The sequence below is a fragment of the Hyphomicrobium nitrativorans NL23 genome, from assembly GCF_000503895.1.
GTDB classification, from domain to species: Bacteria; Pseudomonadota; Alphaproteobacteria; order Rhizobiales; family Hyphomicrobiaceae; genus Hyphomicrobium_C; species Hyphomicrobium_C nitrativorans.
Genome location: NC_022997.1, coordinates 1,844,225 through 1,900,139, shown reverse-complemented (window position 1 = coordinate 1,900,139; position 55,915 = coordinate 1,844,225). Strand labels below are relative to the sequence as shown.

The 55,915-nt window shown below is 64.5% G+C and carries 56 protein-coding genes, 2 tRNA genes and 1 pseudogene (2 of these 59 cut by a window edge); 29 read left to right on the top strand and 30 right to left on the bottom strand.

The window, feature by feature from the left end:
- A protein-coding gene (locus W911_RS08835; RefSeq protein ID WP_244438479.1) for a VOC family protein crosses the window boundary here: on the bottom strand, positions 1–457 show its 5' portion. Its footprint begins 149 nt before the window's first position; the window shows 457 of its 606 coding nt (coding positions 1–457); it begins with the start codon at positions 455–457; the stop codon falls past the left edge of the window.
- 143 nt (positions 458–600) lie between these two features.
- Here W911_RS08835 and W911_RS08830 point away from each other — a divergent pair, with 143 nt between their 5' ends.
- Positions 601–909, top strand: a complete 309-nt coding sequence (locus W911_RS08830; RefSeq protein WP_023787199.1) for a hypothetical protein — start codon at positions 601–603, stop codon at positions 907–909.
- 127 nt (positions 910–1,036) lie between these two features.
- Here W911_RS08830 and W911_RS17350 read toward each other — a convergent pair whose 3' ends face one another.
- Positions 1,037–1,552, bottom strand: coding sequence for a DUF3617 domain-containing protein (locus W911_RS17350; RefSeq protein WP_023787198.1), 516 nt, complete (start codon positions 1,550–1,552; stop codon positions 1,037–1,039).
- A gap of 536 nt (positions 1,553–2,088) precedes the next feature.
- Between W911_RS17350 and W911_RS08820 the strand changes: the two genes are divergently transcribed.
- Positions 2,089–2,577 carry a hypothetical protein gene (locus tag W911_RS08820; RefSeq protein WP_023787197.1) on the top strand — a complete coding sequence of 163 codons (489 nt, stop codon included), beginning with the start codon at positions 2,089–2,091 and terminating at the stop codon, positions 2,575–2,577.
- A 58-nt stretch (positions 2,578–2,635) separates the two neighbouring features.
- Positions 2,636–3,019 (top strand): hypothetical protein, encoded by a 384-nt coding sequence (locus tag W911_RS08815; protein ID WP_023787196.1) that lies wholly within the window; start codon positions 2,636–2,638, stop codon positions 3,017–3,019.
- Between the two features lie 27 nt (positions 3,020–3,046).
- Here W911_RS08815 and W911_RS08810 read toward each other — a convergent pair whose 3' ends face one another.
- The gene (locus W911_RS08810; protein ID WP_023787195.1) at positions 3,047–3,703 is read right to left on the bottom strand and encodes an MBL fold metallo-hydrolase; all 657 of its coding nucleotides are present in this window, start codon (positions 3,701–3,703) and stop codon (positions 3,047–3,049) included.
- A gap of 245 nt (positions 3,704–3,948) precedes the next feature.
- Here W911_RS08810 and W911_RS08805 point away from each other — a divergent pair, with 245 nt between their 5' ends.
- Complete coding sequence (locus W911_RS08805; protein ID WP_023787194.1) at positions 3,949–4,491, top strand: RNA polymerase sigma factor; 543 nt, start codon at positions 3,949–3,951, stop codon at positions 4,489–4,491.
- 1 nt (position 4,492) lies between these two features.
- The gene (locus tag W911_RS08800; protein ID WP_023787193.1) at positions 4,493–5,338 is read left to right on the top strand and encodes an anti-sigma factor; all 846 of its coding nucleotides are present in this window, start codon (positions 4,493–4,495) and stop codon (positions 5,336–5,338) included.
- A gap of 42 nt (positions 5,339–5,380) precedes the next feature.
- On the opposite strand, the gene W911_RS17345 is transcribed toward W911_RS08800, so the two are convergent.
- Positions 5,381–7,003 carry a S8 family serine peptidase gene (locus W911_RS17345; protein ID WP_081717688.1) on the bottom strand — a complete coding sequence of 541 codons (1,623 nt, stop codon included), beginning with the start codon at positions 7,001–7,003 and terminating at the stop codon, positions 5,381–5,383.
- 304 nt (positions 7,004–7,307) lie between these two features.
- On the opposite strand from W911_RS17345, the gene W911_RS18360 reads away from it, so the two are divergent.
- Positions 7,308–7,469 carry a hypothetical protein gene (locus W911_RS18360; protein ID WP_023787191.1) on the top strand — a complete coding sequence of 54 codons (162 nt, stop codon included), beginning with the start codon at positions 7,308–7,310 and terminating at the stop codon, positions 7,467–7,469.
- A 74-nt stretch (positions 7,470–7,543) separates the two neighbouring features.
- Here the strand turns inward: W911_RS18360 and ctrA are convergent, their stop codons facing one another.
- Entirely contained in the window at positions 7,544–8,239 is a 696-nt protein-coding gene (ctrA, locus tag W911_RS08790) for a response regulator transcription factor CtrA (protein ID WP_023787190.1), read from the bottom strand.
- Between the two features lie 601 nt (positions 8,240–8,840).
- Between ctrA and W911_RS08785 the strand changes: the two genes are divergently transcribed.
- Complete coding sequence (locus W911_RS08785; protein ID WP_041318152.1) at positions 8,841–9,221, top strand: hypothetical protein; 381 nt, start codon at positions 8,841–8,843, stop codon at positions 9,219–9,221.
- A 394-nt stretch (positions 9,222–9,615) separates the two neighbouring features.
- Complete coding sequence (locus tag W911_RS08780) at positions 9,616–10,053, top strand: hypothetical protein (protein ID WP_144083568.1); 438 nt, start codon at positions 9,616–9,618, stop codon at positions 10,051–10,053.
- 138 nt (positions 10,054–10,191) lie between these two features.
- On the opposite strand, the gene sciP is transcribed toward W911_RS08780, so the two are convergent.
- Positions 10,192–10,470, bottom strand: coding sequence for a CtrA inhibitor SciP (gene sciP, locus W911_RS08775; RefSeq protein ID WP_023787187.1), 279 nt, complete (start codon positions 10,468–10,470; stop codon positions 10,192–10,194).
- A gap of 278 nt (positions 10,471–10,748) precedes the next feature.
- Between sciP and mnmA the strand changes: the two genes are divergently transcribed.
- From mnmA to W911_RS08760, 3 genes are all read left to right on the top strand, one after another.
- Positions 10,749–11,906 (top strand): tRNA 2-thiouridine(34) synthase MnmA, encoded by a 1,158-nt coding sequence (gene mnmA, locus W911_RS08770; protein ID WP_023787186.1) that lies wholly within the window; start codon positions 10,749–10,751, stop codon positions 11,904–11,906.
- Between the two features lie 68 nt (positions 11,907–11,974).
- Entirely contained in the window at positions 11,975–12,715 is a 741-nt protein-coding gene (locus W911_RS08765; RefSeq protein ID WP_023787185.1) for a class I SAM-dependent methyltransferase, read from the top strand.
- A 70-nt stretch (positions 12,716–12,785) separates the two neighbouring features.
- Positions 12,786–12,862 (top strand) — tRNA-Met (locus W911_RS08760).
- A gap of 45 nt (positions 12,863–12,907) precedes the next feature.
- Here the strand turns inward: W911_RS08760 and W911_RS08755 are convergent.
- The 8 genes from W911_RS08755 to W911_RS08720 all read right to left on the bottom strand — a co-directional run bounded on the left by W911_RS08755 (position 12,908) and on the right by W911_RS08720 (position 21,349).
- Positions 12,908–14,182, bottom strand: coding sequence for a P-loop NTPase family protein (locus W911_RS08755; protein ID WP_023787184.1), 1,275 nt, complete (start codon positions 14,180–14,182; stop codon positions 12,908–12,910).
- The gene (locus tag W911_RS17340) at positions 14,175–16,373 is read right to left on the bottom strand and encodes a dynamin family protein (protein ID WP_081717687.1); all 2,199 of its coding nucleotides are present in this window, start codon (positions 16,371–16,373) and stop codon (positions 14,175–14,177) included. The genes W911_RS08755 and W911_RS17340 overlap by 8 nt, the downstream gene beginning before the upstream one ends.
- 180 nt (positions 16,374–16,553) lie before the next feature.
- The gene (locus tag W911_RS08745) at positions 16,554–16,985 is read right to left on the bottom strand and encodes a hypothetical protein (RefSeq protein WP_023787182.1); all 432 of its coding nucleotides are present in this window, start codon (positions 16,983–16,985) and stop codon (positions 16,554–16,556) included.
- 311 nt (positions 16,986–17,296) lie between these two features.
- Positions 17,297–17,707, bottom strand: coding sequence for a DUF4332 domain-containing protein (locus W911_RS08740; RefSeq protein ID WP_023787181.1), 411 nt, complete (start codon positions 17,705–17,707; stop codon positions 17,297–17,299).
- A 123-nt stretch (positions 17,708–17,830) separates the two neighbouring features.
- Positions 17,831–18,694: a metal ABC transporter permease gene (locus W911_RS08735; RefSeq protein WP_023787180.1), complete on the bottom strand. Its 864-nt coding sequence runs from the start codon at positions 18,692–18,694 to the stop codon at positions 17,831–17,833.
- Complete coding sequence (locus W911_RS08730; RefSeq protein WP_023787179.1) at positions 18,694–19,545, bottom strand: metal ABC transporter permease; 852 nt, start codon at positions 19,543–19,545, stop codon at positions 18,694–18,696. The genes W911_RS08735 and W911_RS08730 overlap by 1 nt, the downstream gene beginning before the upstream one ends.
- The gene (locus tag W911_RS08725; RefSeq protein WP_023787178.1) at positions 19,542–20,459 is read right to left on the bottom strand and encodes a manganese/iron ABC transporter ATP-binding protein; all 918 of its coding nucleotides are present in this window, start codon (positions 20,457–20,459) and stop codon (positions 19,542–19,544) included. The genes W911_RS08730 and W911_RS08725 overlap by 4 nt, the downstream gene beginning before the upstream one ends.
- Positions 20,456–21,349 (bottom strand): metal ABC transporter substrate-binding protein, encoded by an 894-nt coding sequence (locus tag W911_RS08720; RefSeq protein ID WP_144083567.1) that lies wholly within the window; start codon positions 21,347–21,349, stop codon positions 20,456–20,458. Before W911_RS08720 ends, W911_RS08725 begins: the two co-directional genes overlap by 4 nt.
- Before the next feature lie 282 nt (positions 21,350–21,631).
- On the opposite strand from W911_RS08720, the gene W911_RS08715 reads away from it, so the two are divergent.
- Together W911_RS08715 and W911_RS08710 are read left to right on the top strand one after the other, a co-directional pair.
- Positions 21,632–21,892 carry a hypothetical protein gene (locus W911_RS08715; RefSeq protein ID WP_023787176.1) on the top strand — a complete coding sequence of 87 codons (261 nt, stop codon included), beginning with the start codon at positions 21,632–21,634 and terminating at the stop codon, positions 21,890–21,892.
- 26 nt (positions 21,893–21,918) lie between these two features.
- The gene (locus W911_RS08710) at positions 21,919–22,182 is read left to right on the top strand and encodes a hypothetical protein (protein WP_023787175.1); all 264 of its coding nucleotides are present in this window, start codon (positions 21,919–21,921) and stop codon (positions 22,180–22,182) included.
- Between the two features lie 12 nt (positions 22,183–22,194).
- On the opposite strand, the gene W911_RS17335 is transcribed toward W911_RS08710, so the two are convergent.
- Positions 22,195–22,974, bottom strand: coding sequence for a hypothetical protein (locus tag W911_RS17335; protein ID WP_144083566.1), 780 nt, complete (start codon positions 22,972–22,974; stop codon positions 22,195–22,197).
- A 290-nt stretch (positions 22,975–23,264) separates the two neighbouring features.
- Between W911_RS17335 and W911_RS08700 the strand changes: the two genes are divergently transcribed.
- From W911_RS08700 to W911_RS08685, 4 genes are read left to right on the top strand one after another with little or no spacing between them, the layout of a single operon-like run.
- A complete protein-coding gene (locus W911_RS08700; protein WP_023787173.1) occupies positions 23,265–24,215 on the top strand; it encodes an ABC transporter ATP-binding protein in 951 nt (316 codons plus the stop codon).
- Between the two features lie 4 nt (positions 24,216–24,219).
- A complete protein-coding gene (locus W911_RS08695; RefSeq protein ID WP_023787172.1) occupies positions 24,220–24,966 on the top strand; it encodes an ABC transporter permease in 747 nt (248 codons plus the stop codon).
- 11 nt (positions 24,967–24,977) lie between these two features.
- Positions 24,978–26,984 carry a GldG family protein gene (locus W911_RS08690; RefSeq protein ID WP_023787171.1) on the top strand — a complete coding sequence of 669 codons (2,007 nt, stop codon included), beginning with the start codon at positions 24,978–24,980 and terminating at the stop codon, positions 26,982–26,984.
- Between the two features lie 31 nt (positions 26,985–27,015).
- Positions 27,016–28,227, top strand: coding sequence for a DUF4340 domain-containing protein (locus W911_RS08685; RefSeq protein WP_023787170.1), 1,212 nt, complete (start codon positions 27,016–27,018; stop codon positions 28,225–28,227).
- A 14-nt stretch (positions 28,228–28,241) separates the two neighbouring features.
- Here the strand turns inward: W911_RS08685 and W911_RS08680 are convergent, their stop codons facing one another.
- The 5 genes and pseudogenes from W911_RS08680 to W911_RS08660 form a co-directional block, all read right to left on the bottom strand.
- A complete protein-coding gene (locus W911_RS08680) occupies positions 28,242–28,565 on the bottom strand; it encodes a MoaD/ThiS family protein (protein ID WP_023787169.1) in 324 nt (107 codons plus the stop codon).
- The gene (locus W911_RS08675) at positions 28,565–29,644 is read right to left on the bottom strand and encodes a WD40/YVTN/BNR-like repeat-containing protein (protein ID WP_023787168.1); all 1,080 of its coding nucleotides are present in this window, start codon (positions 29,642–29,644) and stop codon (positions 28,565–28,567) included. The genes W911_RS08680 and W911_RS08675 overlap by 1 nt, the downstream gene beginning before the upstream one ends.
- Positions 29,645–29,653: 9 nt before the next feature.
- Positions 29,654–30,211: an SRPBCC family protein gene (locus W911_RS08670; protein ID WP_023787167.1), complete on the bottom strand. Its 558-nt coding sequence runs from the start codon at positions 30,209–30,211 to the stop codon at positions 29,654–29,656.
- A gap of 141 nt (positions 30,212–30,352) precedes the next feature.
- Positions 30,353–31,611: pseudogene (locus tag W911_RS08665) on the bottom strand (RNA polymerase sigma factor).
- Positions 31,608–31,979 carry a YciI family protein gene (locus W911_RS08660; RefSeq protein WP_023787166.1) on the bottom strand — a complete coding sequence of 124 codons (372 nt, stop codon included), beginning with the start codon at positions 31,977–31,979 and terminating at the stop codon, positions 31,608–31,610. Before W911_RS08660 ends, W911_RS08665 begins: the two are co-directional and overlap by 4 nt.
- 239 nt (positions 31,980–32,218) lie before the next feature.
- On the opposite strand from W911_RS08660, the gene W911_RS08655 reads away from it, so the two are divergent.
- Complete coding sequence (locus W911_RS08655; RefSeq protein ID WP_023787165.1) at positions 32,219–32,500, top strand: hypothetical protein; 282 nt, start codon at positions 32,219–32,221, stop codon at positions 32,498–32,500.
- Between the two features lie 111 nt (positions 32,501–32,611).
- Here W911_RS08655 and W911_RS08650 read toward each other — a convergent pair.
- A tRNA-Thr gene (locus W911_RS08650) sits at positions 32,612–32,686 on the bottom strand.
- Between the two features lie 163 nt (positions 32,687–32,849).
- Entirely contained in the window at positions 32,850–33,224 is a 375-nt protein-coding gene (locus W911_RS08645; RefSeq protein ID WP_023787164.1) for a YbaN family protein, read from the bottom strand.
- Between the two features lie 335 nt (positions 33,225–33,559).
- Between W911_RS08645 and W911_RS08640 the strand changes: the two genes are divergently transcribed.
- The gene (locus W911_RS08640) at positions 33,560–33,997 is read left to right on the top strand and encodes a universal stress protein (RefSeq protein WP_023787163.1); all 438 of its coding nucleotides are present in this window, start codon (positions 33,560–33,562) and stop codon (positions 33,995–33,997) included.
- A gap of 98 nt (positions 33,998–34,095) precedes the next feature.
- Here W911_RS08640 and W911_RS08635 read toward each other — a convergent pair whose 3' ends face one another.
- Both W911_RS08635 and W911_RS08630 read right to left on the bottom strand, forming a co-directional pair.
- Positions 34,096–36,357 (bottom strand): sensor domain-containing protein, encoded by a 2,262-nt coding sequence (locus W911_RS08635; RefSeq protein WP_023787162.1) that lies wholly within the window; start codon positions 36,355–36,357, stop codon positions 34,096–34,098.
- 261 nt (positions 36,358–36,618) lie between these two features.
- Entirely contained in the window at positions 36,619–38,145 is a 1,527-nt protein-coding gene (locus W911_RS08630; protein WP_023787161.1) for an inorganic phosphate transporter, read from the bottom strand.
- A 352-nt stretch (positions 38,146–38,497) separates the two neighbouring features.
- Here W911_RS08630 and W911_RS08625 point away from each other — a divergent pair, with 352 nt between their 5' ends.
- From W911_RS08625 to cobS, 7 genes are all read left to right on the top strand, one after another.
- The gene (locus W911_RS08625; RefSeq protein ID WP_023787160.1) at positions 38,498–39,175 is read left to right on the top strand and encodes a Crp/Fnr family transcriptional regulator; all 678 of its coding nucleotides are present in this window, start codon (positions 38,498–38,500) and stop codon (positions 39,173–39,175) included.
- A 227-nt stretch (positions 39,176–39,402) separates the two neighbouring features.
- The gene (locus W911_RS08620; RefSeq protein ID WP_041318116.1) at positions 39,403–40,176 is read left to right on the top strand and encodes a ferredoxin--NADP reductase; all 774 of its coding nucleotides are present in this window, start codon (positions 39,403–39,405) and stop codon (positions 40,174–40,176) included.
- Positions 40,177–40,326: 150 nt separating this feature from the next.
- A complete protein-coding gene (locus W911_RS08615) occupies positions 40,327–40,854 on the top strand; it encodes a hypothetical protein (RefSeq protein ID WP_041318114.1) in 528 nt (175 codons plus the stop codon).
- 36 nt (positions 40,855–40,890) lie between these two features.
- On the top strand, positions 40,891–41,478 hold the full coding sequence (locus W911_RS08610; protein WP_023787157.1) for a nucleotidyltransferase family protein: 588 nt from the start codon (positions 40,891–40,893) through the stop codon (positions 41,476–41,478).
- A 281-nt stretch (positions 41,479–41,759) separates the two neighbouring features.
- On the top strand, positions 41,760–42,818 hold the full coding sequence (gene cobT, locus W911_RS08605) for a nicotinate-nucleotide--dimethylbenzimidazole phosphoribosyltransferase (protein WP_023787156.1): 1,059 nt from the start codon (positions 41,760–41,762) through the stop codon (positions 42,816–42,818).
- Positions 42,818–43,414, top strand: a complete 597-nt coding sequence (locus W911_RS08600) for a histidine phosphatase family protein (RefSeq protein WP_023787155.1) — start codon at positions 42,818–42,820, stop codon at positions 43,412–43,414. Before cobT ends, W911_RS08600 begins: the two co-directional genes overlap by 1 nt.
- The gene (gene cobS / locus W911_RS08595) at positions 43,411–44,151 is read left to right on the top strand and encodes an adenosylcobinamide-GDP ribazoletransferase (RefSeq protein WP_023787154.1); all 741 of its coding nucleotides are present in this window, start codon (positions 43,411–43,413) and stop codon (positions 44,149–44,151) included. The genes W911_RS08600 and cobS overlap by 4 nt, the downstream gene beginning before the upstream one ends.
- Here the strand turns inward: cobS and cobD are convergent.
- Positions 44,148–45,179: a threonine-phosphate decarboxylase CobD gene (gene cobD / locus W911_RS08590; protein WP_023787153.1), complete on the bottom strand. Its 1,032-nt coding sequence runs from the start codon at positions 45,177–45,179 to the stop codon at positions 44,148–44,150. The two genes, cobS and cobD, sit on opposite strands and share 4 nt — an antisense overlap.
- A 63-nt stretch (positions 45,180–45,242) precedes the next feature.
- Here cobD and cbiB point away from each other — a divergent pair, with 63 nt between their 5' ends.
- Positions 45,243–46,235 (top strand): adenosylcobinamide-phosphate synthase CbiB, encoded by a 993-nt coding sequence (gene cbiB / locus W911_RS08585; RefSeq protein WP_023787152.1) that lies wholly within the window; start codon positions 45,243–45,245, stop codon positions 46,233–46,235.
- On the opposite strand, the gene cobU is transcribed toward cbiB, so the two are convergent.
- Positions 46,228–46,755, bottom strand: coding sequence for a bifunctional adenosylcobinamide kinase/adenosylcobinamide-phosphate guanylyltransferase (gene cobU / locus W911_RS08580; RefSeq protein WP_023787151.1), 528 nt, complete (start codon positions 46,753–46,755; stop codon positions 46,228–46,230). The genes cbiB and cobU overlap by 8 nt on opposite strands.
- Before the next feature lie 95 nt (positions 46,756–46,850).
- Here cobU and W911_RS08575 point away from each other — a divergent pair, with 95 nt between their 5' ends.
- Positions 46,851–47,531, top strand: coding sequence for an adenosylcobinamide amidohydrolase (locus W911_RS08575; RefSeq protein ID WP_023787150.1), 681 nt, complete (start codon positions 46,851–46,853; stop codon positions 47,529–47,531).
- Between the two features lie 9 nt (positions 47,532–47,540).
- Here W911_RS08575 and W911_RS08570 read toward each other — a convergent pair whose 3' ends face one another.
- Entirely contained in the window at positions 47,541–48,161 is a 621-nt protein-coding gene (locus tag W911_RS08570; RefSeq protein WP_023787149.1) for a glutathione S-transferase family protein, read from the bottom strand.
- Between the two features lie 280 nt (positions 48,162–48,441).
- Here W911_RS08570 and W911_RS08565 point away from each other — a divergent pair, with 280 nt between their 5' ends.
- Positions 48,442–51,891: a mechanosensitive ion channel domain-containing protein gene (locus W911_RS08565; RefSeq protein ID WP_023787148.1), complete on the top strand. Its 3,450-nt coding sequence runs from the start codon at positions 48,442–48,444 to the stop codon at positions 51,889–51,891.
- 27 nt (positions 51,892–51,918) lie between these two features.
- Here W911_RS08565 and W911_RS08560 read toward each other — a convergent pair whose 3' ends face one another.
- The 3 genes from W911_RS08560 to W911_RS08550 form a co-directional block, all read right to left on the bottom strand.
- Complete coding sequence (locus W911_RS08560; RefSeq protein ID WP_023787147.1) at positions 51,919–53,976, bottom strand: DEAD/DEAH box helicase; 2,058 nt, start codon at positions 53,974–53,976, stop codon at positions 51,919–51,921.
- A 269-nt stretch (positions 53,977–54,245) separates the two neighbouring features.
- Complete coding sequence (locus W911_RS08555; RefSeq protein WP_023787145.1) at positions 54,246–54,596, bottom strand: zinc ribbon domain-containing protein YjdM; 351 nt, start codon at positions 54,594–54,596, stop codon at positions 54,246–54,248.
- A gap of 203 nt (positions 54,597–54,799) precedes the next feature.
- On the bottom strand, positions 54,800–55,915 hold the final stretch of the coding sequence (locus W911_RS08550; RefSeq protein WP_023787144.1) for a TonB-dependent receptor. Its footprint extends 1,128 nt past the window's final position; only the last 1,116 of its 2,244 coding nucleotides appear in the window; its start codon lies beyond the right edge, outside the window; the stop codon is at positions 54,800–54,802.

Genomic DNA, 55,915 nt, shown 5'->3' with positions numbered 1-55,915 from the left:
GATCTTTCACCCAGCCGCACGGCTGCGCCGTTCCATCTTCGCTCAACGCGCTCCAAAGCCGGTCGATCTCGGCCTGCGTGTCGCATCCGACGAACAGCGATGCGGCCTCGCTGAGCTTGAATGTCGGCCCGCCGTTAAGGGCCGCGAACTGTTGCCCGAAAAGTTCGAAGCCGACCACCAGCGCCGTGCCTTCCGGCAACGGCGCGCCTTTCCCATAGCGGCTCACGCTCGTGATGCGCGCATCGTCGAACAAAGAAACGTAAAAATTCGCCGCCTCTTCGGCGTTGTCGTCGAACCAAAAGTAGGGCGTGATTTTTTGAAACATCGGCATGACGGAACAATCTCCTGCGGTCGTCGATCCCGGTCTGGCGGTGGCGTGCACGCTACATATCCCAGGAACGCACAGCCCCCGCCAATCCCGACAGCGAAGAGGAAGATTTTCGACACGCGGCGACATGGCGTGTGATTGCCGCACTGCAACAGAAAATTTGGCGCGCGAAGTTCATCCGGTGTTCAGCCTCCAGATGCTTGTCTCGTCACACCCGTGGCCCACATCCACGGAACGCACGCCGAACCCAACGATGTGTCGAGGAGTGAACAATGCGCTTCAAAGCTCTTGCCATCGCCGCCGCCGTCGCGGTCGGTGCAGCCCTGTCTCCCCAGATCGCAACAGCCGCCGCCCTTCCCGGCGGCGCCGGAAAAGCAGTCCAATCTCACGCGACCGAAAGCTCCGTGAAGCAGGATGTGCATCGCAGGGGACGCCACTGGCGTCACCGCCATTTCCGGCATCGCCACATGCATCGCCCGCGCATCCATAGCCGTTGCGCACACGTCCGCCGCGATTGCGCCCGCCGCTTCGGTTGGGGCTCGCGCAGCCAGTATCGCTGCGTCGTCCGCCGCGGCTGTTGATCGAAAATCCTGAATGCAACGAGCGTCGCTCGAAGCGGCGCGACGATATACGCCCCCAACGAAGACAGCCGCGGTGGCCACCGCGGCTGTCATTCTAAAGAACTACGTTTTACGAATGAAACCGGCGTTACTGAACCATCACCCGCGTGCCGTCGGAACTCATGGCTTCCCCGCCCGTGAGTTCTCCGCAGCTCTCGCCGAGATACTTTCCAGTCTGCGTGATGGTGCGCTTGACGGCGACCGACTGGCCGCGATGGTCGCCAGACGTCGTGCTCTCGATCTTCACCAGAAGCGCGCTCTGGAAGTCGCCGCTCATTTCCGTCCGCCCCTCGACATTGCGCGTATCGAACTTGCACGCCATGTCGACCACGGTCTTATCGCCTTCGCGGGCGATGTTGTATTTCGTGCACGCCTGCTTGTGCTCGATCAGGCTCGCGATCACCGTGTTGCGTTCCATCTCGGCATCGACGCACATGGTGAGCGTCCGGTCGACGGGCCCCTGGCCCTCGTCCATCGTCGTGGTGAGTTCCCACAACCCCGCCTTGCGCTCGGGCAGGCTCACCGCCTCGGCGAACGCCACGCCGCCAAGAACGCAAACACCGGCAAACCCCGCAAGCGCGAAGCCAACTGCGCCGAACCGCATGACCAAATCCTCCCGGTCGAATTACAACGTTATAGTGTTTCTTTTGCCGAACATAACCGCGCCGCGGGCCCGTGCAAGCAAAGACTTTGGATCTTGTCCTCCGAACGCGGGAACAGCTTGCATATCCGCCGTCAGAAGTCCGCATCCGCGCACGCCGGAAGGTCCCCACGGAGAGCCGGCCGGGAAATGCGCGCGGAACCGATCATAAAAAACAACGTTTCCAAACAGATAGAGATGCGGGGGTGAACGGATCGGTTGCGTCCCGTCCGCGGCTTGCGGTAAGCACGACATCGCTCGCTAGACCATGATCGCTTCGGACCCTATCAGTTCGAAGCGTGAATCATCGGTCTAATCAAAAAGTTAGAGCGTGATTTCGGTTCGATAGAACCAGTCGCGCTCGAATCCCATCCTGAGACACAAGCGACGGTGTGGCTTGGCTACCACCGTTAATTTTAGCGCCGATGATAAGAGTGTTTTGGGAAGACGGGACCATACTGGCGCGAATAGGCCGGACATCAGATTGGAGAGGCTCTAACGTGACACGTACCCGTTTCGCCGTTCTTTCCGCTGCAGCCCTCGCACTCGCTGCGGGCGCGGCACCGGCCGCGAGCAGCTCCGGCACCTTCAACGCGCTCCATGGCGCATGGACGGGGTCGGGCAGCGTCCGTCTGGAGAACGGCACGACCCAGCGTATCAGGTGCCGCGGCTATTACACGGCCCGCTCTGGCGGCGCAGCGCTCGGCATGGCGATCAATTGCTCGAACTCCGCAAACTTCAAGATTCACATGCGCGCGAACCTCACGAGTTCTGGCAACCAGATCAACGGTTCGTGGGAAGAGCGCGAGTTCAATCAGACCGGCAGCGTCAACGGGCGCGCATCCGGAAACGGCTTCAACCTGTCGTTCAGCGGAGCCATTTCGGGATCCATGGCCGTGTCGCTCTCGGGCTCCCGCCAGACCGTAAACATCTCGACGGGCGGCCCGGGCTTTACCGGCGTCAACATGCAGTTTGCAAAAAGCGGCTGAACGATAAACGCCTGAGCGCGGCAATCGCGGCCTCGCGCGGCAAGGAGACGAACAGACGATGACACGCTTCATCACACGCGCTGTGTTGGCGCTCGCCTTGATCGCCGGAGCCGCTCCGGTTGCCGTCGTTTCGAGCTTCGAGGCGGAAGCGGGCGGCTGGCGTTGGCTCGAACCGCGGCCCGAAGCCGATATCGCCGTAGCGAGAAGCCGCTTCGGAAACGGCACGGTCTCGGGCCCCGTGCGGGGAACACGCGTCGGCTATGAGGTAAGAAAGCCGAACGGCACATGGATCGCCTGCCGGACAAGCTGCTCGGAGACGCTGCGCGTCGAGACCGTCGATTTGCACGAAAACCTCGACGGCACCCCGTTGGGGATGGGCACTCTGGCCCAGGAATGCGGCATCTTCGGTTGCCTCGATCTGCACCTCGGACGCGGACGCTGACGCGCCCCTCGTCCGTCACGCGCAGCTTTAGATCAGAAACGGGTTCGACCGCCGCTCGGCTCCGATCGAGCTGACCGGCCCGTGTCCCGGAATGAACGCGTAGTCGTCATCGAGCGGCAGCAGCTTGGTCTTGATCGCGCCGATCAGCGCCTCGTGGTCGCCGTAGGGGAAATCCGTACGGCCGATGGAACCCTGAAACAGCACATCTCCCATCAGGATGATGCGTTGCGCGTGGTTCACCAGAACCACCGACCCCGGCGAATGCCCTGGACAATGCAGCACATCGAAGCTGTGCCCGCCGACGGTGACCGTCTCCCCCTCGTCCAGCCACCGATCCGGCGTCACGGGCTTTGCGGGAAAGCCATAGGCCTCGCCCTGCTTCGCGAGATTGTCGAGCAGGAAACGGTCTGCCGGATGCGGTCCCTCGACCGGCACACCGAGGATCTTGCGCAAATCGTCCGCGCCGCCCGCGTGATCGATATGCCCGTGCGTCAGGATGATCTTCTCCACCTTGACCCCGACCTCGCGGATCGCCTCCTCGATCCGGTCCAAGTCGCCGCCGGGATCGACGACCGCCCCCACCATGCTTTCGCTGTCCCACAGAAGCGTGGAATTCTGCTGGAACGGAGTGACGACGACGATGGCCGCCTTGAAGCCTTTGTTTTCGGGCGGAGGTGTGGTCATGCGCGCGCTACCTATACGGTTCGATTTCGCATCCGTTTAAAAGGTTTTGGCCCGCCCGGCCAGACCGGGCGAGACCGGGCGGGCTGCCCGCTGCCCATGGCAAGCCCGCGGAACCCCGTGCGGACCGGATTCCCGGGAAAACGCCCGCTCCGAGAGCCGGAAAGCCACACGTGCCCCAAAAACACCTCCGTCAGGAATAAGGTTGGGCGCACTTCGTTGTATCCAACAGTCGCGGAGAGGGGACCGTGGTGGATGAAATCCGTTCGCGGATGATCGAGCTATTGCCGCGTCTGCGAAGATTTGCATTCGCCTTGACCGGCAATAAAGACAAGGCAGACGATCTCGTACAGGACACGTGCGAGCGCGCGCTCGCGCACCTGGACCAATGGAAGCCTGGAACGAGCCTCGATAGTTGGATGTATCGTATCGCGCAGAACATCTGGGTCGATCATCACCGCAGCCGCAAAAGCCACGGCGGCGAGAACACACTGGACGAAGTCGAAAATCTGATGGGCCAGGACGGCCGCAACGTAACCGAGAGCCGCCTCACGCTGGCGGCCGTCACGGAAGGCATCGCGCGTCTTCCCGCCGAGCAGAAGGTTCTGGTTGCGATGGTCTGTGTCGAAGGCATTTCCTACAAGGAAGCCGCCGGCATCCTCGGCATTCCGATCGGAACCGTCATGAGCCGCTTATCGCGCGCACGCCAGACACTTTACGCCTCGCTCATCGAGGCGCCGCAGCGGGCCGCCGAACCCGTCGCCGCGCGTGCCGCATCCCGGGAGCGCTGATATGGGGCAAGTCACGGACGAAATTCTGATGGCCTATGCCGACGGCGAACTCTCCGCCGAGGAAACGGAAGCCCTCGAAGCGCTGCTGAACCGCGACGCGACGTTGCGCATGAGGCTCGCGCCTTTCGTCGTCACGCGCCGCGAAATCGCCAGCACGTATGAGCCGACACTCGACGAACAGGTGCCGGAGCATCTCGTGGCCGCCATTTTGCGAGCGCCCGCACCGGCCCGCGATCGAACGCCGGTCGCGTCTACGAGTGAAAACTGGCTCAATCGCGCCCTCACCGCAATCGGATCGACGCTCTTCCCCCACGGCGCCTCGCTCGCCACCGCCGCGAGCGTCGCCGTCCTGGTGACGGCCGGCGCTCTCGGTGGCTGGCTCGCCAACCAGTCCGCCCCATCGGAAGAAGCCGGACTGATCGAGACCCACGGCTCCGGCCTCACGGCCAGCGGCGCACTCGCGCGCGCACTCGAAAGCACGCCGAGCGGAACCGCATCGGCCGCCGACGCAAATGGCGCGGCCATCGTCCCCGTGATGTCCTTCCACCAGGCCGACAGCGACGGCATCTGCCGCGAATATCGCGTGCGGAACACGGCGGCGGGCGAGCCCGATTACGCGGGCCTCGCATGCCGCGCAGACGATGGCGTGTGGCGCGTCGCCGTCCATGTGGAGACACCCAAGGCGGCAACCGCTCAAACCGAAACCGGCAACACTTACCAGACCGCGACGGGCCCGAATGCGCCCGCCGTGGATGCCGTGGCCGATACGTTGATCTCAGGTCACGCGCTTGGACGCGACGAAGAAAAGGCACTGCTCGAAAACGGATGGCGGCCCGCCTCCAGTTGAGCATCGAGCCCAGTTGAGCATCGAGCCGAGCGGATCGGGTCGTCAATTCGAACCGCCGGCCGCACCTGCACGGATCACCGTCAGCGGCGCCCTCGTCCCGGCTTCGAGCACGCGGGCATCGAGCATCGGCAACGATGATGCCGGTGGCACGCCGGCAATGGCCTCTCCACCCTGAGGGCGGCAGGCATCGGGCGCGAGCGCGAGCCCCGCGCCATAGATGGGATCGCGCCCCGGCGGTCCCAGATCGCGCACGGCGAGATCGCCGAGCAGCGCGACACCCGCCCCCTCCACCGCCGCGTTGTATGGCAGACGCCCCCCGGCGCGGGCCGCCGCGATTGCGGTCACGAACGGTGCCGAAAACGACGTCCCGCTTCGCGCACCCTGCTGCGCGCCGGGCAGCGCAAGCAGAATATCGACGCCGGGAGCCGACACATCGATGTAGTCGCCGCGATTGGCGTGCCGATAGCCCTCGCCGTCGCGGTTCACAGCCGTCACGGCGATCACGTCGGGGTAGGCAGCCGGATAGCTCGGTGCCGCGGCAGGCCCCATGTTTCCCGCCGCCGCAACGAACAGAACGCCCTTCTTCCGCATGGCCGAAATCGCCTGCGCGACCGCTGCGTCCTCCGGCCCCGAGAAACTCATGTTGACGATGTCGACGCCTTCCGCATCCAGCCATGCGAGCGCGGCGAGAACCCGAACCGTATCCGTCGACGCATTGCCGTCCGCATCGCTGAGAAACGCAGCCGCAAGCAGGAACGTCGCCTCCGGCAACAGCCCCGGCGTTCCGCTCGACGGGTCGCCGGCAAGCACCGAGAGTACCGCCGTCCCGTGCCAATCCGACGGCGACGGGGCCTGCCCGCCGAGGAATACGCCCTGCTCGGACGTGATGTGCCGGAGCGCGGGATGCGTAAGATCGAACGACGTATCGATGATCCCGACGCGAACGTCCCGCGCGCACGTGCCGAGCGCGGCACGCCACGCGATGAGGTCGGGACCGAAGCATGCCTCCGCAGGACATGGCCCCGGCACGGCCGGACCCATGCGATTCCGCTCGATCACCGTCCGCGCGTCCGCGCTTGTCTCGTCCGCTGGCTCCGGGACGATAGTGTAGATCTCGTTCGGCATCGCAGAGACGGACGGCAGGATCGTCCGCAACGCGGTCGCGGCGACATCGCGCGATGCACCTGGCAGCCGCAGGCGCGTAACCTCCTGGCCGGGCCGAATCACGGTCGGCGCGCTTGCAACGAACCCGCGAAGCTTCGCGATTTCGAGATCGGCCAGAGAAAGATCCGTCACGAACAGCTCTGCGCCATCCGCCTTTGCGAACGGATCGGCCGCAGCCTCGGCCTGGCGCTCCCGCCCCGCGAGCGGAAGCTCGAACGTCTTCACTGCATGCCCGTCGGCGGACGCCGCAACGTGCGCGGCGCTCACAGCCTCCGTGGCACGGCCGCTAAGCGGGTGCGCGCCAATCTGGAACTGGGACGTCTGGAACTGGGACGTCTGGAGCTGAGACGCCTGCCGCTGAAAATCTTCGAGCCAACGCACGCGCCCGTCAGCCACCGCGACCTCCGGAACGACAAGGAAAGCGGCCATGGCCGCGCCGACCGCGCCCGAGGTCCCGAACAGCCGCCCCATAGCGCCCGGCGACGGTCCGCGCCGGGCCATCAAAGTGGCCCGCCCGGCAATCGCTGAATGAAAGGTCGTTCAAACATCCCGGCTGATACCCCCTGTGGAGAGATTGCGTGAATCTGTCGGCCGAAAAAAGGCAAAACGCCTGATGCAAAGACGACCGTCACAGCCGCGGGAAAAGCAAGACCGAGGAAAGGCCGCGACCTCGATTAACCCGCAATCAACCGTACCTGAGAGAAGACGCGCAAAGCAGGCGAATATCGCGACACGCGCTTTTGCGCAAAGACAGATTTTAAGACCGTATTGCTACGCTTCTTCTAGAAAGAGGGAGTGTCGACTTATGAACATTCGCGTGAAAACGGACGCGTTGCCCGCCGAAAACGGACACAAGAAGTTCGATCGCGTTTTGGCCGCCCTTGGCCTGCAAGCCGCGATGCCGAAAGCCGCCACGAGCATCCCCGGCGACCACTGGGTCGCCTCATGGCGCTTCTGCCAGAACTGAGCCCGCCGGAACGCAAACAAGGCGCTCGAAACGAACGCCTTGCTTGAAGTTCCCCCGGAATTGATTGGCGCGCCTCAAGCAGCGATGTGCTCGTCGTCCGGATTGCGCAGCACGTATCCGCGGCCCCACACCGTTTCGATGTAGTGCTGCCCGCCGGTCGCCATCTGCAGCTTCTTCCGGAGCTTGCAGATGAAGACGTCGATGATCTTGAGTTCCGGCTCGTCCATGCCGCCATAGAGATGATTGAGGAACATCTCCTTGGTGAGCGTCGTGCCCTTGCGCAGGCTGAGCAGCTCAAGCATCTGGTATTCCTTGCCCGTGAGATGCACGCGCTGGCCGTTGACCTCCACCGTCTTGGTGTCGAGGTTCACGCGCAGATTGCCGGTTTCGATAACCGACTGCGCATGGCCCTTCGAGCGGCGCACGATCGCATGAATGCGCGCGACGAGTTCGTCCTTATGGAAGGGCTTCGTCATGTAGTCGTCGGCACCGAAGCCGAGACCGCGCACCTTGTCCTCGATCTGAGCAAGACCGGAGAGGATCAGGATCGGCGTGGCCACCTTGGCGACACGCAGCATCTTGAGAACCTCATAGCCGCTCATGTCCGGCAAATTGAGATCCAGAAGAATGATGTCGTAGTCGTAGAGCTTCCCGAGATCCACGCCCTCTTCGCCGAGATCGGTCGTGTAACAGTTAAAGCCTTCAGACTGGAGCATCAATTCGATGCTTTGCGCAGTTGCGCTATCGTCCTCGATCAGAAGGACCCGCATTGCTCATTCCCTTTTTTCCTTGCCCCATCACAAGGCGCGCCGCCCAAAACGTGAAGAGAACGCTACTGCGGCTGGAACAACCCAGCCCGAACCGTCATGACAAAAGTAACCATCACAGGTTAACAAATCCTAATTTCCATTACGAAACGCTCAATCCGACCAACTCACCGTTTCGACCCGCCCGAGACAAAACGACATCGCCGCCGGAAAACGCCCGCGCGCGAAAGAAATCCTGAACTGTCGGCCATTTAACTCGCCTGAAGCCCCCACTCAGGACGGCACGCCCCTGCCGTTCCCCATCCTGAACGGTACGAATCAAGAGGTAACAGAATTCGCCCGCTAGCCCTAGGGCCCGAAAACAATTACAACGGTCTCCAGAGGTAAATACTTAACCAAATCCGTTACAGCGTTGCTTTACCGCAACTTAATGTCAATATGGGAAGGTAAACAAGAGAGCACGCGAACCGCGCCTGGGAGAAAGCCCTCGGCCCGTCGAAAAAGGGCCGGAAATGGGGATTTCGGGCGGGCGAGACGGCGGCATGGAGCACGTGGCACGCTTCTTGATTGGGGCACCCAGAGTATCGAGTTAGGGGTAACGATGATGAAGGCACGCGAAACGGCGCTCAAGCTGAAGCGCTTCGAGATGGAGGAGCGAGCCCGCAAGGTCAGCGATCTCGAATTGATGATCCGCGAGTTCGAGAACATCGCCTCCGACCTGGATCGCCAGATTCAGGCCGAGGAAGACCGCTCCGGTGTTAAGGACCCGAAGCATTTCGCTTACTCGACATTCGCAAAATCCGCCGCCCAGCGCCGCGACAACCTCCGCGCGTCCATCGGAGAGCTGCGCACCAAGCTGGAAGCGACGCAGGCCGATCTCGACGACGCAAAGCAGCAGCTCGCACGCGCAAGCACCGAGCAGCCGCGCGAAATCGGCCGCATCCGTCGCCGCCATGAACGGGGCGCCGGACTGGCTCTGCGTTAGCTCACCCTTTTCACGCCCTGGGCGGAAACAGCGTCTCCATGCTCCAATGGAGACGCCAGGCCGTTCCGCCTTCGCGCAACCGCCCGGTCCACATGTCTCGCGCCGCACCCGACTTGTCTTCGCCCCTTTCCCATGCAATCGGACGAAGGCTGAGGGCCCGCAAGACCGGATCCGCCCTCGCGTGAACCGCCACGAACTGCACCGTTGAGGTGGGTTCTGAGGCACGTGGACGGAAACGATGCGTCGGAAGCTGCCATTCCAGGCCGGAACAGCCCTGCTTCTTGGGGCCGCGTTGGCCGGATGCGCTGGCTCCGGCCTCAGCCTGCCGGCATTGCCGAAGCCCGAAGAGATCGCAGCCGACGAAACCAGACCCGAGCCAAGCGGCCTTCAGGCCATGATGATCCCGAGCAATCGGGTCGTCGGGAGCCCGACCGAGGTCTACACCCGCCTCGCCCGCGGGGTTTTAACGTGCTGGTTCGGCGCTGACGGCCCGCTGAAAGCCGCCTACATCTATCACGCGCAGGCAGACCCCGCCTCGAAAGGGGGAAAAGCGCAAATCCGGATCATGACCCGCGACCACGAGGCAAGCGACCCGCGCGCGCTTAGGGCTTATCTGATCGCAATCGGCCCGGGAGAAGGCTCGACCAAGGTGGAGGTGGAGAACAGGAGGCTGCCGGAACACTTGGCGGTTCGCCTCAAGGACGACGTCGACCGCTGGGCCACGGGCGTGGATGGATGCGGAGAAGGCCCCGTCACCGCCGGCTGGGCGGCGGACCCGGCACCGGACGCCGCCAACGCATCGAAAAACAGCAAAAAAAGCAAAGCCCCGTAAAACGGGGCTGAGCACGTATTGGAGCCCTGCACGGATCGCAAAGATCGGCGCAAAGGCGCATCTTCCGGCCGCGAAGGGCACGGTCGGACGGGCGACTTTCATCGCCCGGCTCCGCGCCTCACGTCCGGTTCCGGGATTTTAGCCCCGGTAGTCCTGAATGCGGGTCGCCCGGAGACCGGGAAGCCCATGCTTGTCGATCGAGCGCTGCCAGGACAGGAATTCGTCCACCGTGAGCTTGTAGCGCTCACAGGCCTCCTCGATGCTGATAAGTCCGCCACGCACAGCCGCGACGACCTCCGCCTTACGGCGGATGACCCAACGCTTCGTGTCCCGGGGCGGGAGATCTGCAACCGTCAACGGGCTCCCATCGGGGCCGATGACGTAGCGCACACGCGCTCTCATCTGATGTTCGGTCATGATACTCGATACTGCTACTGACCAGCCCGCAAGCTAACCGATTTCTCTTAAACATGGCCTAAACCATTGAGTAAACGTAGCATAAAATACTGTCCAAAATCACCCACCAGAGCCCATTATGGTTGACGGGCCGAACTCCCGCTGGCGAGAGCCGCCGCTCCGCCTTGCGCATCCGGGCAACCGCCCCCTATCATGCGGGTTTGAACCTGAGGGGCCGCGAGGCCCCCCCGCGCCGGGCCCGGCCCGCTGAACCGCTTCCGCTGGAACGAGACGCCAACGTGTCATCGCCTATCCTCAAGACTCCGGCCGGAGACGGCCGCAAGCGCGTGGTCGTCGCCATGTCCGGCGGCGTGGATTCTTCCGTCGTCGCCGCCCTCCTCGCCCGCTCCGGACATGATGTGATCGGCATTACGCTCCAGTTGTACGATCACGGGGAAGCGGTCGGCCGCAAGGGCTCCTGCTGTGCCGGCCAGGATGTCGAGGACGCCCGCCGCGTCGCGCAGATGCTCGGCATTCCCCATTACGTTCTCGACTACGAGAAGCGCTTCTCGGACGCCGTCATGCAGTCGTTCGCCGAAAGCTACGTCGCGGGCGAAACGCCGATCCCCTGCGTCACCTGCAATCAGCAGATCAAGTTCAAGGATCTCCTGGAGACGGCCCGCGAACTCGGCGCCGATCTCCTCGCGACAGGTCATTACATCCAGCGCGGCGAAGGCGCCGACGGACCGGCGCTGTTCCGCGCCCGCGACGCCGACCGCGACCAGAGCTATTTTCTGTTCGCCACCACGCGCGAGCAGCTTGCCGACCTGTGGTTCCCGCTCGGCGGCATGCGCAAAAGCGAGGTCCGCGACATCGCCCACGACCTCGGCCTCCTCGTCGCGGAAAAATCCGACAGCCAGGACATCTGCTTCGTCCCGAAGGGCCGCTACAGCGATGTGATCGAGCGGCTGAAGCCCGGCGCGCTCACGCCCGGCGACATCGTTCATGCGGACGGGCGCAAGCTCGGCGAGCACGCGGGAATCGTGAACTACACCATCGGCCAGCGCCGCGGGCTCGGCATCCCCTCGCCCGAGCCGCTCTACGTGCTGCGGCTCGATGCCACGAAGAACGAGGTGGTGGTGGGGCCACGTGCCTTCTTGCAAACACACACCCTTGTTCTTAGAAACGTGAACTGGCTGGGTGACGGCGCGCTTGAGGACGGCGCGGAGGTTTATGCCCGCATCCGTTCGTCGCAGGCGCCGCAGCCGGCAACCGTCTCGGTCGACACCGCCGGAACCGTTACGGTGACACTGCGCTATGGAGAATTGGGGGCGGCCGCCGGTCAGGCGTGCGTCCTTTACGCGGACGGCGCGGACGAAGCCCGTGTATTGGGCGGCGGATGGATTGCGAAGGCCGTGAAGGCCGATACAATGGACTGGCTGGAATCGTCTGCCTGAGGAAGGCGGCCTTCAGGGACGTTGCGCCGACCTGACAGGTAAAAAGACTTCGGTGGGAGGCAAGGCGCATGCAGGAGACGAAGCCCCAGATGAAGCCCCGCTTGCGTGTGGAGGATCTTGAGCGCCAGGATGGCCGGATCACCGGCATTGGGCGTATCGAAGAAGATGTCCTCAAAGCCACCTACCGTCGCTGGGCGCCGATCTACGACCACACCTTTGGCCGTGTGTCGAATGAAGGGCGCAAGCATGCCGCCGAGGTGATCAACGCGTCGCTCGACAGCGGTCGCGTTCTGGAAGTCGGCGTTGGCACCGGCCTCGCACTCGGCGACTATGGCCGCCATCTCGAAATCGTCGGCATCGATCTCTCGCCCGAGATGCTCGACAAGGCGCGCGAGCGCGTGACGGCCGAAAGGCTCGACAACGTCACCGGCCTCCACGAGATGGACGCAGGCGACCTCCAGTTCCCGGACAATTCCTTCGATGTCGTCACCGCCATGTACGTGATGACGGTCGTGCCCGAGCCCGAACTCGTGATGCACGAGCTTGCCCGCGTCGCCAAGCCGGGCGGCGAGGTCATCATCGTCAATCATTTCAGCCAGACGGAAGGCGTCCGCGGCTGGGTCGAGCGGCGCATGGCGCCCTTTGCCGAAATCATCGGCTGGCGTCCGGTCTTCGACCAGTCCCGCGTCATGGGCTGCGACGATCTCACCGTCACGGAGCGCAAGGCGCTGCGCCCGTGGGGCATCTTCACGATGATGCGCTTCCGCAAGCGCGCGAGCGAGGACGAGCGTCCGATCGCGGCAGAATAGCCCTTAGATCCACGCGAGCGAAGGAGGCGCTTGACGGCGCCTCAACCGATTCCTATAGACACGGGTCTCCGGCGGGATAGCTCAGGTGGTTAGAGCGAAGGTCTCATAATCCTTAGGTCGGCGGTTCGAGTCCGCCTCCCGCTACCAAATCCCCCTCTTCAAACAGACATCGGTTGCCGCGCATACCGGAGGCTATCCGGCGGCGGAGCACGTCGGCGTCGCCGTCGCTGGTCCCATCAGCCGTCCCAGCGCATCGAACGCACCGTCGAGATCCGCGAGCCCAAGCAGGATCGCGCGCGCAACCCGGCGTTCGTCGTGACCGGAGGACGGAGCCGCGAGCATCCGCAGGATCCCCGTCAGGTCCGACACCAGCATCGCGATGAGCCCGACGGCAGCGGCATGGCGCTGCGGCCAGCGCAGGGGCGCCGCGACTGCGCGCGAGGTCTCGGACGTCCCGGAAACGGCACCGCCCGTCACCACGCCCGGCCGCAGTTGCTCGGCGAACACCCCGAAGCCCGCAAGCAGATCCTCGATCACTTCCGGCACCGGCTTCCGCCGCTGACGGAGATCGTCGAGCAGCCGAGCCGCACCCGATTCCCAGCTCGCAAGCAGCGGCGCGGCGTCGGAGCGCACATCGCGCCGCGCGAAATCGTGAAATGCGAGCCGGGCGAGCCGGCGCACGATTTTTTCGGCTTTCTGCGCGCGCCGCTCTCCGATGCCTTCTCCGCAACGCCGGAGACGAGCGGAGAGATCGTCCCCGCCGCCGTCCATCGGCGAGGCCGCACCCGCCTCGCCCGCAGCGTCGATCAGAAGGACATCGCGGAAGAGACCCTGCGTGACCTCGCGCAACCTCTCCGTGACGTGGCGAGCTTCCTCCTCGCCGTTGAGCGCGTTCTTGTGCGTGACGACGAGCATCGCGTTGCGCCGGCAGCGCTTCGGCAAGGCACTCCACGTGGCGCGCTCGCTCTCCGTCCACGCCCGCGTCGCAACCGTGCACCAGATCACGATGTCCGCGTCCCGGACGAACGTATCGGGCTTCACCATTGAGGGCGTATCGAGAATCTGGAAGCCCTGAAGCCGCTCCAAGGGCAACGCGACCTGCAACGCCTCATAGGACGCGTCCATCGGCGCATCGGCGCCCCGGCTGTCGATGCGGACCAACGCGCCGCGAACATCGACGCCGTGCAGCGCCGGCGTTTTCGCATACGTGATCAGCACGGGCAGTTTCGTATTCGAAACCACACTCGTCGGCAGCAAACCGTTGCCGATCAGAAGATCCGCAACCGACGTCTTGCCCGAGTTGTATTCTCCGAGAATGACCACGCGAAGCGGGCGCGCAAGCACCTCTTCGAGACGCGCCATCCCCGCAACGCAAATGGCAAGCGCGGGATCCTCGATCTTCGTGGCGGCAAGGCGCGTTCGGGCGTCCTGCAAGCGCCGGATCAACTGGGCGGGCGCATTACCCATTGGGCTCCGACGCCTCGATCTTGAGGATCGTATCGAAATAGCGCGCGAGGTATTCGACGTGCTGCGTCAACGCCTCGGTGTCTTCGAGCCGCTGCGCCTGCGCGCGGATACGCTCGGTAAAATCTTCCGCTGGCGGGGGCGCTCCGGAAGGCGCAGCACTTCTGCGCGCCGCATCGTGCTCGGCGAGCACGAGTTCCAGCCGGCGCGTGAGCGCAAGCTGGATGTTGCGGCAGGCGGCAAGCGACCATTGGATCGTCGTCGTGCTGAAATCGTGGAAGACGCGTCCCGCGAGTTGCACCAGTTCCTCCGCGATCGGCGCGAATTCGGCGCGAATGAGCGCCTCGATCTTCTCGCCCGAGCTTTCCGCCGACGGATGGCGACTCCACAGCGCGCTCCAACCTGCCGTCTTGAGGTCCAGCACCAGGAGGCGGCTGATCGGCGTCACTGCGGGCGTCGGAATGACGAGCGCTTCCCCGCTGTGGGTCGCTTCGAGATCGGGTTGCGGCACGAGAGTGCGCATCAGCTTGTGCAGTTCGGGCACCACGCGTGCGTGAAACGACGTAAGCCGCCACGCCGCCTTCTCGAACCCTTCCTTGAAAACGCGCGCGAGTGCGCGCCTCAGAGCGACGCCTTCGTGCGTCCACACGCGCGGGCAGCGGCCCCGCGAAAGCGTATCCACCAGCACGTCGCGTTCGCGCGCCGCGTGAAGCGCGATCGAGGACTGCAACATGCCGCGAAGCGCGTCCTGCTCTTCCTGGATGATCCGTGCGAGCTGGGCTTCGATTCCGGCCGCCGACTGCTCGATATCCGCCGCCACGCCCGCGAGCAGATCGTGCTCGCGCGTGTAGATCGAAAAGGTGTCCTCCGCCGAGGATTTGGCATCGAGGGAGCTTGCCTCCGCAGCGAGGAGGATCTGCAATTCGCTCCGTGCCGCGCTCTCGCACGCGCGCGCCATCTCGGCAAACGAATGGGCGATCTTGCGCTGGACGTAGGTGGGCCGCGCCGCCGCCATGAGCGTCTCGATGGCCTGGCCCAGCGCCGGAATGCCCGACATCGCAAGCAGCGATTGACGCACACGGTCGCAGAAATCGCCTGACGCGAGGCTACCGGCATGAAGCTCGTTCGGCTGAAGCAGACCCGCCCGCAGGAGATAACCGGCCGAGCGGCGCGTCAGGATGCGGGCCGCCGCGTCGGGCTCGAATACATATGCCTGATTGGCCCACCACGCGCTGCCGTACACCACGGGAATGTGCGAGCCGGGAAACTCCGCGAGCAACCGCTGCTCCACATAGCCCGCGATCTTGGGAAGCTCCACGTCGAGATCCGCGAGATCGTCGATCCGATTGACCAGCACGACGATGCGGTCCTTGTAGAGCCCGCGCATGATGCGAAGCAGGCTGACATCCGTCTCCGACAGCGGCTGGCATGCGGTCAGCACGACGACATACACATCCGCAGATTCCAGGCTGCGGCGCGTGATCTCGTCACGAATGAGAAACGGATCGTTGGTCCCCGGCGTGTCCACGACCGTCGAGGGAAACGCAAACGGGCCTTGGTCGAGATAGACGTCCGCAGATTTCGTGATGTCGGAGTATTTCCCGATCCGCTGCGGCCCGGTGAAATCGCCGGCACAGACGTAATCTTCCATCATGCCCGGTGCGAGTGCTTCGAAGAAATGCGCCTGCCCGAGCAGAAGCTCGAACTCGGGACCGAGCCTCTCGGAGGCACGCTGGCGAAGAAGGGCCGCTTGCTCAAGAAGATGCTCCGGCGCGAACCCCGGCACGAGTTGCTCCGTCAGCTCGCGAACGCGCCCGCCCCCCTCCGCAAGCTGATCCCACTCGGCATGCTCGAAGAAGGAAAACACCGCCCCATACCCGCCGGGCGGCGTCTGCGCGAAGTGGAGGTTCGTGACCGCCGTTGTCCAGGGCGTGATGCGAGTGGGCAGAAGATGCGGGCTGCGCGCCAACGCGTTGATCGCCGAACTCTTGCCGGACTTGATCTGCCCCACGACCGCCACGCGGCATTCGAGCTGGCCGAGATGGGCAAGAGCGTCCGTCACGAGGGAGCGCTGCGAAGGCTCCGCCAGCCCGGCGAGCACGTGACCACAGCTGAGAAGCTGTTGACGCAGCTCTTCCAGGCGGGCCCCGATCCGACCCGAGGCAACGCTTTCGTCCGACCTGCTCGCTTGCAAGCGTCCCGTGCCTCCTACCCCACCGCTTCCCTGCCCTCAGGAGCCCCAAACTCGAACCCGCCCCGACGCCCAACGGCTCCCCTTAGTGAACGTCCAATGAGGCTCGCGCGCGGCACGTCGATCTGCCCCGCGCCAGCCCCTCTCCGAAACCTGCGAATGAGCGCCGATTGCCGCCCCCGGCTACCGGACCCCGCCGGCGCCGCTTTGACGCCACGCCGCATGGCGGACCACATCGACCGTCTCAACCGGCGTATCGTCAAGCGCATTCGGCAGTTCCAGCGCCGACGGTAGCGGACCGCTCACCGGCCGGGCAGGCGCCGCCAGCCACACCAGCATGATAGACGCCGCAACTGTCGAAATAACGGCAGCCGTCGTACCGATGGCGTAAATTGCCGGACGCGACCGTTCCGGTTTGCGCCGGAGCGCCGGCAATGGCGCCAGAACATCGCGCTCTGCCGCATGCACGTGCGTCAGGGCAGCGGACGGGAGGGACGGTGGCCACACCTCGATCCGCCGCGAAGCCCCCGCGGAGGCCTGCTCGCCGCCGATCGCATCCAGCCTGCGCAAAAGCTTCTTGATTTCTTCGAATTCGGGTTCGTTGCCGCGTACCACGTGAGATCACCCCACCACTCGCGTGCGGCCACAGTCCCGAGGCAAACCCACAGTCATCCGGCCGCACAACCTACCTGCCGAACGCATCGGCTTGGGCCTAGACGAGCACGAGATTGTGTCGGAGTTCGGCGCTCCGGCTGCGACAAGTGCGCAAAGCTCACGGGTCTTCGAGGGCGGGCATGCCCCGCCCTCCGGCAAGCCCGGAAAACCTAGACTATGATCGCTTCGGACCCTATCAGCCTGAAGCGTGAACCATCGGTCTCATCAAAGAGATAGAGCGTTCGATCCGATTCCATCGGATCGGAAACGCTCTAGTATTCGAGCATCCGGGGAAGCGTCTTCGCCTGCCTGATCCACTTGCTCACGTCCTTTTCGCTCGGCACGCGGCGCGTGAGCTTGGCCACACGGTTGACGGATGCGAGCTTCCGCGCGAGCTGCGCGGCATTGCGCTGCGCAAGCTCCGGCACGGTGTCGACACCGGCCTTTTCGAGCAACTCGGAGAATTCTGAGCCGATCCCCTCGATACGATAGAGATCCGCCATATTCGCGAACTTGAGGATACGCTTTTCGGAAAGGCCGGATTTTTCGGAGAGCGACTTCCGCTTCCGCGGCGTCTTCGCAGCGGCAAGCAGGCCCGCCGTATCCTTCACTTTCGCAGCACGCAGCTTGCCGCCGATGACCTTCCCGATACCCTCCAGATCCTCGATCGCGCGATTGGACATGAGCACACCCCCTTCAATGACGACTTAAGTCCATGCAGCCATGCGGCCGCATGATCTCAAGTCGCACATTCACTGCACGGTGTCCAATTTCGATGATACGCATGCATCGGATCGAGACGGAGCTTAACCCACGCCGTCTCGCCGCAACGCGAGCTTGCGGGTGATCAAACCGCTTTTCGGGGCGAACAGAAATGCCGCGAAGAAAACGGCCGCTTGGATCAAGACGATCGCAGGCCCCGTCGCGACATCGATCTTGAAGCTCAAAAGCGTGCCGAACACGCTTGCGCCAATGGCAACAGCAGCAGAGATCGCGAGCATATGGGGAAAGCGATCCGTCAGCAGATAGGCCGTCGCACCCGGCGTGACGAGCATCGCCACGACAAGAATGATCCCGACCGCCTTGATCGAAGCCACGATCGTGAGCGAAAGCAGGATGAGAAGTCCGTAGTGGATCGTCCGCACGGACAAACCGATGGCGCGCGCGTGCTGGGGATCGAAGCAGTAAAGCAGGAGATCGCGCCACCTGCCGAGCACGATGAGCAGCGTGCCCCCGGCCACGATCGCAATCTCGACAACGTCGCGGCCGCTGACGCCCAGGATGTTTCCGAACAGGATGTGGCTCAAATGCTGGTCGGTATCGACCTTGACGAACATCACCAGACCCAGCCCGAACATGCCCGAGAACACCACGCCCATAACGGTGTCTTCCTTGACGCGGCTGTTCTCCTTCAAATATCCGGTCAGGACCGCGCAAAAGAGGCCGCCTGCAAACGCGCCGATTGCAAGCGGAAGGCCGAGCACGAACGCGAGCACGATCCCGGGGAGCACCGCGTGGGAGATCGCATCGCCCATGAGCGACCACCCCTTGAGAATGAGATAGCAGGACAGCACCGAGGAGACGGCACCGATCAACACGGCAACGACGAGCGCGCGTTGCATGAAAGCGAACGCAAGGGGTTCGGTAAAAAAGCCGGTGAAGCTCTCCATCAGGCGCCGTCCTCCGCAGCCTTCCCGCGACGGGACGCCAAGAGGCCATGCCGAGGCGCGAAATAGAAGGCGGCAAAGAAGATCAGCGTCTGCAGGACAACGATCACGCCGCCCGTCGCGCCGTCGAGAAAGAAGCTGATGTAGGTGCCGACGACGCCGGTGCCCGCACCGATCGCGACACTGATCGCGATCAGACGCCCGAAGCGGTCGGTCAGAAGATACGCCGTCGCGCCGGGCGTCACCACCATCGCGATGACAAGGCAGGCGCCGACCGTCTGCAACGCAGCCACCGCCGACGCGCTCAGAAGCGTAAAGAACAGAATTTTGAGCGCATTCGGATTGAGCCCCACGACGCGCGCCTGCTGCTCGTCGAAGAAGACGAGCATGAGATCCTTCCACTTGAGCACCAGCACGACCAGCGAAACGCCCGCGATCAGCACCACCTGCAGCGCATCCTCGTCCGAAATGCCGAGAATGTTCCCGAGCACGATGGTTTGCACATTGACGGCAGTTGGATTGATCGACGCGATCAGAAGCCCTGCCGCAAAAAACGTCGTGAACACGACGCCGATCACGGCATCCTCGCGCAGCTTCGTCGTTTGCCGGACGAGCCACATGCCGAGCGCGGCAAGAAAACCGGCCACAAACGCCCCCGCCGCGAACGGGATCTTGAGCAGATAGGCTCCCGCGACACCCGGCACGATGGCGTGCGCGAGCGCGTCTCCCATCAGCGACCATCCCTTGAGCATGAGATAGGCGGAAAGAAACGCGCACACGGCGCCGACGAGCCCGGCCACCCACATGGCCCGCACCATGTATTCGTATTCGAACGGAACGAGGAGCTCGCTCATGCGCCCTCGTCCTTCGCGCGCCCGCGCGGTTCTGAGCCAGCTTCGCCATAGAACACCAGCGGGCGCTCGTCGTCGGTGAGCACGGTCAGAGAGCGCCGGTCGTCGTCGTCATGCAGATCGGCGCCTGCGAGCTTGAAGTGCCGGAGAACGCCGCCGAACGTCGCTTCCAGGTTCGCCTGCGTGAACGTTTCCGCGGTCGGCCCCGCCGCAACGAGGCCGCGGTTGATCAGGAGCACATGATCGCAGAACTCCGGCACGCTGCCGAGATTGTGCGTCGAAACGAGCATGAGATGCCCCTGTGCCCGCAGTTCACGCAGGAGATCGACGATGGCCGCTTCCGTCGTCACGTCCACACCCGTGAACGGCTCGTCGAGAAGCACGATCTTCGCCTCTTGCGCCAGCGCACGGGCAAGAAAGACGCGCTTCTTCTGCCCGCCGGACAACTCTCCGATCTGACGCGTGCGAAACGCACTCATGCCGACACGGTCGAGCGCCTCCGCCACCTTGGTGCGATCCACCTTCGACGGAATACGCAGAAAGCCCATATGGCCGTAACGGCCCATCATCACCACGTCCTCGACGAGGACGGGAAAATTCCAGTCCACGTCCTCGCTCTGCGGAACGTACGCGACCATATTCTGCCGAAGCGCCTCGGAGACGGGGCGCGCGGCGATCCGGATGGTGCCGCGCGTCGGCCGCACGAACCCCATAATCGCCTTGAACAGGGTGGATTTTCCGGACCCGTTGACGCCGACGAGGCCGGTGATGGTCCCGCCTTGCAGCGCAAAGCTCATGTCGCGGAGGGCGAGATGCCCGTTCGCGTAGACAACCGAGAGACCGTCCGCCTCAATGAACGGCGTCCCCTGGCGTTCGAGGCCAGGAGACGCAGCACTCTGCACCGTGCCGGAGATCACGACGTGAAGCCCTCGACGATCGTTTCCACCGTCACGCGCAGAAGATCCAGATAGGTCGGCACGGGCCCGTCCTCGGTGCTCAGGCTATCGACATAAAGCACGCCACCATACCGCGCGCCCGTTTCCTTGGCCACCTGACGCGCAGGCTTGTCGGAAACCGTGCTCTCGCTGAACACCACCGGGATGCCGTTGGCGCGCACGAGATCGATCACCCGCCGAACCTGCTGCGGCGTGCCCTGCTCGTCCGCGTTGATGGGCCACAGGAACGCTTCCTTCATGTCGTAGTCGCGCGCGAGATAGCTGAAGGCGCCTTCGCTGGTGACAAGCCACCGCTGCCCATCGGGAATGCCCGCCATCCGTGAACGCACGGACGCATCGAGCGTCTTGATCTTCTCGCTGTATGCGGCCGCGTTTGCCGCATAGACTTCGGCATTCACGGGATCGTGCTGGCTCAACGCCTTGCGGATGTTCTCGACATAGACGAGCGCCGCCGTGGGAGACATCCACGCGTGCGGATTGGGCTTGCCGGTATACGGCCCTTCACCGATGCCCATCGGCTCCACGCCCTCGCTCACCACCGCACTCGGCACATCGCGCACATTCTCGAAAAAGCGCTCGAACCAGCGTTCGAGATTGAGGCCGTTCCAAAGCACGAGGTCGGCCGACTGCGCTTTCACGATATCGCCAGGCGTCGGCTGATAGTCGTGGATCTCGGCCCCCGGTCGCGTGATGGAGGAGACAACGGCTGCGTCCCCCGCCACGTTCTGCGCAATGTCCCGGATCACCGTAAATGTGGTGACGACCTGCAACGGCTCCGCCCGCGCCTTCGGCTCTTCTGCGTGCGCAGGATGCGCCATCGCAATGGCGGCAAGCGCCCAGCAAAACGCCATCGCGGATGTCATTGCCGATCGAGGCAACGCTCCCCGCGAACGCGCCGAAACTCCAAGCCGGAAACCGGCCCGCCCCTTTGTCACAACCATTCGTCCCACCTTGATTTTCGCATCGTGTCACACACCGAAGCTTTATGCGAACGATTCTCAATTGTCAACAGTATTGCGAACCATTCTCATTTATGACCCAAGGAACCGCTGCCGTCGGCATGCGTTCAAGTTCAGTCGCGTCGCGCAGCCGCGCGGGCTCTCCAACTGCAAGCACGCGAAGGAGACATGGGAATGAACGTTGCGTCTTACACCCAGGACGAACTCAAACGGCTGCAGGAAGCCATCGAAAGAGCGAGCGAGGAAGCCGCAGCGAGCGGCGTGGACGTCCCGGTCGAGTTGATGGCGAAGCGCGTATTCGGGGCCGCCGAGAAGGGGCTTCGCGATATCGATACGCTGAAAGACGTGGCACTCGGCAAGGAAGCCTGGCCGCCGACGGGCGCAAACGGGCGCGGCCCTGTCATCGATCCCGCAACCCTCGGCACACGCTCGTAAGCAGAGACAGGGAGGAGGCGTAAGCGATGACCGAAGCCGTTCTGAAAATCTCCGATGGTCCCGACAAGCCAGCCTTGCAGTGGGCGCTCGTGTATCCGGGACGCGAGCCCGTACACTTTCGCATCGGCGACGAGCCCGTCGACGCCGACATCGACGAGATGATCGAGCACGCCGACGGCTGGAGCTTCGACCTCAAAGGGCGCCTATCGTCCGGCCCCCGAAAGGGCGTACCGTTTTACGGCACCTACTCGGTCGCATCCCGCTCCGGCAGCCTGACGCTCTCGCGCTGATCGCAGCGTCCGCTAGAGCGGAACGTGACGCACGCCCGCCGCGTCGAGCGCGGAAAGACGCCGCCCCAGCACGATCACGTAATAAATCAGAAAAAGATAGATGAACGTTTCGAGCGCTTCGCTCGGGCGGATGAGCAGTTCCTTCCCCACGACGTCGCCTTTCCAAAGGTGATTGATCACCTTCACCACGAGCGCGACGACCGCGACGACGGTGAGTTGCACTGGCGGCGTGAGCAGCGCCAGCAGCGGCTGGCGAAAGAGCCCGGCGCGCGACTGAATGAGCGGGATCAGAATGCCGCCGATTGCAATCCCGATTTCCAGCACCAGTCTCGGGCGGTGATTGAACCAGTGCGAGACGTTGTGCAGGTTCGTCTCGGCTTGCCGGTTGAGTTCGGACCAATAGGCCGGCGTGCTCCAGTTGAAGAAATGCTGACCCCAACTGTGCTCCTCGCCCGCGATGTAAAAATTGCCGAGGCCGAATACGAGAATGAACAGCCACAGCGGCCAGCTTTCCCGCACCAAGCGGAGCAGCAAAAGCCGCAACGAAAGAATGGCGGCCGCGAACGGAATGAGGAAATGACCGAGTTCCAGAAATCCGTAGCCCTCGGGAAGAATGTAGGCGCGATAGAAATCGGGCCACGCGAGCGAGATCGTGAGCAGAGCGGCGAACAGCACGAGCGGCAAATAAAGCCACCACCACGCGTCCGACCGGCGCGGCGCCCAAAGGGACGCTGGGATGACGTCGAGAGGCGGCGGCGGACTATGCGGGTTTGCGGCGGGGGCAGCGGCCATCGTATCGGGCTCCGAGCTGAACAAGCAGCCAGACATGGCAAATTCGCCATCTGCGAACAAGACGGCATCCCCACGAGGCAGGGGATGACATTCCGCGCCACGCGAGCGCCGATCAACGCGCGCGCAAAGCACACTCCTAACCCACGCGCCAGTCCCTACGTAGGATGAACTTTTCTTAAGGCGAGCAAAATCAGCGCCTTTTTCCTTGAAACGAGCACGCATCTCAATAAATTCGCGCTTCGCACGCGACACGTTCGGCAGCCTATGCCGGCACAGGGAGGACTTGCGAGATGGCGGCTCTCATTGAGGCCGACGGCCTGAGAAAGACTTTCGGCGCGATTACAGCCGTCGACGGGATCTCTCTCTCCGTAAAAAAAGGCGAAGTTCTGGGCTTTCTGGGACCGAACGGCGCCGGAAAATCCACGACCATGAAAATGATCGCGGGCTTTCTCGAACCCGACGCCGGCACCGCGCGCATCTGCGACTTCGATGTGCAAGCAACGCCGAAAGCCGCGAAAACCCGGCTCGGCTACCTGCCGGAAGGCGCCCCGGCCTACGGCGACATGACGCCCACCACCTTCCTCGCCTTCATCGCGGAAATCCGCGGCTACCGCGGCGCCGACGTCGACACACGGGTTGCAGCCGCTATCGGACGCGCAGGCCTCGGCGGCGTCGTCGACCAGCGCATCGAAACGCTGTCCAAGGGCTACAAGCGCCGCGTCGGCATCGCCCAGGCGATCCTGCACGACCCGCCCGTCCTGATCATGGACGAACCGACCGATGGCCTCGACCCCAACCAGAAACACCATGTCCGCGAGCTGATCCGCGAGATGGCGGCGACGAAGGCGATCATCGTCTCGACCCACATCCTCGAGGAAGTCGAAGCCGTTTGCACGCGCGCCGTCATCATTAACAAGGGCCGCATCATCGCCGACGGCACCGCAGAGAGCCTGCTGGGCCGCGCGGCGAGCCACGGCGCCGTCGCGATTAAGGTGGCCGAGACCGACGCCGAGCGGATCGCCAACGCGGTACAGAACCTTCCCGAGGTCGCCGCCGTCGAAACGGCCGGCAAAACCGGCGGCCTGATCCAGCTTCGGGCGCTGCCGAAGAACGGCTCCACCCCCGCGAAAGCGATTGGCGAGCTTCTGGCCCGCGAGCAGCTCCCCTACCAGGAGCTCTTCGTCGAACGGGCAAAGCTCGACGACGTCTTCCGCGACATCACCACTTCGACCCAGGCCTGATCCCATGCGCGATACCCTGAGCAACGCCTACATCATCGCCAAGCGCGAGTTCGCCGCCTACTTCGCGACGCCGCTTGCCGCCGTCTTCCTCACCATCTTCGTCGCCGCCACCGGCGCATTCGCCTTCTACATCGGCGGCTTCTTCGACCGCGGGCAGGCGAACCTGCATGCGTTCTTCGCCTATCATCCCTGGCTCTATCTGCTGCTCGTGCCCGCCGTCGCCATGCGCCTCTGGGCCGAGGAGAGAAAGAGCGGCACCATCGAGCTTCTGATGACGCTCCCCATCTCGCCGACGGAAGCGATCCTCGGAAAGTTCGCGGCCGCCTGGGCCTTCATCGGCCTCGCGCTCGTCCTGACGTTCCCGATGTGGATCACGGTCAACTACCTCGGCGATCCCGATAACGGCGTGATCCTCGCAAGCTACATCGGCAGCTTCCTGATGGCCGGCGCCTTCCTCGCCATCGGCGCCTTCATCTCCGCGATGACCAAGAACCAGGTGATCGCGTTCATCCTGGCCGCAACCGTGTGCTTCCTGTTCGTGACGAGCGGCATGGAGCTGGTGCAGAACTCCGTCCGCGCGTGGGCTCCGCGCTTCGTCGCCGACGGCGTCGCGACGATGAGCTTCCTCACCCACTACGAGCAGATCACGCGCGGCGTCCTGACCCTCGACTCCATCATCTTCTTCCTGTCGCTCATCGCCTTCGCGTTGTTCGCCAACGCCATCGCCGTCAGCCAGAAGAAATCCGCCTGAGAGTGAGCATCATGACAGATCTTCTTAGCGCCGTGCGCGCCCGTCTTTCCGCGATGTTCTCCGGCCTCGTCGCCTGGGCGTCCAACCTTTCCGCAGCCAAGCTCGCGTGGGGCGGCCTCGCCCTTGCCGGTGTTTTGCTTCTCTCCGTCAATCTCATTTCGTCGAACGTCTTCGGCAACTGGAAGGCCGACCTGACGGAGGATCGTCTCTACTCGATCTCTCCCGGCTCGGTCGCCGTGCTGCAGGCGATGGACGAGCCGATCGCGGCGCGCGTCTACTTTTCGCGCCGACTTGGCGAACTCGCCCCCTCGCACGCCCGCTATTTCGAGCGCATCCGCTCGATGCTCGAAGAATTCAGCCGCATCTCAGGCGGCAAGCTCCAGGTCGAATATCTCGATCCCGAGCCCTTCTCCGACGCGGAGGACCGCGCCGTCGCCTCGGGTCTGACCGGCCGCCGCCTCAACGCCGAGGGCGAGATGGGCTACTTCGGCCTCTCCGCCACCAACTCGACCGACGGCCATGAGCTGATCGCGTTCTTCTCGCCGGATCGCGAGAACTTCGTCGAATACGAGATCACCAAGCTCATCCATTCGCTGTCGAGCCCGGAAAAGCGCCGCGTCGGCGTCATCAGCGCGCTTCCGCTCGATGGCGGCGAAAACCCGATGACCAAGCAGCAGACGCCCGCTTGGGGGATCATGGCCCAGATCCGCGAGTTCTTCGACGTCGAGAAGCTGGCCGAAGACGTCACCGAGATCCCGAACCGCATCGACGTGCTGCTCGTCGCACAGCCCAAGGGCCTCACCGCTCAGGCCGCCTACGCGATCGACCAGTACGTGCTGAAGGGCGGCAAGGTGGTCGCGCTCATCGACCCGATGCCGGAAGCCTCGCAGTTCCACCTCATGCAGGTGCCGGGCGAAGGCCGCGCGGAACTCACCAAGCTGCTCAAGGCCTGGGGCCTCGAATTCGACCCGACCAAGGTTGCAGCCGACATCCGCAACGCCCGCCGCGTTCAGTTCGGCCGCGGCAGCGAGGGCACCGTCACCGAATTCGTCGCCTGGCTCGGCCTCTCGGGCGACAACATCAACAATCAGGACGTGCTGTCTCAGGGCGTCGATAACCTCAACCTCGCCTCCTCCGGCTACCTGACGCAGGTGCCCGGCGCTTCGACGACGATCACACCGATCCTCACGACGTCCACCGACGCGATGGAGGTTTCGGCGAGCCACACCGGCATGGGCTCCAATCCGCTCGGCCTGCTCCGTGACTACAAGCCGGGTGGCAAGTCGCTGACCCTCGCAGCCCGCGTCTCGGGCGAGGCCAGGAGCGCGTTTCCGGGCGGACAGCCGAAGGACGACACCGATCTCGGAACCGGCGCGGCGGGCGACGCAAAGGATGGCGACAAGACCGAAGAGGCCAAGCCCGCCGCCGAAGCGACGCCCGGCCCGAACCACGTCGCATCCGGCCCGATCAACGCCATCGTGGTCGCCGACAGCGACATCCTCGCCGACCAGTTCTGGGCCGAAACACGCCAGATGATGGGCCGTCAGTTCGTGATTCCTCATGCACACAACGCCGCCTTCATCGTCGGCGCACTGGAGAACCTGACGGGCTCGGACGACCTCATCGCGCTGCGCGGACGCGGCATCAAGGATCGGACCTTCACGCGGGTTGAAGAACTGCGCCGCGACGCCGAGCGTCAATACCGCGAGAAGGAGCAGGCCCTCACCGAGCGCCTTAAGAGCGTCGAGCAGGAACTCGAAAAGCTGCAGAGCGCGGCCGCCGCCGGCAACGTGATCGTCTCCGACAAGGAGCGTGAGGCCATCGACGGCTTCCGCAACCAGATGGTCGAGACCCGCCGCGAATTGCGCCAGGTCAAACTCGCGCTGCGCCAGAACATCGACAGCCTGGACGGCTGGCTGAAGTTCGCGAACATCGCGCTCGTGCCGCTTCTCATTGCGGTGGTCGGCTTGGGTTGGACGGCATGGCGCTCTCGCCGCCGCCCGTCCGCAAAGCCGTAAGACAGACAAGAAAAGCCGGAGATCGAGACCGATGACACCCCGACAGTTCGCCGTCCTGGCAGCAGCGGCCGCGCTTTCGCTCGTCGCGGCAGCCACCGTGTACACGGCCAACGCCCCCTGGACGCTCGGGACCAAGAGCGCAGGCAAAGTGTTGCCCAACCTGGAAGCGGCCGCGCCGAACCTTGCGCGCATCATCATCGAGCAGGGCGGCACCACGGCCACCATCGAGCAATCCGGCGAACGGTGGGCGATCCAAAGCGAGGATGGCTATCCGGCCAGCACGGAGAAGGTTCACGCGTTCGTCAACGCACTCGCTGAAGCCGAGCTTGTCGAAGCCAAGACGGCGATGCCCGACCGCTATCACCTGCTCGACGTAAGCGATCCCGCGAAGGACAACGTCGCCCGCTTGATCCGCCTTGAGGACAAGGACGGCGAAAAGCTCGGCGAGATCATCGCCGGCAAGACCCGCTTCGGCCAGTCCGGCATGACGGTTGCGGGCACGTATGTCCGCCGTCCGGGCGAGACACAGAGCTGGCTCGCGGACGAGCGCATCGTGGGCGGCACCGCGCTGCGCGACTGGGCGGCTCCCCGCGTGTTCGAAGTTCCAACCGAGACCATCGCCAGCGCCACCGTCGAAATTCCGGGCGACCGGAAATACGAAGTGAAGCGCCTCGACGAAGGCAAAGGCCATCAGCTCGCCACCATCCCGGACGGAAAGAAAATCCGCTACATCAACGCCGTCGACAACATCATCGAAGCGTCGTCTTTCCTCGACCTCGACAGAGCCCGCAAGGCAACCGAGGCCAAGGGCGGCGAAGCCGGCACCGTGACGCTCACGCTCGACAACGGCCTCAAGATCGCGATGAGCGTCCGTCGCGAGATGGACGGCGGCTGGGCCAGAATCGAAGCGACCGGCGAGGGCGACGCGAAGACGGCCGCAGACGACATTACAAACCGCGCGAAAGGCTGGGAATTCCAGGTCCACCCGACCAAGGTGCAGACGATCTACAAGAAGCTCGACGAACTCGTCGAGGACGAGACCGCCGAAACCGAAGGCGCGCAGAACCAGATGCCGGGCATGCCCGGTGCGATGCCAGGAATGCCCGGCGGAATGCCCGGTCCGGGTGGCATGCCGGGCGGCGCCTTGCCGCCGGGATTCCCAGGAATGCCCGGTGCAGGCGGACCGCCGCCGGGCGCGATGCCGGGACCAGGCCCCGGAGCGATGCCGCCGCCGCAGCCCTGATCCCGTCCGGGCGTTCAACCGCCGGAGATTGCAGTCAGAACATAAACCTTGAGGCCGTCTCTCAGCGCGGTCTCAAGCGTTGCCCGCCGCCCGCCGACGAAAACGTTGATGTGGCGGCGCACGGCTGGCGTCGAATCCTGCAAGCGATCCCGCATTCCCGGCCAGCGCGCGTCGAGCTGGGCGATCATCTCGCACACCGTCTGCGCCTCGACCGAAAGCTCGCGCGGCGCGTCGGGAAACAGCCCGAGTAAAGCGCGCGGCAATACGACGGTCACCGTCGTATCGACGAGCGGCGAGACACCGTCTTTCTGTTCCAGACCGCGCGCGTTGCTGTCCATCAATCCTCGATCACAAGCGTTTCAACGGACGAAATCGCCGGCAGATGCTGCGCAAGCCGCATCCAGCTCTCGCCCTCGTCGGCGCTGCCGTACAACGCCCCGCCACTTGTACCGAAATAAACGCCCGCCGGCTCCAGCCGATCCGTCGCGAGCGCTTGGCGCAACACGCCGAAATAGGCGTGCTCCTGCGGCAGCCCGTTCCTCAAAGCCGTCCACGAGGCCCCGCCGTCGCGCGTGCGCCACACCGCGGCTTGTGCGTCCGGCATGTAGCGGCCCTTGATGTCGCCGTTGAGCGGCAGCAGAAACAGCGCCTCGGGATCGCGCGGATGCGCAGCGGACGGGAACCCGAACGTGGACGGAAGCCCTGCCTCGATGCTCGTCCACTGCCGCCCGCCGTCGTCACTGCGGTACATGCCGCAATGATTCTGCTGATAGAGCCGTTCGCCGCCGCCCGGCGCAAGAGCGAGGCTGTGCACGCACTGGCCGAATTCCGGGTAGCGCTGATCCTCGGGATTGTAATCGGCACGCGTGCCGCGATTGCGCGGCTCCCACGTCGCGCCGCCGTCTTCCGTGTAAAAGACGCCCGCGGCCGAGATGCCGACCCATAGCTTTTTTGCATCGACCGGATGCGGCACGATGTGATGAAGAATGAGCCCGCCGCCGCCGGGAGTCCACTCGGCGCGCGACGGATGATCGCGAAGACCCGGCACGTGCGACCACGTCTGGCCGTCATCCGTGCTTTTGAAGAGCCCGGCAGGTTCCACGCCGGCATAGAGCACGCCATCGACCTTCGCGAGGCTCCACGCCGCCTTGATCGGTTCCTCGCCTTCCGCATACGCGAGCCCCTCGCTCGAATGCGTCCACGTTTCGCCGAGGTCGGTTGATTTCCACACGGCTGGGCCGAACCAGGCATCCCCAGCCGCGGAATAGATCGTCCCCGTTTCGGCATCGCCAATCGCGTGCTGGATCGGAGACGTTGCGCAGAACGGACCGCTCAAAACCCAATCGCGGCGCGCCGCATCGCTTTTGAGCAGGAACGTCCCTTTTTTGGTACCGACGACAACGAGAACCTGAGCCATCCTACCCCCCTATGCCACGGCCGACAGCCGCGGCGCTTCGACTTTGTCTTTGAGAGCGGCAAGACCCGCTTCGAATTCCGCCCCGCACATCCGATCCATGCCGACGACCACGTCGAGAACCTTAGAGACGAGCGGCATCCGTCCCTCCATCGCCCACGTCACCGTGGTCGCGCCATCGTCGGGAACGAGTGTGAACGTGACCTGATTCACGGCTTTCATCGGCCTCAGCATGGTGAGTTCCATGCCGATACGAGACGGCGCCACCGACTCCGTGATCACGACCGAGCCCGCGCCGACCTCTCTGTTCCCGTCCCAATCGTGCCTCTGCCCAATCCCGCTCAAAGGTCCGGAATAGGTGCTTTTGATGTTGGGATCCTTCCTCTCGAACGGAGACCAGGACGAGAACGCCTTGAGATCGTTGATAAGCGGGAAGATCGCCTCGGGGGCGGCCGCAATGCGCGTCGAGCGCGCAAACCTGAACGTATCCGGCCGGGTCCACGCGTACGCGACGACAGCCCCAGCCAGCGCTGCGAGCCCAGCCGCGATATAAAGAACCGTCTCGATCATGACGCTTTCTCCTTCGTTGCCCGGCCCGGATTGGACTCGGCTACCCTGCAAGGACGGCGCGACTTGGGACGATCCGACATCGACGCAAAAAAATTCTGCACGTCTCCCGTCAATCCGCGCCGGGCGATCCAAGCACCTTTCTCACGGAGCCCGCGGCCCTACGCCCGCATCCAGGCCATCGAGATGCATCCGGATGTGCGCCGCTTCCTGTGCCGTCCGCGCCAGCGCAATGGCCCGGTCGAACGCCTCCCGCGCTTCGGCTGTCCGCCCAAGCTCTTTTAGCAACGCCCCCCGCACGCCGAAGAAGTGGAAGTAGCCCGAGAGTTTGGGCGCCAGCGGTTCGATCATCGCAAGCGCCGCCTCGGCCCCCGCGCACGCGCGACCGCCACCGCTCGGTTCAACGTCACCACGGGTGACGGCTCCATCTGCTCCAACCCGGCATAGAGAAGCTCGATCTCGCCCCAATCGGTCTCGGCAGGCGATGCCGAAGTTGAGTGCAGCGCAGCTATCGCCGCTTGCAACTGATAAGGGCCGGGCTGCCGATGACGCATCGCCTTGTCCAAAAGCGCCTCTCCCTCGGCGATCATGCCGCGATCCCAGAGGCGCCGATCCTGATCGTCGAGCAGCACGATCTCGCCGTTCCCGTCGACGCGCGCCGCCGCCCGCGCATGCTGCAGCAGGAGGAGCGACAGAAGACCCAGCATCTCGGGCTCGGACGGAAACAGCCGCAGCAACAGCCGCGCAAGACGGATGGCTTCCTCCGCAAGCGGGCGCCGAAGTTGCACCTCCCCGCCGCTCGCCGAATATCCTTCGTTGAACAGGAGGTAGACCATGGCCGCCACCGCGCCGGCCCGCTCGCCACGCTCCACCGGCCCTGGCGTTTCGAAGCCGCTCGCCGCCTCCGCAATCCGCCGCTTGGCGCGCGTGATACGCTGCTCCATCGCAGCTTCGCTCACCAGGAACGCGCGCGCGATCTCCTTCACCGAAAGGCCGGACACCACGCGCAACGCGAGCGCGATCTGCTGTGTGGCCGGCAAATCGGGATGGCAGCACGTAAACAGCAACCTCAAGATATCGTCGCGGTAATGCCCATCGTCCAACCGCTGCACCAACGCGTCTTCCGCATCGTCGAGATCGGACAGCACAGCCTCGTCCGGCAGTTCCTCCGAGCGTCGCTCGCGCCGAAGCTGGTCGATCGCCACATTCCGCCCGACCATGATGAGCCACGCGGCGGGATCGCGCGGCGGGCCGTTCTGCGGCCACGTCTTGAGCGCGCGCAGCGACGCCTCCTGGAACGCCTCCTCCGCCCGGTCGAGATCGCGGAAATAGCGGAGCAGCGCAGCCATGACCTGCGGGCGCGCGCCGGTCACGGCCGCGTCGAGCCAGACGAGATCCGTCACGCACCTGCACTCCAATCCACGAAATAGCCGACAGGGCGCACCTCGTACGCTCCACCCGGATTTGCCTCGGCAAGCTCCCGCGTGAACGCGAGCGCCTCTTCGAGACCGGCGCAATCGATCATGAAAAACCCGAGCAACTGCTCCTTGGTTTCCGCGAACGGCCCATCGAGCACGAGCGGCGGATCGTTGTCCTTGCGGACGGTCGTCGCTGCCGTCGTCGGCATCAGCCGGGCGACGGGTCCGAGCTTCCCGGCCTTCGCCCACTTCTCCTGGACGGCGCCTAGCTTGGCCATGACGGCCTCGTCATGCTCACGGCTCCAGGCGCAAACCACATTTTCCGAATGATAACAGAATACTGCATATTTCATCGCGCATCTCCCTGCGGCCATCGCATCCCAAGGACGAACCGGCAGAACCGTTCCCGACGTCCCCAATGGGCCTAACGCGGAAATGGTGCGGCGGAGAGACAGGACCGTAGACCAGGCTCGAAAAAATCCTTGGCCGTTCCTCCGGGAACAGCGGGCGCGCGGCATAGGGCGCAAAGTCTCTCCATCGAAACACACAGGCAGGTCGTGTCGAAGACGCGCCAGGAAAGGGAGAGATCGCCATGACCCTCACGAGCAAGAGCTTCCGCACCGCCCTCGCCGCAGCAGCAGCCGTCCTCGCGAGCGCAACTCCCCAGCAGGCCGCAGCCGTCAGCCTCGGCGTCAAGATGGCCTGCGCCTCGGATTACTACTCCTACTGCAGCCAGCATGGCCTCGGCACACCGGGCGTGCGCAAGTGCATGCGCGCCAACGGCCACAACCTGTCGAACCGCTGCGTCACGGCCCTGATCAAGGCCGGCGAAGTCTCGAAGTCGGAAGTCGAGCGCCGCGTCGCCGCCCGCTAATCGCGGCCAGCAGTCGTTCATCGCTCCCGGACAATCGGGAGCGTCCAGGCCGGGGTGGCTCTCCACGCCCCGGTTTTTTCGTTTGTATCAGACTGATTTATCGAAGAAAAATGGTGCTGCCGGCGAGGATTGAACTTGCGACCTCTCCCTTACCAAGGGAGTGCTCTACCACTGAGCTACGGCAGCTTTTGGCGCGTGGTGCCCTGGAGGGCGATGCACCGCGCGGATCGGCGGGCCCCTTCGGACCGCCCCCGCGCGGCGTGTTTACCCGATTGCTGCGCCGCCTACAATGGGTCTTGCCTCAGCGCGCCGAGGGAAAATCAAACCACCCCTCAGCGCACCGGCAACCTCACCGCTCCGTCGGAAACCACCACATCGCAATCGTCCCGCCCACGGCCGCGGTGGCGACCACCCCCAGCAGGACAGGCCGCGAAAGGCCGACAGCCAGCGCCGTCACCAGCACAGAGCCCCACGCGCAGGCCAGCGCAAACAGCTTGATCTCACGCCGGATGGTGCGTCGCTCCTCGAACCGGCGCGCCTCGGCGAGCGCGGTGCTGAGCAAAGGCGTACGCTCAAGCAGACCGAGCAGACGCTCGCTGGAGCGGGCAAACGCCCAAAGCGCGACCAGGAGGAACGGCGTCGTCGGCAATCCCGGCAGCAGAGCGCCGAGAAACGCCAACAGCGTCGCAACGCTTCCAATCGTCATGTAGGCGAGTTTCTGCACGAAAACCTCAACTCCCGGCCGCGTCGGCCCTAACCCGACATCTGGGGTCGGCATAGCGAACCGCCAACCCATAAACCGAAGGCCAGCCCGCCGCCACGATTGAGAGCGCGGCGTCGAGCCGCTACCATTTCCCGGTTCGGCAGGCGCAGCGCCGGACCGAGCCGGATCGGCGAGGCGCCATCGGTCTCGACCCGAAGCCAAAGCCGCATGCGCCGATCGAACGTTGATCTTCGTCAACTTCCGGCAAAGAAACGCGTCTCTATAAAGGTCCGTGCGGCGTACAATCGGCCGCCTCAACCCGACGCCCTCAATCGACAGCCCTGGAGCCAGAAAAGATGTACAAACACATTCTGATCGCCACCGACGGTTCGGAGCTGGCCCAGAAGGCCGTCGCCCAAGGACTTGCCATCGCCAAGGCCCTCGGCACGAAAGTAACGGCGATCAACGTGTCGGAGCCGTGGGTTGCCGTGGCGCCCGGCGAGGTCGCGATGGCGTTTCCGATCAAGGACTACGAAGAGAGCGTCGTGGCGAACGCGGCCCGCATCCTGTCCGCGGTGGAGACGGAGGCCAAGGCGCTCGGCGTCGAGTGCAACACGCTCCACGTGAAAGACCAGTTCCCGGCCGAAGGCATCATCGAAACTGCCGACAAGCTCGGATGCGATCTGATCGTCATGTCCTCGCACGGCAGGCGCGGCCTCATGCGCTTCCTGCTCGGCAGCCAAGCGAACAAGGTGCTCACGCACAGCACCACGCCGGTCCTGATCTGCCGCTAGACCATGATCGCTTCGGACCCTACCAGCCTGAAGCGTGATAGTCGGGCTCACCGAAGAGCCCCGGAGCGTGATCCTTTTCGATCGAACACGGGCACACTCTAAGCGGCGGTCGCCGCCCCGTGCTCGGTGATCTTTTTGAGGAAAGGACCGAGCTCTGCCGCGGGCTTCGGCCGCGAGAAATGAAAGCCCTGCAGGCTCGCGCATCCCATGCTCCGGAGCAGGATCGCCTGCTCGTCCTTCTCCACGCCCTCGGCGGTCGTGGAAAGGCCCAGGCTGCGCGCAAGCTGGACGATGGCCTGCACGATGGACAGGCTGTCCTTGTTCTCTTCCATGTCGGTGACGAACGATCGGTCGATCTTGAGACGGCCTATCGGATACGCCTTGATATGCGAAAGCGAAGCGTAACCCGTGCCGAAATCGTCGAGCGCGATTTCGACGCCAAGTTCGGCAAGCCGCTGTAGTGCGTCGCTGACGTGTTGCGTCCCGCTTCCGAGGAAGACGTGCTCCGTCACCTCGATACAGATCCGCTCCGGCGCAACGTTGTAATGGTCGAGACGGCTCTTGAGATGAGACGCGAAGCAGCGGAACGCGAAGTCCGCCGACGTCACGTTCACGGCCACACGGCCGAACGCGACCCCTTCCGCCTGCCAGGCCGCAACCTGCTCCAATGCGAGATCGATGACGCGCACGCCGATGGCAGCCGCCACGCGCGGCTCTTCCAAAACCTCTTCGAAGAAGCCCGGCGTGAGCAGGCCATGCACAGGATGCTGCCACCTGAGAAGGGCTTCGAATGAAGGCGGATCCGACGGATCGGCAGGGATGATGGGCTGGAAGAAGAGGACGAATTCTCCGCGCTGCAATGCTTCGAGCGCATCTTCCTGCATTTCGACCCGGCGATTGATCGCAGCACGCAGATCGGGCGTAAACTGGCCGATGTGTCCGCGCCCCACGCTCTTCGCACGATAGAGCGCCAGATCCGCATTCTTGAGCAGATCGCCCGGCTCCACCGCGTCGCGCGGATAGACCGTCACACCGAAGCTGGTCGAGCAGAACCGCATCGCGCCCGCAATCTTTACGGGCTCGGACAGAAACCGTTTGACCCGCGCCAACGTCACTTCGATCTCGTCGACCTCACGATGCCCGCCGATGAGCACGGCAAATTCATCGCCCCCGAGGCGAGCGATATTGGCGGTGCTGCCGAGCATATCTTCGAGGCGGCGCGCAACGATCTTCAAGAGTTCGTCGCCTGCCTCATGGCCCAGCGTGTCGTTGATCTCCTTGAAGTTGTCGATATCGATCAGCGTGACGGCCAAGAGGTCGCCATTCGCATCGGCGGTTCCGATCGCATCCCGCAACGTTTCGCCGAACAGCAGACGGTTCGGCAGGCCGGTCAGGCTGTCGAGCTTCACGAGCTTCCACAGGTCGTCCTGCATCTTCTTGCGTTCGGTGATTTCCTCCGTGAGCATGATAAGCCCGCCCACGGTCTGATCGGGCAGATACCACGGGCGCACTTCCCAGCGCAGGATGTTCTCCGATCCGTCCGCCCGTTGGAAGCGTTCCTCCTCACAGCTCTCCGTAGCGCCCGCGAGAATCCGGCTATGCTTGTCCTTCCAGCACTGCGGAATCTCGGGAAACACGTCGTAGTGACTGCGCCCGACGAGCGACTTTTCTTTGAGCCCATAGTCGTGCAGCCAGTGGTCCGTATGCGCGACATAGCGCATCTCGGTGTCGAACATCGCCACCGCAGCCGGCACATGCTTGATAAAAGCCTCAAGACGCGCATGCGCGCGTTTGAGCTCCTGCTCCGCACTCCGCTGCTCGGTCACGTCGACACCGATCGTGCTCAGGCATTCGAGTTCGCCGCGAGCATTGCGCCAGGGCACGAAGATGGCCTTGACCCAAAGCGGCTGTCCGTCCTTACCCTGATCGCAATATTCGCCCGACCATGTTTTCCCGAGCCGCACGGTCGCCCACATGTCCGAAAGTTGCTCAAGATTGCAAAGCCCGGACCCGGCACCGTCGACCACCCGGCGAGCGAACTCGTCGCTCGAATAGCCGGTGCGGTTCAGCAGATTCTGATTGGCTTCGCAAAAGCGGCCTGACGCGTCGATCTTCGACACAAGAAAATGCTCGTCGAGCATATGCCGGTAGGAACTCACCTCGCGCTCGAAGTCGTCGGCGCGCGACGTCTCGTCCCTGGCAAACGCAACCGAAACCGCCGCGACGAAAACGGTGAGCATACAGACCAAGGAAATGGCGAAGACAGAAGGGTGGAAATCGGCAGCGATCAAAACAGCGAAGTTGAAGACTGCAAGCGCCGCCAGCACGACGATCAGCCCAGGAACAATCCATCCCCGCACACGCGCGATAAGCAGATCTATTTGCGGCCACGAACCGCTTCGCGTTTGAGTACACATAGTTCAGAAACGATGCCGAGTATGATTCTGACGAATTTCTTCCCTAACCCACAAAAACGTACGGTCGGATACTTAAAAAATATGCACTCAGCCGACATTTCGGGCGCTTTAGTCGCGCAAAAATGCGTTGACGGGAGACGCAAAGCCGTTCAACGGCGAAAATCTGCGCGAATTGCAGAGGGAACTTGAAACCGCCGGGATGAATCAGCGCGCGAACTGGATCGCCAAAAACGTCAGTGCAGAGAGCGTTGCAGCCGCGGGAACCGTGATGACCCAGGCTGCGGCGATCGCCATGAGATGGGATCGGCGGACAAGCTTTCGACGCCGAAACTCCTCCTGATCCACCGGAGCGAGCTTGTTAGGGTCATGGGGGACCCCGTGCGCTCGAACGAAGTGGCGGCGGCGCCGGCTGTGCACGGTCCAGTATTCGCGGAAGAAGCCGACCCCGAAGATCGCGCCCACGGCTATATGGGTGGAACTCACGGGCATACCGAACCAGGACGCCACGATCACCGTGATCGCCGCTGAAAGCGCCACGCAGAATGCCCGCATAGGGTTCATCTTGGTAATCTGTTCACCGACGAGACGGATCAGGCGCGGGCCGAACAGCAAAAGGCCAAGGCTGATCCCGACGGCACCGATCATCATGGCCCAGAGGGGGATCGCCACATCCGAACCGATCGGGCCCTGGTCGGCAGCATGAAGGATCGCGGCCAGTGGCCCCACCGCATTGGCGACGTCGTTGGCGCCATGACCGAAGGAAAGCAGCGCCGCCGAGCAGATGAGTGGCAGATGAAACAGCCGCCGTAGCGACTGGTTTCGGTTTTCCATGCCCTCCGACTGGCGGCGGATCAGCGGCTTTACGACTGCATAGACCACTGCGAACACCGCAACAGAGAGCGCCGCAACTGCGGCGGGGCTTGGCTTCCAGATGCGCCCGAAGCCCTTCACCACCAGGTATCCGCCGAACACCCCTGCCATGACGGCCGTGAGAACGGGCACCCAGCGCCGGGCCGCAGCGATCTTATCCTCCCGGTAGATGATCATGACTTTGATGAAGGCGAGCAGCAGAGCCGCGATCACACCGCCTAGCACGGGGGAGATCACCCAGCTTGCCGCGATGGCCCCTAGCACCGGCCAGTTGATCGGCTCCATCCCCATCGCCGCCAAAGCCGAACCCAGCACCCCTCCGACGATGGCGTGGGTGGTGGAAACCGGGGCGTTGAGCACCGTCGCCAAATGCACCCAAACCGCCGCCGCCAACAGCGCCGACATCATGATCCAGATGAACACGCCGCTATCGGGCACCGACGCGGGATCGACGAGCCCCTTCGAAATGGTCTCGACCACCTCGCCACCGGCGATCAGGGCCCCGGCACTTTCGAACACGGCCGCGATGAGCAGCGCACCCGTCATGGTGAGCGCACGCGCGCCGACCGCAGGCCCGACATTGTTGGCCACGTCGTTCGCGCCGATGGTGAGCGCCAGATAGGCCGCAATGACGGCCGCGGCGACGATCAGCAGCCCGCTGGGCGCCGAGCCGATATGGTACGTCGCAAAACTCCCCGCGAAGACCAGAAAAATGAGCGCGATCCCCGGCCCCAGGAAGCGCAGCGTCAGCGAGCGGGTGACCTGCCCGACCTGCTCGATCTTTCCGAGATCTTTATCGAGCGTCAGCTTCCTTACGCGGCGCGGCCGGATGGCTCCCCGCGCACGGCCCTGCTCCGCCATCCCGTCCCCCGCCCGTCACTTTGTTAGAAGCGGTCTTACGGGAGGCCGTCTGGAAAGACAAATCAAACGATTAGCCTGTCATAAACCCGGCACGGAGAGCGCCCGGCGCTGCGCAGGCCGCCCTCCAAAGGCTCATTTCACAAAGGAAAAAAGAAGCCCGATTGCCGCCTCGCGCCGGACTGATCGAAAACGTCGCAGCAAACGTAAATGAGTTGTTACGACGGGAACAGACGGACGTGAACGAAGTTTTACGTTTCAATCGATAGGCTTACCTGCGTCCGGTGAAGCCAAATATGACTTGATTAAGGCAGGGCCGGTTTATACATGCCGGTAGAGTAAGGAGTAGCGTGCGATGGCGACCATGTGCCGGTCGGAAGAGTTCATGGATGTGCGGGGCGGGTTTGAGAAGCTCAACCCCGGCGCGCTTCATTCCGGCAACGTCCTCCAAAGCGTCGCGACGGGTGCAATCCTCTTCCAGGCGGGCGACGAACGGACGCTTTACCGCGTCGAGCGCGGCGCCATCTGCCATTACGTCCTTTGGGCGGACGGCCGCCACGAAGTGATCGAATTCGCGTTCCCCGGCGACATTATCGGCCTCGGCCATCTCGACATTCATTCAACGACGGGCCAGGCCATGGTCGACACCGTTGTGAGCGTGGTATCCGAAGACGAGTTGAAGGATGCGCTCGATCACGACGACCGGCTTTCGTTTCGGATGACCGCCGCAGTGGAACGGGAATTCGATTATCTGCGCGAGCAGACCGTTCGCCAAGCTTCCATTACGCCAACCGCACGCGTTGCAAATCTCCTGCTCGCGCTTTCGGGGCTCAATGTGAGCGAAGGGCGAAACGGCACTTTGATTTCCGACGACCTCACTGCCGGCTTCGTCGCCGAGCGGCTCGATATGAGCATCGAGAACCTGAGCGCCGCGCTTTTGAACCTGAAAATTCAGGGCGCCGTACGGGACACGCCCCGCGGCCTCGAAATCGTCGACATGCCGATCTTGCACCGCTTAGCCGACGCAGCCTGAGATCCGGCTCGCTCGAAATCGATAAGCTGGCCGCGCGGGCATTTCGCCCGCGCGATTTTCGCGGCCGTCCCCAAATCCTTTGATCCCCGTCAAGCGAGAGACGCCAGGCCCGGGTATGTCCTTGCCCCCGGTGCCAATCCATGCATGAAAGCCCGCCAGAGCCCAGTTAACGCAGGGGAGCCAGCATGTCCGTTCTCGATCAGCCCAGCGCAGCTCCGCGCAAGAAGATCGGCAATCTGCTCGTCGAGACCATCCTCGATGTCACGCATTACACCGGCACGCTTTTCAGCTTCAAAACCACCCGCTCGCCGGCCTTCCGTTTCGAAAGCGGCCAGTTCACCATGATCGGCCTGGAGGTCGACGGCCGCCCGCTCCTGCGCGCCTACAGCATGGCGAGCGCCATCTACGACGACAATCTCGAATTCTTCTCGATCAAGGTCGCCGACGGTCCGCTGACCTCGCGCCTCCAGCACATTCGGCCGGGCGACGAGATCCTGATCGGCCCCAAGCCCACCGGCACGCTCGTCAACGGCTACCTCCGGCCGGGGCGCCGCCTCCTGCTTCTCGCGACCGGCACCGGCTTCGCCCCGTTCTCAAGCCTGCTCCGCGACCCCGAAACCTATGAGCGCTATGACACCATCGTAATGGCTGTCGGCTGCCGTACCGTCGACGAACTTGCCTTCGCGAACAGCGTTGTCGGCGCGATCGAAAACCATGAGCTTCTGGGCGAACTCGCAACAGGCAAGCTCCACTATTATCCGACCGTCACCCGCGAGGCGTTCCGCAACACGGGCCGCGTGTCCGATCTCGTGGCGAGCGGAAAGCTCTTCGCCGATCTCGGCCTTGCCCCGCTCGACCTCGAAACGGACCGCGTGATGATCTGCGGCAACCCCGGCCTCATCACCGACGTCTCGGCGCTCCTCGGCGCACGCGGGTTCGAGGAAGGCAGCAGCGGCAGCCCCGCCGACTTCGTCATCGAGAAAGCCTTCGTACAGCGCTGAAGGCTTCCACGCCCATCGCACGGAACAGGACCGCACGCCTCTCCGTTAACGACTCCGTCACGGACCTTACACACATGTAAAGTCAGGGCGTTTGCGCCTCGGAGACGAGGGCGATAGCGTCGTCGTGAAAAAAGCCGAATGGAGGAACCGATGTCCACATCCCTGAAATCCGAACGGAGCGTTCTGAACCACGAGGAATATCAGGCGGTGCTGGCCACGCACCACCCGGACATTTACGGTCTCGACGGCAAGGGCCTGCACGCAGCGCGCGTGCGCTTGCGCGATCTGCGCGACAAGGAGCGCACCCTTGCCCGTCAGAAGCGCCGCGAAAAGCGCGGCAAGGCTGAAGCCCGCGGCGGGAGCTTTCCAGGCACGGCCGACCAGCCGCAGCGGCGCAAACAGATCTTCGCCGCCGCGATCAAGCGCGTGAACAAGGAGCTGGATCGTCTCAACAAGCTGGAAGCCCGCGAAGCGAATATCGACGCCGCTCATCGCGCCCTTGCCCTCAAGCGCGCCAACAAGTTCGTGCATCATCCCTCATCCGACAAGACGCCGGATGAAGGCATGAACCCGATCAACAATCGGCGCCGCCGGACGAAAGTGCCGCCGGATCAGATCGGCAGCGTCTCGCAACGCACGAAGGCGGCGCAGGCCCGCCGCGACGCGCGCGGCGCATGAAGCGCTTCTCAGCGGCAGCCATTTGAGAGAAAACTTATGGATCGCATCGGCGCAGTTCTCCTCGCGGCCGGTGCGTCCCGCCGCTTCGGCGACGACAACAAGCTCGTCGCCGATCTCGACGGCGAGCCTCTTGTTCGCCGCGTCGCTCGCATCCTGGCGGAGAGCAGCGTCGGCGATGTCGTCGTGGTGACAGGGCACGATAGAGAGACCGTGGAAGCGGCACTCGACGGTCTCTCCTTCCGCTTTGTCCATAACGAGGACTGGTCTTCCGGCATGGGCCGCTCCATCGCCCGCGGCATCCGTGCGTTGCGGCCGGATACGCCCGCCGCCTTCGTCGTTCCCGGCGACATGCCGTATCTGACTGTTACGCTGCTCCAAGCGCTCGCCGGGCGTTACGCGGACGCCGAGGGCCGCCGCATCGTCGTACCGACGACCGAAGACGGCAACCAGCGTAACCCCGTCCTCTGGCCGCGGCGCTACTTCGACGACCTCGCAAGGCTCGACGGCCCGGAAGGCGGCAAGGCCCTTCTCAAACGCCATTGGTCGGAAGCGCTTCTTGTCCCCGTCGCGGACGAGGCGGTTTTCTCCGACATCGACACGCCAGCCGATCTCCCCAAACCCTAGGTCGTGATCGCTTCGGACCCTATCAGTCCGAAGCGATCATGGTCTCATCAAAGATGATAGAGCGTCCGATCCGATTCCGTCGGATCGGAAAACGCTCTAGAAAGGAGAACCCCTCCCAGGCTTCATCTTCTGAAAGCAGACCACACGGATCGCACAGCCGGAGCGAGGCCTTAACCGAGGTCAACCCTGAACTCAGAGCACGATTGTCAACGTCGCGGATCAAGGGCTAAACATCGCCCATGATTTCCGATGAAACACACCCTCCACCGCCGCAATCCGAAATGACCGATACCGCATGGCTCGGCACCGCCTGTCCGCGCCCCTCGGAGACGCACCGAAACGCTGCCGAAGCCCGTCAGAATACCCTCACCAAGCCGCCCGGCTCCCTCGGTGCGCTCGAACGGATTGCGATCCAGCTCGCGGCCCTTCAGGAGACGGAGCGCCCATGCGCCGATAACGTCCAGATCGTCCTTTTTGCAGGCGACCATGGCGTGACGGCTCAAGGTATCTCTGCCTTTCCCTCTGCGGTCACGGTCGAGATGCTGCGCAACTTCGCAAGCGGCGGCGCGGCGATCTCGGTCCTCGCGCGCAAGCTGGACGCCCGCTTGGAGGTTGTCGACGCAGGCACACTCGCAACGTCGGAGGTCGCAGGCGTCGTAACCGACAAGCCCTGCCATGGCACACGCGACTTCGCAACCACCCCGGCAATGACACCGGACGAGACCGCATTCGCGTTCGATACCGGCCGCCGCGCCGTAGCGCGCACCGTGGATCGTGGCGCCCATCTTCTGATCTTCGGCGAGATGGGGATCGGAAACACCACATCCGCCGCAGCGGTCGCCGCGGCCCTGCTCGGAAAAGCGGCGAACGATCTCGTCGGCGCGGGAACGGGCCTCGACAGCGACGGCATCCGCCACAAAGCCCGCGTCATCGACGCCGCACTCGATCTGCATGGGCTCAAGGCGCCGGACGTTCCGGCGGCGGATGTGCTGATGAAAGTCGGCGGCCTGGAAATCGCGGCGCTCGCAGGCGCCATCGTCGCCGCCGCGCAATCCCGAATTCCCGTTCTCGTGGACGGCTTCATCGTCACGGCAGCGGCGCTCGCAGCGACACGCCTCAATCCGTCGTGCGCCGACTGGCTCATCTATTCGCACCGCTCCTCGGAGCAGGGCCACCGCCTCATCCTCGAAGCGCTCGACGCCGAGCCTCTTCTCGATCTCAAAATGCGCCTCGGCGAAGGATCGGGTGCAGCCGTGGCCCTCTCCGTCGTGCGGCTCGCCTGTGCGTTGCACGGCGAGATGGCCACCTTCGCGGAAGCGCATGTCTCAGAGTCCCTCTAATGCGCCTCGATCTCATCCGCCACGGGCGAACGAACATGCCGGGCGTGCTGCTGGGACGCACAGATGCAGCCGCGACGGACGCATCGGCCGCGGATCTCATCCGGCAAACCGAGGGCCGCATCTGGTCCGCCATCGTGGCGACCCCGCTTCGCCGCTCGCACGCGTTCGCCGAGCGCCTTGCCCGCGATCGTGGCCTTCCGCTCAGGATTGACAGCGACTGGCGCGAGCTCGACTTCGGCGATTGGGACGGAAAGCCCATTGAGGAATTGCGAGCCGATCCTGTCGTCGCGGCCCATCTCGACGCTTTCTACCGTGACGCCGAAGCTCCGGCCCCTCCGGGCGGAGAAAGCTGGCGCATGCTCGAAGCCCGCACGCTGCGCGCACTGAACCGGCTGCTCGACGCCGACCCAGCAGAGAGTACGCTCGTTGTCGCGCACGGCGGCCCCATCCGCGCCACTCTTTCGCTCGCCTGCGGTTTGCCCTTTGCCTCGACGTGGGCCTTCCGCGTCGACTACGCAACGCGCATCACGCTTGAAATCGGACGCGGAGCCGGAGCGAAGATCTGGGGCGAAATCGTCGAGGTGGCGCAGCCATGACCTTCCGCACCTTCGTCCACGCGCTCCAGTTTCTGACCCGCCTGCCCGCGCCGGCGCTCGCCGAATTCGATCCGAAAGATCTTTCGCGCTCGGCCGTCTGGTTTCCTTTGATCGGACTGATCGTCGGCGCGTTCGTCGCATTCGGCGTGTGGTCAGGCGGCCATGTTTCTCCGTGGGTCGGTGCGCTCGTAGGGCTCGTGATCTGGGTCGGCATCACGGGCGCACTCCATCTCGATGGACTGGGCGACGTCGCCGACGGTCTCGGCGCCGCGCACCGCGATCCCAACCGCTTCCTGGAGGTCCTGCGCGATCCCCACGTCGGCGCGTTCGGCGTGATCACGATGGCGTTGCAGCTTATCGCGAAGCTCGTCCTCCTCGCCGAGGTGCCTGCGTCGAACGCCTGGGCGCTCGCCGCGCTGCTGCTGATCCCGGCCTGGGCAAGGTGGGGCACGCAAGTCTGGAGCCTTGCCGTGCCGCCGCTCGCCAAAGGATCGGGTGAACGCTTCTCATGGCAGATCAGCAAGCCCGTCGTGGCCGCTGAAGGCCTCGTTCTCGCGGCCGTGAGCGCGTGGGCGGCGCCGGCGCTCCTCGGCGCATTGCTCATCGTGCCGCTCGTCGCCGTCTACTGGAAAGCGCGTCTTGGCGGCATCACGGGCGATTGCCTCGGCGCAAGTGTCGAGATCACCGAAACGCTCCTGTTGCTGCTTGTTGTCATCGCCATTGCGCTCGCGCGTTAGAACGGCGTGCGCTCTGCGTAACACGCAGCCTCCAGCGCCCGTTCGAGGCGCTTCCACTCAGCCTCGGACCCCGGCAATCCGAAGCGCAGCCACGTCGGCGCATACGAAAACTCCCGCACCAGAAGTCCCGCGCGACCCAGCGCCTCCGCGACGCGCGCAGCCTCGGGATGCGAGGCGAGCCGAAACAGCGACGTTCCCCCAAGAACGGTCAAGCCGTTGGCTTCGAGTGAACCATCGAGCCGCTTCGCCGCGAGATCGAGCGCTGCACGCGACGCATTGAGCCAGGCATCGTCCGCAAGCGCGGCCGCGCCGATAGCAAGAGCCGGTCCGGAAACAGCCCACGGCCCCATCGCCTCACGGATACGCTGGGCCATGTCACCCTGCGCAATCGCAAAGCCGAGACGCACGCCCGCGAGCCCGTACATCTTGCCGAGCGAGCGCAGCACGACCGTCGATGGCGGCAGATCCGGCACGACACTCGCGCTCTGAGGCGCGACGTCCGCGAACGCTTCGTCCACGACGAGCAATCCGCCGGCTGCGTCGAGGCGCACCGCGACCTCGCGCAGCGTATCCGGCGGCACGATGCGCCCGGTGGGATTGTTCGGATTGACGACGACCACGACGTGGGCCCCGCGCGCCGCATCGGCATCTGCCACGTCCATGACGTCATGCCCCGCCTGCCGCCAGGCCGCGGCGTGCTCGCCATAGGTCGGCCCCAGCACGGCGACACGGGAAGACGCCACGAGACGAGGAAGCACTTGAATGAGCGCCTGCGTCCCCGGCGCGCATACGACAGCGTCCGGCGATGCGGCACCATAGCGGCGCGCCGCAGCCTCCTTCAGCCGCCGCTCGTCCGAACGCATCGGCAGGCGTGTCCAAAGCTCCGGCGCAAGCTCCGGCAACGGATAAGGCACGGGGTTAATGCCCGTCGAAAGATCGATCCAGGGCAGCCGCGCGTTGGGAAACCGCGCACGCGCCCGGTCCAAATCCCCGCCGTGCGCGACGGGTTCCGGCCGGCCGTGCCTCATGCTAGCACGACACCTTCGAGCCGCCCGCCACGGCGAACGCCTCCGCGATAGCGAATAGCAACCATGTACGCCTCACTTGCCCTTGCAGGTCTCGCCGTCGAAGCCGTATGCGGCTATCCGCGCTGGCTGTTCCGCGCGATCGGCCATCCCGTCAGTTGGATCGGACGACTGATAGCATGGTGCGACGACGCCTGGAACAGACCCAGCCACACGTTCGCACGACGCCGCCTGGCGGGGATCGGAGCCCTCGCCGTTTGCCTGGCGGCAACGACCGCCGTAAGCGTCGGCCTCGTACTCGTAACGCGCAGCCTCGTTCCCGAACCGCTTGCCCTTGTCATCCTCGGCATTCTTGCGAGCGCCTTCATCGCGCAGCGCAGCCTGGACGAGCACGTCCGCGCCGTCGCCTGCGCGCTGGAAACCGGAACGCTCGATGACGCACGCCGCGCCGTCGCTCAAATCGTAGGCCGCGATACGACGGTCCTCGACACCGCCGCCGTGAGCCGCGCCTCAATCGAAAGCCTCTCCGAGAATTTTTCGGATGGCATCGTCGCGCCGGTCTTCTGGATGGTCGTCGGCGGGCTCCCCGGTGCGGCCCTCTATAAAACGATCAACACGGCCGACAGCATGGTCGGCCACAAATCCGAGCGCCATCTCGCCTTCGGCTGGGCCGCAGCCCGTCTCGACGACATCGTGAACCTTCCGGCGTCCCGCCTCTCCGCGCTCTGGATCGCTGCCGCCGCATCTCTCCTGCCGGGCGTGAGCGGACGAAGCGCGCTGGCCGCCGTCCGCCGCGATGCGCCCCGCCACCGCTCGCCCAACGCAGGCTGGCCCGAAGCGGCCATGGCTGGCGCCCTCGGCGTCCGTCTCGCCGGCCCACGCAGCTACGGCGGCGAAACGGTCGACGACCACTGGATGGGCACGGGGCCTGCGGATGCAACGGCCGCAGACATCCGCCGCGCGCTGCGCATCTATCGGCTCGCGTGCGTCATACAGGCCGCAACCGTCGCGCTTCTCGCCGCCGCCCTCGCCGTCACGATGCCGGGCGCGCTCACTTGAGCGTCAACGGAAGCCCGGCCGCGACGAGCACCACGCGATCCGCAATCGCCGCGACCTGCTGATTGAGCCGCCCTTGCGCGTCGCGAAAGCGTCGCCCCAGCGGCGTTTCGGGCACGAGCCCAAACCCGACTTCGTTCGACACCGCAACGACAGGGCCGCGCGCTTTTTCCAGCACCACCGCCAAATCCTCGCACGCCTTCTCGACATCCGCGCCGGCAAGCAGTGTGTTGCTCAGCCACAGCGTCAAGCAATCGATCAGAATGGGGCGACCCTCGCCATCGGCTTTGGCAATCGCGCCGGCAAGATCGCGAGGCGCATCGGTCGTCAGCCACTGCGCATTGCGCCGATGGCGATGCTGGGCGATCCGCTCGCGCATCTCGTCATCCAGCGCCTCCGCCGTCGCAAGATAGACCCACGGCGGCGCGGCGCCTGTAATCAGCTCCTCGGCGTAGCGGCTCTTGCCGGAGCGGGCGCCGCCGAGCACCAGCGTCAAACGGGGCAGATGGTGGGACGAGGTCATGGCGCGTCGGGATCTCGCATCGGTGGCGTTCTTCTATGAACCGCCTAGAATACGCTTTGTACAGCACCCGATGCCACACGCTTTCCGGTTTCGCGATGATCCCCTTCACAATCGACTGCCGTCCGCCGTTTCTGGTGGCATCGTTCTTTGAGCCGCACGAGATGTTGAGCTGGTCGCTCACGCATCCCGGCAAAAGCATCGCGCGCGAGGTCGCCTGGATCGAGGTCCGCAACGCGGATCTGACCGTGAACACCGACCCCGTGGCCCTCGTCAAAGAGAAGATCGCGGCGGAAGGTTTGGAAGACGCCATCGCGCTTATGACGTCCCGCAACATCACGCGCTATCACACCGCCCAATCGGTTGTAGAGAGCGACATCGCGACGTGCCTGACGACGGTCGGCCTTTCGAACGGCGAGCGCGTCGGAATGCGCATCGCCGAACCGGTGCGCCTGCCGGGCACGATCAACACGCTCGTCCACGTGGCCCGCCCGCTGTCGGAGGCCGCGTTTCTCGAAACGCTGTCCATCGCGACACAGGCTCGAACGGCCGCCATCATCGACGCGCACGTCCAACGCGCCGGAGTCGAAGTCACCGGGACGGGAACAGACTGCATCGTGATCGCGGCACCGCGGGGAGAACACCGCGCTCCCTTCGCTGGCCTGCACACTACGCTTGGCGAAGCCGTCGGCAAAGCGGTCTACACCGCCACCGCAGAGGGCATAAAGACGTGGAGAGAAGACTTCGACGCGCTTGCGGCATCCGCGGCGAACCGTTGAGGCGAACGCTCACGCTGCGTCTTCCTCCGCCAGCACCTTCTGAACCGCGGCATCGTTTGCGATACGGTCGTGCAAGGCCACCACGTTGGGATAGGCATCGAGCCCTTCCGGAAGTTTCGCCGAGGCCCAGCGGATCATCGGAAACGCATAGGCATCCACCACGGACCGCCTCGGACCGAGAATGAACGGCTTATCGACGAGATGATCGTTCAGGATCTTGAAACGCCGGCGCACGAGCTTGAGTCCGGCCTGCCGCACGGCCTCCAATGCCTGTTCGCTCGTATCGGTGGTGTATCGATCCGCCATGAAGACCGGATAGAACGACGGATGCACGTCGCCCGTAAAAAACGAGCTCCATCGGTCGAGTTCCGCCTCACCGCGCCCGTCGTCGAGCGCGCCGAGTTCCGCCTCCGGACGGCTGCGCGCGAGATGTTGAACGATCGCGCCCGCTTGCGTCAGCACCCAGCCGTCGTCCTCGATCAGCACCGGCACGGACCCGGCCGGGTTCACTTGAAAGAGCTCCGGCGAACCGATCTTGACCCGGCGCGCCTCGTAGGGCTCACCGAGCCACTCCAGAACGATATGCGGCGCAAGCGAACAGGCGCCAGGGGAGTACAGCAAAACGGGCATGGAATGTCCTCGTGATCGGCGGGGAAATGTCAGTCAGGAACACTTCAGCGCCGCGACAGTTCCGTTCGTTCGTACCGATGGCCTGTCCCTCCACCACGGTTAAGGTGTCCGCACCGCCGCGCGGATCGAAAAAGATCCGGGGAGCGAGCCTGCGACGGACCTCACGGCCGCACAATTGCCCCAATGGACCAAAATCTAGCCTCCAGCATCGGCGGCCCTTCGTAGGAACGCGGAACAACCCGTTGATGGACAAGCTCGAACCAGAAAAGCTGGCGCATTCATGACACGTCTTCGCTCCCTCGCCTCGTGGGCTGCCGTCGCACTCGCGGTCCAGCTTTTCGCAGCCCATGCCGTTGCGCAGGATGCACCGGCCGCTCCCCCCACACCGGCGGCCGGCGAAACGCCCGCAGCCGCGCCGCCCGCGCCACCCGATGCTCCCCCTGCGGCGGCACCCGACCAGCCTCCCGCCGCAAGCGAGGCCGAAGCCGGCCCTCCGCCCGCGCCCGGCCGGGCAATCGAACGCGTGAAGTCGCGCATCGGCGAACTCGAAGCGCGCACCGACGTCGCCCCCGCCATTCGCGAGGAGGCGCTCACCCTGCTCCGCGCCGCTCTCGGCCACAACGAGGCCGCAGCCGCGAGCGCAGCCACCGCCGCGCGCTACCAGGACTCGAGCCAGCGCGCTGCCGACCGCATTACCGAAGCCAAGCAGCAGCTCGAAGCGCTCGCCAACGGCGCCGACGAGGCCGAGTTCCCGAACCGCATCCGCAGCCTCGCCCTCACCGAAGCACAGCAGGCGCTCGACGCAGCCAGCGGCGAAGCGGCGACGTTGAGAAGCGAGCTTGCCCAGCTCGACACGCGCCTTCGCGACATGGGCACACGCGCAACCGGCGCACGCGAGGAGCAGACCGCCGAGAAACAGGCCCTCGATACCCTCGAAAGCCCCGACGCGCCTCAGGCCGTGGACTCGGACCCCATCGTGGCGGAAGCACGCCGCGTCGCCATCGCCGCCGAACGGCGCGCACGCACCGCCAACGTCAATCTTCTCGAACAGGAAATCATCAGCCTGCCGATGCGCCAGGCGTCCGCCACCGCGCGGCGCGATCTGATGGCCGCGAAGCTCGAAAAGCTGAACAAGCGCATCCCGCTTATCGAAGCGCGCGTCACCGCCTTGCGCGAAGTCGAGCAGGCCAAGGCCCAGCGCGAGGTCGACCGGGAGGCACGCCAGCTTTCCGCCCAGCATCGCGTGCTCGACGCTTACGTCAAAGATACGGATGTCATTCGCACGCGCGAAGCGGACACCGTGCGCCTCGTTAACGAGAACAAGACGAGGCTCGTCGAAACTCAGACCGAACTCGCCCGCGTCAGCGACGCCCGAATCTCCGCCCAGCAGGTGTTGGAGATCGGCAGCATCGGCGGCGAATTCAGCGAGCTTCTGCGCGCGATGCGATCTCAGCTTCCGTCCAGCACGCGCCTGCAGCGAAGCATCGCCGAGCGAGACCAGACCCTCGTCGATGCGCGCCTGCGGCGTCTGCGCGCCGAAGAAGCGCGCCGCGCCCTTCAGAACCCCGCGGCAATGGCCGAGCGGCTTTTGGCAAACGCGGCAAAAGACGGGGAAAGCATCCCCGAAACCGTTCAGCCCGCGCTCGAAAAGCTCGTGGTCACGCGCCGCGATCTCTACACCAGTCTTCAGGATACGCTCGCCACGCGGATCGCGCAGCTTGCCGAGATGAATGCCGCCGAACGCGATTTGCTCAGCCAGACGAACCAGCTCAGCTCGCTCCTGAACAGCCGCCTCCTCTGGCTGCCGACCGCCGAGCCCATCGGCGCGGGCTGGCTCGCACAGGTGGGGCGGAGCTTCACCTGGCTCGGTGACATCGAAGCCTGGAAAGCCGCCGGCCTGACGCTCGTGGAACGCGCATTAGAGCGCCCGGCTCTCTCCCTCCTCGTGCTTGCCATGTTCGGTGCGCTGCTGGCCTTCTCCGGCCGCTTGTTCCGGCGCCTCAAGAGAATTGCCGACAAGGTGGGGCGCTATTCGACGGACAACTACTGGCGCACGCCGGAAGCCCTCGTCATATCCGCTCTTCTCGCACTCCGCTCACCCATCCTCTTCGGATACGCGGGGTGGCTGCTGACCCAGCCGCCTCAAACCGCGGAATTCACTTCCGGCGTCGGAACGGGCCTGCTTGCCGTTGCAGCCCTCGTCACATTCCTCAGGTTCGTGCAGTTCGTGAGCGTGGAGCACGGCCTTTTCTCGACCCACTTCGGTTGGACCGAGCGTGCGCGCGGCCTTCTGTGGACCAACGTGGTGTGGCTGAAATTCGCACTCATCCCCGTCACACTCATTCTCGGCATGATCCACGCCAGCAGCGCGCAGTATCTGCGGGACGGGCTCGGACGCATGGCCTTCCTCGCCGGAGGAATTGCGCTCGCGATCTTCCTTTGGCGAACCCTGCATCCCCGCCACGGCATTTTTGCCGAGCGGCTTCTGCCGGGCAGCACGATTTGGGCCACCCGGTATCTCTGGTTCGGACTGATCGTTTTGACGCCGCTCGCCATTGCAGCCCTCGCGCTCGGCGGGTACTACGACGGTGCGTCTCAAATCCAAAACGGGCTCGGCCTGACGGCGGCCATCGTCGTCGCGGCCTTCATCGGCCACAGCGTGGTGATGCGTCAGGTGCTCGTCACCCGCCGCCGCCTCGAAATCCGGCGCGCCTATGAACGCCGCGAAAAGGCCCGCGCCCAGCTCGCAGCCCAAGAGGCGAGCGACGCCGTCGGCGAAGCCGTCACCCATGCTCCCGAAGAGCCGGAGATCGACATCGCCTCCATCAGCGAGCAAACGCGCAACCTCGTGCGGCTCGCAACGCTCCTGCTGCTGTCCGCGGCACTCTATGTCTTCTGGCGCGAGGCTCTGCCCTCGCTCGCCCTGCTCGACGTCCCGCTCTGGCAGCAGACGGTCACCGTCGACGGTGCGACGCGCAGTATGCCCGTCACCGTATCGAACGTAATGATCGCAATCGCCATCGGCGTCATCACCTTCATCGCAGCCCGCAATCTGCCAGGCTTGCTGGAGATCACCGCCCTTCACCGGCTGCGCATGGAAGCCGGCACGCGCTATGCGGTCGGCGCCGTCAGCCGCTACGTCATCGCAATCGTCGGCATCGCGTTCGCGTTCCGGAGCGTGGGCTTCGACTGGAGCCAGGTGCAATGGATCGTGGCCGCCCTCGGCGTCGGTGTCGGCTTCGGCCTGCAGGAGATCGTCGCCAACTTCATATCCGGCCTGATCATCCTCTTCGAGCGGCCCGTGCGCGTGGGCGACACGGTCACCATCGGCAATCTCACCGGCACCGTCTCGCGCATTCACATCCGCGCCACCAGCATGACGGACGGCGAAAATCGCGAGATCATTATCCCGAACAAGTCTCTGATTACGGAAAAGGTGATCAACTGGACGCTGACCGACAGCATCACCAGCGTGAAGCTCAAGGTCTCCGTGCGCTACGGCACCGACACGCTGAGGGCGCAGATGGCGATCCTCGATGCGGTGAAGGCCACCCCCCATGTCCTCGACACTCCGGCGCCGGGCGTGTTCTTCACCGGCTTCGGGGCCTCCGCGCTCGAATTCGAAGTGCGGGCGTCCGTGCTCCAGCTCGCGCATCGCTCGACGGTGATGAACGACCTGCACGTCGCCATCGAGCGCGCACTGCGCGAACAGGAAATCGCAGTGTCTTAAAAGCGAGCGATCGCGAAAGCCCGCGCCTCAGTTCTGCGGCGCGGGGCGATGCTTCTTCTTGTGGGCATATTTGGAGACCGGCTTCTGCCCACCCTTCGGCTTTGCCCCAGCGGCAAAAGGCTTGGCGCCTTTGAACGGGCGCTTGGGACCGTCGCTCTTCCGATCACGAGCCTCTCCGGCTTTCCCTTCGGTCCGCTCGCGCCCGCGATCTTGCGCCCGATCGTGCCAAGCCTTCTTCGGCCACGTCTCTCCGCGCCCACCCGGAGGTGAAGACGGCCGCGCGCGCGTTTCCCGTTCCCGGCCAGCGTCCCTGTCCTTATGATCTCGATCTCTCCGCGGAGGCCGCGGGCTTTCCACTCGATCCCCGCGCGGTGCATCGGCCGGCACGGATGCTCCGAGCCGGGAGATGCGCCCCTCGTTGGGCTTCATCCCCCGCGCCGCATCTTCGAAACTGTCGGCCACGTCCTGCGCGACCTCGAAGCGCGAGTCGCGATCGAAGATCTTGATCGAGCCGACTTCCGAGCGCGTGACGTTCCCGGCCTTGCAAATGAGCGGCAACAGCCAACGCGGATCCGCGTTGCGCTCGCGGCCGATGTCGACCCGGAACCACACCATCGGACGATTGGGATCGCGCGGCGCGCGCGGAGCCCGAGCCTCGCGAGACGACGGCGGCGCCCCCGCATGATGCCGATCTTCCCTCTCGCGCGCACCGAAGCCCGGGCGCTCGAAACGCTCGCGCGGGGGCCGGGCGCGATCGTCGCGGCGCGGCGGTCCCGGATCTTCCTGGAGATCTTCAGGTGCCGGCAGGCGCGCAAAATGGACGCGGACCAACGCGAGCGCGATCTCCTCTGCCGTGCGATGCGCTTGAAGAGCCCGCACCGCGCTCGTCTCTTCCTCGCTTGCCGCGTCGGTAAAAAACGGCTCGGCCAGAAAGCGCTCCTGATCGCGCGCGCGAATATCGCTGGGCTTCGGAGCCGGTTCCCAGACGACCTTGAGTTTTGCCGTCGCGAGCAGCCCATCGGCCTTGCGCCGGCGATTGAACGGCACGATGAGCGTGCTCAGCCCCTTGTTGCCGGCCCGGCCCGTGCGGCCCGAGCGATGAAGCAGCGTTTCCGCATCGTTCGGAAGATCTGCGTGAATGACGAGCGCAAGGTCCGGAAGATCGAGACCGCGCGCCGCAACGTCGGTGGCCACGAGAACGCGCGCACGCCCGTCGCGCAACGCCTGCAGCGCATGACTGCGCTCGTTCTGCGTCAGCTCGCCGGAGATCGCCACAGCGGAGAACCCGCGCTCGACAAGGCGCCCGTGAAGCCGGTTCACCGACGCGCGCGTCGCGCAGAACACAATCGTCGCACGCGCCTCGTGGAGACGCAGAACATTGACCACCGCGTTCTCGACATCGCCCGGGGCGACACGAATGGCGCGATATTCGATGTCCGCGTGCTGCTCGTTGCGCCGCAACGTTTCGATGCGCACCGCGTCACGCTGGTAGCGCCGCGCCAGCGCCTCGATGGCGCGCGGCATGGTCGCCGAGAAAAGCAGCGTCTGCCGGCCTTCCGGCGTCGCGTCGAGAATGAATTCCAGATCTTCACGAAATCCGAGATCGAGCATCTCGTCGGCTTCGTCGAGCACCACGGCTCCGAGCTTGCTGAGGTCGAGCCGCTGCCGTTCGAGGTGATCGCGCAGACGCCCGGGCGTGCCGACGACGATGTGGGCGCCATAGCCGAGCTGACGCGCTTCCGCACGCGCATCCATGCCGCCGACGCAGGTGACGACGCGCGCGCCGGTATCGGCGTAGAGCCAAGCGAGTTCGCGTTGCACTTGCAGAGCAAGCTCGCGCGTGGGCGCGATGACGAGAGCCATCGGCGCGCTCGCCTCAGGCAGCCGTTCCGCTTCGCCCAGCAGCTTCGGCGCGATAGCCAGCCCGAAGGCCACCGTCTTTCCCGACCCCGTCTGGGCCGAGACGAGCAGATCGCGGCCAGCCGCCTCGCTCTCAAGAACCGCGAGTTGCACAGGCGTCGGAGCGGAGTATCCGCGCGCGGCGAGTGCGCCGCCGAGTGCGGGATGAACGGACGGAAAGGTCATGATCGGGAAGCGCTTTTCCAATGGGGGCGACGTGCCGGCCCCTAACATGGAGGTGCCCGCGCCGGTCGCCAGGGATCTCGTGATCGGGGATGCCTAGCCGGTTTTCTCCCCCGCCGCTAGGAGGCATCTTCGCCCACAGGCCCTCTTGGTAAGCCCGGCAAGAGGCCCGCCCGGACCCCGGCCAGCCCACCGACCGGGCCGGAGCAGGCCAAGCGCACACAGGCCCGAGAGACAGGGACCTGGTTAAAACGGCCGGGTATCCGACGCCCTTACTCCGCGACCTTCCGGACGAACTCGGATTTCAGCCCCATTTGGCCAACACCAGGAATTTTGCAGTCGATGTCGTGATCCCCGTGCACGAGACGGATGTTCTTCACTTTCGTGCCCACCTTCACCACGCTCGACGAGCCTTTGATCTTGAGGTCCTTGATCACCAGCACCGTATCGCCATCGGAGAGAACCGTGCCGTTGGCATCGCGAACGACAGCCTCCTCCATCACCGCCTCGTCCTGCGTTTCCGCGCCTGACCACTCGTGCGCACACTCCGGGCAGATAAAGATCCCCCTGTCCTCGTAGGCATAGGGCGATTGGCATTTCACGCAGTGGATGGTGTCGGACATATCGAGTTCACTTGTATGAAGGCGATCGCGCAAATTCCTGACAGACGATGCGATCGGAGGCGAGGTTCGCCATCGAATAGGCCTTCGGCCGCACCTATGGCAAGCCCCGCCCGCTGAAAACGGCCGAATACAAAAAGGCGGCGCCGGGAAAATCCCGAGCGCCGCCGCTCCCCCGTGAACGGACGGAAACGAGAACGTCGCCGCTAGAACTTCATCGTCAGACCGGCATTGAACGAGCGCCCCAATCCCGGAACGTTGTCGCGCGGCACCGCGTGCGAATAGTGCCCGCCGAGCGGATCTTCATAGTACGTGTCGAGAACGTTCCGCACACCGAGATCCAGCCGGAAGCGCTCCCATTCGTAGCTCGTGCTGAGATTAACCAGCGCATAGCCGCTCGTTTTCATCTCGTTGCGAACCGTATCGACGTTACGCTTGCCTGCAACGCCATAGATTTCGATTGCGTTGGTCCATCCACCCCATTGATGGGTCAGCGCGAGCGTGCCGTTGAGCGGCATCATGTGATAGAGGCTGACGCCCGTATCCGCGTTTTCGCCGTGGACGTAGCCCGCCGATCCGGTCAGCGCGAAACGGCCGAACGCCCCGGACTCGGCGAGAAGAAGGCTTCCCGAAACGTTCACGCCGTAGAGTTCGGCATCGTGATTGGCGAACTGGAGAAAGCGGGTGTCGCCCGCGGACCGCAACAGCCGCACGCCGATATAATCCTCCACGAACGTGTAGTACGGCGTGACTTTCAGCTCCCAATCCTTGCGCGCGCCGCCGCTCCAGCCTGCCGTCACGCTGACGGTGTGCGCAACCTCGGGGTCGAGATCCGGATCGCCGACGTATCCGTTGAGATCGCCGAACCAGCCAATCATGCGCATCGCCATCGAGCCGTGGCCCCATGTGTAACGCTCGTAGAGATTGGGCGAGCGGGTCTTACGGGCATAGCCGAACTCGTACGCCTCCGAAGCCGACGGCTCGTAGCGCGCCAGCGCCGTCATGTCGAAGTTGGTGTCGGTCCGCGATCTGTCCCGGGCATTGAAAGCGGTCGCGGCCCCGGCATCCGGATTGGGCATCATGCACATCATGCCCATCATCATCATGCAGGGCGCCGTGCTGTAGGGCGCGACGTCACCTGCATCCGTCCACACCATGTCGTTGCGCACGCCGAGCAGCGTCGACCACGCCGCATCCCACTGCCGTTCCCATTCGATAAACGTGCCGAGGCGGCTTCGCGTCCCGTCGTTGATGTTCCAATAGGTGTCGGGCCCCATCATCATGCTGCCCGCGACCGGCGGCCACCAGTCGTCGAGCGTCTG

What these genes read in the sequence shown, in the direction of transcription:
- W911_RS08830 (WP_023787199.1), top strand. Translation starts at nt 601, where the DNA reads ATGCGCTTCAAAGCTCTTGCCATCGCCGCCGCCGTCGCGGTCGGTGCA.
- W911_RS17350 (WP_023787198.1), bottom strand. Translation starts at nt 1,552, where the DNA reads ATGCGGTTCGGCGCAGTTGGCTTCGCGCTTGCGGGGTTTGCCGGTGTT.
- W911_RS08815 (WP_023787196.1), top strand. Translation starts at nt 2,636, where the DNA reads ATGACACGCTTCATCACACGCGCTGTGTTGGCGCTCGCCTTGATCGCC.
- W911_RS08810 (WP_023787195.1), bottom strand. Translation starts at nt 3,703, where the DNA reads ATGACCACACCTCCGCCCGAAAACAAAGGCTTCAAGGCGGCCATCGTC.
- W911_RS08800 (WP_023787193.1), top strand. Translation starts at nt 4,493, where the DNA reads ATGGGGCAAGTCACGGACGAAATTCTGATGGCCTATGCCGACGGCGAA.
- W911_RS17345 (WP_081717688.1), bottom strand. Translation starts at nt 7,003, where the DNA reads ATGGCCCGGCGCGGACCGTCGCCGGGCGCTATGGGGCGGCTGTTCGGG.
- W911_RS18360 (WP_023787191.1), top strand. Translation starts at nt 7,308, where the DNA reads ATGAACATTCGCGTGAAAACGGACGCGTTGCCCGCCGAAAACGGACAC.
- ctrA (WP_023787190.1), bottom strand. Translation starts at nt 8,239, where the DNA reads ATGCGGGTCCTTCTGATCGAGGACGATAGCGCAACTGCGCAAAGCATC.
- W911_RS08785 (WP_041318152.1), top strand. Translation starts at nt 8,841, where the DNA reads ATGAAGGCACGCGAAACGGCGCTCAAGCTGAAGCGCTTCGAGATGGAG.
- W911_RS08780 (WP_144083568.1), top strand. Translation starts at nt 9,616, where the DNA reads ATGATGATCCCGAGCAATCGGGTCGTCGGGAGCCCGACCGAGGTCTAC.
- sciP (WP_023787187.1), bottom strand. Translation starts at nt 10,470, where the DNA reads ATGACCGAACATCAGATGAGAGCGCGTGTGCGCTACGTCATCGGCCCC.
- W911_RS08765 (WP_023787185.1), top strand. Translation starts at nt 11,975, where the DNA reads ATGCAGGAGACGAAGCCCCAGATGAAGCCCCGCTTGCGTGTGGAGGAT.
- W911_RS08755 (WP_023787184.1), bottom strand. Translation starts at nt 14,182, where the DNA reads ATGGGTAATGCGCCCGCCCAGTTGATCCGGCGCTTGCAGGACGCCCGA.
- W911_RS08740 (WP_023787181.1), bottom strand. Translation starts at nt 17,707, where the DNA reads ATGTCCAATCGCGCGATCGAGGATCTGGAGGGTATCGGGAAGGTCATC.
- W911_RS08735 (WP_023787180.1), bottom strand. Translation starts at nt 18,694, where the DNA reads ATGGAGAGCTTCACCGGCTTTTTTACCGAACCCCTTGCGTTCGCTTTC.
- W911_RS08730 (WP_023787179.1), bottom strand. Translation starts at nt 19,545, where the DNA reads ATGAGCGAGCTCCTCGTTCCGTTCGAATACGAATACATGGTGCGGGCC.
- W911_RS08720 (WP_144083567.1), bottom strand. Translation starts at nt 21,349, where the DNA reads ATGGCGTTTTGCTGGGCGCTTGCCGCCATTGCGATGGCGCATCCTGCG.
- W911_RS08715 (WP_023787176.1), top strand. Translation starts at nt 21,632, where the DNA reads ATGAACGTTGCGTCTTACACCCAGGACGAACTCAAACGGCTGCAGGAA.
- W911_RS08710 (WP_023787175.1), top strand. Translation starts at nt 21,919, where the DNA reads ATGACCGAAGCCGTTCTGAAAATCTCCGATGGTCCCGACAAGCCAGCC.
- W911_RS17335 (WP_144083566.1), bottom strand. Translation starts at nt 22,974, where the DNA reads ATGGCCGCTGCCCCCGCCGCAAACCCGCATAGTCCGCCGCCGCCTCTC.
- W911_RS08700 (WP_023787173.1), top strand. Translation starts at nt 23,265, where the DNA reads ATGGCGGCTCTCATTGAGGCCGACGGCCTGAGAAAGACTTTCGGCGCG.
- W911_RS08695 (WP_023787172.1), top strand. Translation starts at nt 24,220, where the DNA reads ATGCGCGATACCCTGAGCAACGCCTACATCATCGCCAAGCGCGAGTTC.
- W911_RS08690 (WP_023787171.1), top strand. Translation starts at nt 24,978, where the DNA reads ATGACAGATCTTCTTAGCGCCGTGCGCGCCCGTCTTTCCGCGATGTTC.
- W911_RS08685 (WP_023787170.1), top strand. Translation starts at nt 27,016, where the DNA reads ATGACACCCCGACAGTTCGCCGTCCTGGCAGCAGCGGCCGCGCTTTCG.
- W911_RS08680 (WP_023787169.1), bottom strand. Translation starts at nt 28,565, where the DNA reads ATGGACAGCAACGCGCGCGGTCTGGAACAGAAAGACGGTGTCTCGCCG.
- W911_RS08675 (WP_023787168.1), bottom strand. Translation starts at nt 29,644, where the DNA reads ATGGCTCAGGTTCTCGTTGTCGTCGGTACCAAAAAAGGGACGTTCCTG.
- W911_RS08670 (WP_023787167.1), bottom strand. Translation starts at nt 30,211, where the DNA reads ATGATCGAGACGGTTCTTTATATCGCGGCTGGGCTCGCAGCGCTGGCT.
- W911_RS08660 (WP_023787166.1), bottom strand. Translation starts at nt 31,979, where the DNA reads ATGAAATATGCAGTATTCTGTTATCATTCGGAAAATGTGGTTTGCGCC.
- W911_RS08655 (WP_023787165.1), top strand. Translation starts at nt 32,219, where the DNA reads ATGACCCTCACGAGCAAGAGCTTCCGCACCGCCCTCGCCGCAGCAGCA.
- W911_RS08640 (WP_023787163.1), top strand. Translation starts at nt 33,560, where the DNA reads ATGTACAAACACATTCTGATCGCCACCGACGGTTCGGAGCTGGCCCAG.
- W911_RS08630 (WP_023787161.1), bottom strand. Translation starts at nt 38,145, where the DNA reads ATGGCGGAGCAGGGCCGTGCGCGGGGAGCCATCCGGCCGCGCCGCGTA.
- W911_RS08625 (WP_023787160.1), top strand. Translation starts at nt 38,498, where the DNA reads ATGGCGACCATGTGCCGGTCGGAAGAGTTCATGGATGTGCGGGGCGGG.
- W911_RS08615 (WP_041318114.1), top strand. Translation starts at nt 40,327, where the DNA reads ATGTCCACATCCCTGAAATCCGAACGGAGCGTTCTGAACCACGAGGAA.
- W911_RS08610 (WP_023787157.1), top strand. Translation starts at nt 40,891, where the DNA reads ATGGATCGCATCGGCGCAGTTCTCCTCGCGGCCGGTGCGTCCCGCCGC.
- cobT (WP_023787156.1), top strand. Translation starts at nt 41,760, where the DNA reads ATGACCGATACCGCATGGCTCGGCACCGCCTGTCCGCGCCCCTCGGAG.
- W911_RS08600 (WP_023787155.1), top strand. Translation starts at nt 42,818, where the DNA reads ATGCGCCTCGATCTCATCCGCCACGGGCGAACGAACATGCCGGGCGTG.
- cobS (WP_023787154.1), top strand. Translation starts at nt 43,411, where the DNA reads ATGACCTTCCGCACCTTCGTCCACGCGCTCCAGTTTCTGACCCGCCTG.
- cobD (WP_023787153.1), bottom strand. Translation starts at nt 45,179, where the DNA reads ATGAGGCACGGCCGGCCGGAACCCGTCGCGCACGGCGGGGATTTGGAC.
- cbiB (WP_023787152.1), top strand. Translation starts at nt 45,243, where the DNA reads ATGTACGCCTCACTTGCCCTTGCAGGTCTCGCCGTCGAAGCCGTATGC.
- cobU (WP_023787151.1), bottom strand. Translation starts at nt 46,755, where the DNA reads ATGACCTCGTCCCACCATCTGCCCCGTTTGACGCTGGTGCTCGGCGGC.
- W911_RS08575 (WP_023787150.1), top strand. Translation starts at nt 46,851, where the DNA reads ATGATCCCCTTCACAATCGACTGCCGTCCGCCGTTTCTGGTGGCATCG.
- W911_RS08570 (WP_023787149.1), bottom strand. Translation starts at nt 48,161, where the DNA reads ATGCCCGTTTTGCTGTACTCCCCTGGCGCCTGTTCGCTTGCGCCGCAT.
- W911_RS08565 (WP_023787148.1), top strand. Translation starts at nt 48,442, where the DNA reads ATGACACGTCTTCGCTCCCTCGCCTCGTGGGCTGCCGTCGCACTCGCG.
- W911_RS08560 (WP_023787147.1), bottom strand. Translation starts at nt 53,976, where the DNA reads ATGACCTTTCCGTCCGTTCATCCCGCACTCGGCGGCGCACTCGCCGCG.
- W911_RS08555 (WP_023787145.1), bottom strand. Translation starts at nt 54,596, where the DNA reads ATGTCCGACACCATCCACTGCGTGAAATGCCAATCGCCCTATGCCTAC.